Genomic DNA, 56,078 nt, shown 5'->3' with positions numbered 1-56,078 from the left:
ATGCTTGACGGGAAGGCCTTTCCGCCGAAATCACCTAGGGAAAGTGTCTGGTCCGCCAGATGAAATATGGCGGCGTAGATGCCAATCTCGAGAAGATGAAGCCCGACCAGGCCGCAGATGACGAAGAGCAGTGCAGGATAAGCGCCAGTGGACTTGCGTGCCAATTTGTCGAGGCGCTGGATTGCTTCGTAGTGCAAAGACGACGACCCAATGACCGCGGCGAACGTCAATGTGATGGCAATTAGCATGTTCATGGAATTATCTCGCTAGCGACGCTTCGCCCATCTGGTATGGCCCTGGCGAAGGCATGATCGCGTGCAAGTGGACCTTAAAAAGGCGAGAATCCCTGGCCTCGCCGGCGCGCGATTAGACCGATCGCCGTACCCTGAAATTGTCGCAATGATGATGAAGACCTGAGGTGGCCAAATGGGCCATGTGTCTTGGCATTCCGGAGAATAGGCTTGACGAAACAGCTAATCTTCGCGTTCGCAATTGCTTTTCAGTCCACTGCCGCACTGGCGCTACCCTGTGAAGGAAGCCGGCTGGCGGTTACCGCCCCGAGTTGGTCGGTAACAAGCCCGGCGCCCGGGTCGTACCGGATCACGGTCGGCTTGCAAGGCCAAGCCGAACCGATGAAGAGTGCCATAGGCAGAATTTACTTCATCGACAAAAGAGGCGGCGTAATTTCCTCCACCAAGATCGACAGGCATTTGCAAATCAATCCCGGCAGTTGGACAAAGCAAACGACCAAATCGAACAATGCTCGATGGCGCCAGTTGGTTGGCATGAACCACTCTGATGTTTCGGTGAGCACCTGCGTCCATTCCGCGAGCTTCGAAGACGGAACGACCCAGGCATTTTGACCGCATCAGCCATCCGACACCGCTCCTGATCATCCGTGACACACGTTTTGCGCGCTCAGCTATAGCTCGTCGAAGTTGCGACAGGTCGTGGCCGCCGGGAATGAGATGCTCCGATGATCGATGCCAGCATGCATGGCAGCTGACCTCCTACAGCCAGTTATCGCTACAGAACCCCTGTAGCCGGTGGCTGGTGTCCGCAATTCGTTCCGATTTGCACCTTGAAGATGACCGTTGCCTGGTTGGCACGACATGTCTGCAGGGCCGGGCCGCCATCCGCTGAAATGTGTTCGAGCAGGCACAGATCCAGCGACGGTCCTTCCAGCCCAACCGGAACGAGCAGACGCATATCCGCAAGGTCACACCATTCGAGCATCGGCTTCTCCACACGTGAATGGGCGGTCGGGAGAAGCACGAAAAGACGCTCCTGCCAAAACACCTCGGCGCTGCAGGTCTTGTCGGCCCCGATGTCGTGCGTGAGAAAGATGGCGAAACGCCCGCGGCGTAGGGTGGCCAGTCTCTGCCTGGCTTGGACATCCTCAATGGTGAGCCTGATGTCTGGATACACTTGAACCGATCCGTGACGTGCAGTCCGTGACAGTGCCCTATCCCCGCGCGCTTTAGCTAGTTGGCGCGAAGTGCCCCGATCACGGCGGCCGTAACCTCTGCCGTGCTGGCAGCACCGCCAAGATCCGGGCTCAGAAACTCTCCGCGGTCGGTGACGATTTCGATCGCCACCATAAGGCGACGCGCTGCAGCCGCCTCCCCGAGATAGTCAAGCATGAGGCTTGCTGTCCAGAACGATCCAAGCGGATTGGCCACGCCCTTGCCGGCGATGTCGAACGCCGAACCGTGGATGGGTTCGAACATGGACGGATGCCGGCAAGACGGATCGATGTTCGATGTTGCGCCAACGCCAAGAGAACCTCCAAGCGCAGCAGCCAGATCCGAGAGGATGTCGGCATGGAGGTTGGTCGCTAAAACCGTATCGATGCTGCCGGGCCTGTTGACCATTCGCTGGGTCATGGCATCGACTAGCATCCAGTCGACAGTCAGACCGGGGTAGTCGCGAACCACCTCGCGAACGACTTCGTCCCAGAGCACCATGCCGTGACGCTGTGCATTAGATTTTGTGACGACGGTCAGTAGCTTTCGGGGGCGCGACAGAGCAAGGTCACAGGCAAAGCGGGCGATCCGTTCGATCCCGGTTCGGGTAAAGACGGCTACATCCATGCCGACCTCTATCGGCAGGCCGCGATGGGCGCGACCGCCAACGCCGGCATATTCGCCTTCGGTGTTTTCGCGGACGATTACCCAGTCGATCTGCTTGCCGAGGTCGGGCCGCAGCGGACCGGTCAGTCCAGGCAAGAGGCGCGTCGGCCGCACATTGGCGTACTGGTCGAACCCTTGGCAGATGGCAAGGCGTAGCCCCCAAAGTGTGATATCGTCGGGGACATTCGGGTCGCCCACTGAGCCGAAATAGATCGCATCGAAGCCCTTAATCTGATCGAGGCCATCCTGCGGCATCATGCGGCCGTTGCCGCGATAGTAATTTGAACCCCAGTCGAAGCGCTTGAAATCGAAGGCAAGATCCGGTTCGGCAACCGTCAAGGCTTCGAGCACCTTCACCCCGGCCTCGATGACCTCCGGTCCAATACCGTCACCACCAATGACAGCGATCTTATGCGAGGCCATTCCAGGCTCCTCTTCGAGGGCAACGACGATAGCGCCAGCCATTCCTTCGGTATTGGGCCCCCATGAGGCCGAGTAAGTTCCCTAAAAAGAGGAATTGTATATTTGCCCTAAAAAGGAGGCCAGGCCTGCGGGGCGACTTGGAAGGCGCCTGTAGCAAAAGCCTTACTCCTTCACTGCCCCTGTCATCGAGGAAACGTAGTGTTCGACAAAGAATGAATAAAGCACCACCACCGGCAGGGAGCCGATCAGTGCGCCCGCCATCAACGCTCCCCATTCATAGACGTCCGAGCGCACCAGCTCGGTAAGCACGCCGACCGGAACGGTCTTGTTCTCGGAGGACTGGATGAAGGTCAAGGCGTAGATGAATTCGTTCCACGACAGGGTGAATGCGAAGATGCCCGCGGAAATCAGGCCCGGCACCGACAGAGGCAGCACGATCTTGGTGAGGATCTGCCAGCGGCTCGCTCCGTCGATAAGCGCGCATTCTTCCAGCTCGAACGGTATCGAGCGGAAGTAGCCCATCAACAGCCACGTGCAGAACGGGATGAGAAAGGTCGGGTAGGTAAGGATCAGAGCGAACGGCGTGTCGTAAAGGCCAAGGTTGAACACCATTACCGACAGTGGAATGAACAGGATCGAGGGCGGTACCAGATAGGCCAGGAAGACCGCCAGACCGACCTGGCGCGCGCCGGAAAACCTCAAGCGTTCGATCGCATAGGCCGCAAACACCGACGCAAGCAGCGACAGGAACGTGGCGGCGGTCGAGATGATGATCGTGTTGAGCAGCCAGCCGGGGTACGACGTCTCGAAGAGAAGATAGCGGATATGCTCAAGCGTCGGATGCACGACCCAGAATGGGTTGAAATTTGCATAATCCGTCATCTCGAGATTGGGTTTCACCGCCGTGATCGTCATCCAGTAGAACGGGAACAACAGCACGATGACGAATACCAGTAGCGGCACATAGACGGTCACAACGCGGCGCGGCAGACTCTGAAGGTAGCCCATGCCGCCTTCGTCTGTATCCGCACGAGTGCTCGTTTCGATCGCGGCCATGTCAGTCTCCGCCACCCTGCTGCCATTTGCGGCGCTGCAGGCCGAAATAGCTGAACAGGATTGCCGCAAGCAGGAATGGAATCATGGCAACGGCGATTGCGGCGCCCTCGCCAAGCTGGCCGCCGGAAATGCCGCGCTGAAACGACAGCGTCGCCATCAGATGGGTGGCGTTCACAGGCCCGCCGCGGGTGAGCACATAGATCAGCTGGAAATCGGTGAAGGTGAAGAGCACCGAAAAGGTCATGGTGATGGCGATGATGGGGGTGAGCAGCGGCAACGTCACGTAGCGGAACAATTGCCAGCGGCTGGCACCGTCAAGCGTCGCGGCCTCGTAGAGCGACTGCGGAATCGTCTGCAGGCCGGCAAGCAGTGTGATCGCCACGAAGGGAATGCCGCGCCAGACATTGGCGGCGATCACCGACGCCCGAGCGTTCGTCGGATCGCCAAGGAAATTGATGCGATGGTCGATAAGGCCCATCTGCTGCAGCGCCCATGACAGGATCGAGAACTGCGCATCGTAGATCCACCAGAAGGCGATGGCCGACAGCACCGTTGGCACCACCCACGGCAGCAGGACGATCGCGCGGAAGAACGATTTGAAGGGCAGGTTTTGATTGAGAATGAGCGCCAGCCAGAGGCCGAGCGCGAATTTTAGGATCGAGGCGCTGATCGTGTAGAGCAAGGTGTTGAAGACGGAGAGCCAGAAGACGGCGTCGCTCCAAAGGTATTCGTAGTTCTCGAGGCCGATGAAGATGCCGGGGCGGCCGATGCGAGCATCGGTGAAGCCAAGCCATACGCCAAGACCGAGCGGATAGGTGAGGAAGACCAGCAGCAGCGCCGCCGCCGGCAGCATGAAACCGAAGCCAAGCGCATTGCGGCTTTCGCCCCAGCGCGACAGGGTCCGCGACAGGATCGAAGGACGCGTCTGAATGGCAGCTGACGGCACGGCCATGGGTCGGCTCCTGTTGAGGTCTTATTGATTGGCCGGAACGGCCCTGACGCTGTCCGAAGCCAGCCGGGCAGCACGGTCGTGGCTGCCCGGCCAAGCTCCGCTCAGACGCGATAATAGCGATTTGCGCGCTTCTCCGCCTCTTCCATCGCCTCCTGAGGTGTGGCCTGACCTGTCACGGCCTTGGCGAACATGTCGACCAGCACATAGTCGGCCATGGTCGCCGCCGAGGCATAGCCGAGCGGCCCGGCATAGCCATTGGGACGCAGCGTCGCCGAGGCCTTGGCGTAGGCGGCATTGTTCGGATCGGCCGTCCACACCGGATTGTTGTCGAAGGCCTTGAGCGTCTGGCAGCAGTAACCGGCCGAGGAAGTGATCCAGGCCGGCATTTGCGGATCCTCGAACATGAACTGTAGATAGGCCTTGGCCGCGTTGGGGTAAGGCGTGTAGTCGAAGATGACCGCCGTGGTCACCTGGAATAGCTCGACGGATTTTCCGACCGGCCCGATCGGCAGGTTGGTGGTGCGGATGTCCTTGGCCATTTCAGCCAGTTTTGGATCCTTGTCCTTGTTGATCTTGGCTGTGTTGTAGGCGGAAATGCCGTTGGCGATGACGCTCAGCTCGCCGGCCAGGAAGGCACGGTTGTTGTTCACGTCGAGCCAGCTTTCGGTGCCCGGAATGAAGGTCTTGTAGAGCTCCTGCGCGTATTCGATCGCTTTGAGGGTCTCGGGGCTGTTGATCGTCACCTTGCCGCTCTCGTCGACCATCTGGCCGCCGTGGCTCCACAGCAGCCAGTGGGCGTAGTTGTTGCCGTCGCCGACGCCATGGCCGTGCGTGAAGCCGGCCGGGTGCCCCTTCGCCTTCAATGCCTTGCAAAGCTCGAGTAAGCCTGCAGTGTCCTTCGGAAACTCCGAGAAGCCGGCCTCCTTCACCCAGCTTTCGCGATAGACGATGGCATTGCCGATGGTGGCCAGAGGCAGGCCGAGGAATTTGCCCCCGCGTGTCGCGTATTGCTTTGGTCCCTCGTGCCAGCCACCATATTTCGAGCCCAGATACTCTCCCAGCTCTGTCACGTCATGCAACTTGTCGGGATACTGGTGCGGGTCGTCGAACCAGACGAACATCAGATCCGGGCCGGAGCCGACATTGGCGGCAACCGCCGCCTTCGGGCGGATGTCTTCCCAGCTTTCCTTGTCGATGCGGACCTGGACACCGGTCGCTTCGGTGAACCGCTTGGTGTTGGCCAGCCACTGATCCTCGTCGCCCTGCACGAAGGGCGACCATCGCAGCAGCCTGAGCTTGGCGCCCTCCTCCGGCTTGTATTTCAACCCCTCCTGGGCATAGGCGGAAGAGCCGGCGAACCGGCTTCCCAAGGCTCCCGCCGCCGCCACCCCGGCGGTGGTGCGGATCACATCGCGTCTGGTGAACTTCATGCTCGTCTCCTCCTGTTTATTGCCCTCGCCGTATGGTTCTTACTGTCTGGTGCGCGTTTTCCAATCGCTGTCCGGTTTCGCCGTGAAAGAGATGAATGAGGCCGGGATCGGCTGTAAGCCGGATGATTTCGCCCGGCGTGAAGGAATGGCGTTCCCGGAAATTCGCGACGATCTCTTCGCCGCCGGCTGTCCGGCCGATGAGCTGCACTTCGGACCCTGTCGGCTCGACCACCGCGACGGTGACCGGAATGCCCTGGTGGTCGGACAGCCGCAAATGCTCTGGCCGTATTCCCAGCACCACTGGCCCGCCATTGCCGATGGAAAGTGCCGAGGCCAACGGGACTGAAATCCCCCCCGCGCCGCGAAAGGACGGCGAGCCATCCGTGGCGATTTCGCCCCTGAGCAAGTTCATGGCCGGCGAGCCGATGAAGCTGGCAACAAAGAGATTGTTTGGCCGGTCATAGAGTTCCAGCGGCGGCCCGATCTGTTCTACGATGCCGTCGTGCATGACCACGATCTTGTCGGCCATGGTCATGGCTTCGATCTGGTCGTGGGTGACATAGACCGTCGTGGTCTTCAGGCGCTGGTGCAGTTCCTTGATCTCGGCGCGCATCTGCACTCTGAGCTTGGCGTCCAGGTTGGACAGCGGCTCGTCGAAGAGGAAGACCGCCGGATCGCGCACGATCGCCCGACCCATGGCGACGCGCTGGCGCTGCCCGCCGGAAAGCTGCCGAGGATAGCGCGCAAGCAACGGCACCAGTCCGAGGATTTCGGCGGCGCGGCGCACGCCGACATCGCTCTCTGTCTTGGAAACACCTTTGAGCATCAGCGAGAACGCCATGTTCTCGGCGACGGTCATGTGCGGGTAGAGCGCGTAGTTCTGGAAGACCATGGCGACGTCGCGTTCTTTGGGCGCAACGTTGTTGACAACACGCTCACCAATGGCGATCTGGCCGCGCGAAATCTTTTCGAGGCCCGCGATCATCCTGAGAAGGGTCGATTTTCCGCAGCCAGACGGCCCGACCAGCGTGACGAACTCACCGTCTTCTATGTCGACGCTCACGCCGTGGAGAATCTCGATGGTCCCGAATGATTTATAGACTTCGCCAATTGCGACAGACGCCATCGATTTCCTCCCGAATGCTTCCTGCGACGTCGTAAAGGAAACCGCTTCGTGTCTGATCCGCGACAGCCCTGGCCCCCTCCCTTGCTCACGCGACGCGGAAACGGTAGCGCTACCAGCCCGGGCTGTAAAGCTTTACTCGAACCGCGGGTTCTACCGCTCGGGACAACGCCGCGCATCCAGGCATCCGGGTGATCTTGGATTGGGCAGCAATCTCCACCCTAGGCATCTTTGTGGTGCCAGATGCGCTGCTGTGGGTAGCGATCCATGTCGAGAAATGGATCAAACCGCAGAACGACCCGTCACTGTCCATCCGTGTCCGCATACCCAAATCCACGGCCAACCCGGCTTGGCAATTGCGATCCGCGAAAAGTTCGAGGCACGCCACCCGATCGGATCTGCCGCACGTACCTGCTATGCGCTTGGCTTCTGGCTAGGCAACCGGCGTGGGGATGTCGCTGCGCTCGATTGGGAGCATCTGGTAGTCGAGGAAGTCGAACTGTTTGATGGTTCGATCGAGGTAATCGAAGCCTTCGACTTCCGGCAAAAAAAGAACCGCAACCGCCATGGCGGCCGCGAGATGTTCATTCCAATCGTCGATAAGCTCGCCCAGGCATTGGCGCCGCTGGATCGGTCGAACGGCGGGGCGGTACTTAAGAACGCCTTTGGGCTCCCGAGAAGCAAAACGCGATGCTATGCGGCAAAAGATGCCGCTGCGAGTCATCAAATGAGCGAACGAAACAGAACCGAATTGAAAGGCGGCTTTCTGGCCGCCTTTTTCATGGGCCCATTATGGGCCCATAACGTTTTGGGCCGAGGCACTTTTTCCGTAATAAAATCAAAGGTCATGGTGGGCCCGGAGGGACTCGAACCCCCAACCAAGCGGTTATGAGCCGCCGGCTCTAACCATTGAGCTACAGGCCCCACGCCGGCTGGATTAATGTTTTTCGCATCGCGGCACAAGGCTTTCGCGACGGGCTTTCGCTGATCGCCCAAATCAACCCATAATCGCGCTCTACGCGACGCTTGCGACCTGATCGCATACCACGGAGATTTTCATGACCAGACATCTTTTGCCCCTCGCGCTCGCCGCTGCAATCGCTTTTCCGTCGATGGCTGGAGCCGCCGATTCGCCGACGCCCGCCCGCATCATCGTATCGGGCGAAGGCGAAGCGACCACCCCTCCCGACCTGGCGTTGCTGTCGCTCAGCGTGATGCGCGAGGCCAAGACGGCGCGCGCGGCGCTCGATGCCAACAACGACGCCATGGCCGCCGTGATCGCGGCGATGAAGGCGGCCGGCATCAAGGATCGCGACCTGCAGACCGCCGGCATCCAGATCAATCCGCGCTACAACTTCACCAACAAGCCCGACGGCAGCCAGGAGGCCGAGCTCGTCGCCTACCAGGTCACCAACACGCTGGCGGTACGCGTGCGCGACATCGACAAGACGGGCGAGATCCTCGACAAGGCGGTGTCTCTGGGCGTCAACCAGGGCGGCGGCATCTCCTTCACCAACGACAATCCTGATGCCACCATAACCGAAGCCCGCAAGAAGGCGGTTGCCAATGCCATCGCCAAGGCCAAGACGCTGGCCGAGGCTGCCGGCGTCAGCATCGGCCGGGTGCTGGAAATCTCCGATCAGAACATCGCTCCGGCGCCGATGGCGATCAACGCCAAGGCATTCGACGCGGCCCGGTCGGCGGTGCCGACCCAAGCCGGCGAAAACGCCTACAATGTCCAGGTGACCGTCACCTTCGAGCTGAAATAGCAGCTGGCCGACGCAACGGCCGTCCGTCGCCGGCACTGCCGGGCGACGGACGACCTGCAGCCGATACGATGCAAGGAAAAACCCCGCGGGATCGCTCCCGCGGGGTTTTTTCGAGCCGCGCCCGTCCGATCGGACAGGGGCTCCGCCATCGAGAGGCTTCAGCGGTTGATGACCGGGCAGCCGCGCTCATTGGCGAAGACGATGACGACGCGATCGCCATACTGGCGGCCCATCACCTTCACCACCCGGCGGTTGGCGTCGACGATGCGGGCACGGCGCAGCCCCATGCGCTCGGCCTTGTCGAGGGCGCGGTCGGGCGAGCAGCCACGGCGCCAGTCGTCGCGCCGCTCGTCACGGCGGTGGCGATAACCGTCATCACCGGCATAGACGCCGAAGCGCGGATCCTGGTTGTTGCCGAAGCCGAGATAGAGGCTGTCGGCATGGGCGGGAATGGCGGCCAGCGTGCCGAGGCCGACCAGAGCCGAAAGGGCTGCCGTCTTGATCTTGGTGTACATGCTTCTCTCTCCTTGTTGCGGGCTTGCGCCCGTCCTCGTGAAACCGATGGCGGGACAATGCACTGGCCTGTCTGAACTATTTACGAACTCGCCGTTCATCTGCGGTTCATGTGGCGGTCAGAAAACCTCCGCCGGTCTTCGAACAATAACAATATGACCCCAATACCCTGCCCCGATTCCTGGCGCCTGGCGGCCACCAGCCTCAGCCTCAAGGCTCGTCGTCGAGTATATAGTCAAAATAATCCTCGGGCTCGGCCAGTTCGGTCTCGCTCGCCTTGACCCGGCCGCGCATCGAGATACCGGCCTCGTGCACGGTCTCGGCACTGCCCGACACTAGCCGGTGCCACCAATAGAGGTCGCGGCCCTCGGCCACCAGCCGGTAGGCGCAGGTGCTGGGCAGCCAGCTGATGGTGCGCACATTCTGCGGCGTCAGGCCGACGCAATCAGGAACGCGCGCAAGCCGGTTGGAATAGTCGGCGCAGCGACAGCTCTGCGCATCGAACAGCCGGCAGCCGACACTTGTCCAATAGATTTCGGCCGTATCCTCGTCCTCGAGCTTCGACAGGCAGCATTTGCCGCAGCCGTCGCACAGCGATTCCCACTCGGCCGGGCTCATCGCTTCCAGCGTCTTTGTTTTCCAGAATGGCGTTTCCATCTCGCGGATGTGGCCCCGGCCGCCGCCGAGGTCAAGCGCGGTAAGGACTGGAATCGGACCTTAGGCTGGCCTAATGACACGAAGTTGCCTTCAAAAGGCCGGCCAATCGCCCCGTACGGCATCTATCCCCACCAAACTGGAACCAATCGGTCCAAGATCGGTTTCGGCAAGGATGGGACCCCACAAGGAGAGTTTTCGATGAAACGCCAACCACGGATTCTGGCAGGTACAGCACTTGGCCTGCTGATGGCATCCGCGCCGTTGGGCGCGTTCCCGCTTCAGGGAAGTGCCGCGTTCGACCTCACGCAGCGCGGTGGAACGCCGCTGATCCTGGCCCAGGACGCACCCGCCGACGAGGGACAACAGAGCGACCAGGAGCAGCGGCGCAAGAAGAAGCGCGACCAGCAGCAGACCGAGCAGGCCCCCGCCGAGAAGGCAGCGCCGGCAGCCGAGCAGGCCGCTCCAGCCGCCGAGGAACAGCAGCCGCGCAGGAAGAAGCGCGACCAGCAGCAACAGACCGAGCAGGCGCCGGCCGAGCAGGCCGCACCGGCAGCCGAGGAACAGCAGCCGCGCAAGAAGAGGCGCGACCAGCAGCAGCAGACCGAGCAGGCGCCGGCCGAACAGGCCGCACCGGCAGCCGAGGAACAGCAGCCGCGCAAGAAGAAGCGCGACCAGCAACAGCAGACCGAGCAGGCACCGGCCGAACAGGCAGCCCCTGCCGCCCAAGAGCAGCAGCCGCGCAAGAAGAAGCGCGACCAGCAGCAACAGCAGACCGAGCAGGCACCGGCCGGCGAGGTCCCGGCTGGCCAGGCTGCACCCGCCAACGACAATCAGCCGGCCAAGCCGGGCAAGAAACACAAGCAGGATCAGCAGAAGCCGGCCGAGCAGGCCCCGGCGATAACGCCGGAAGCCGCCCCGACGCCGAAGGAAGCTCCTGCCGGCGAACAGCCGCCGGTCCAGGGAGAACAGCCCCAGGACAAGACCAAGAAGCACGGCAAGAAGCCGGTGGGTGAACAGCCCGCGAATGGCAACCAACCGGCCGCGGGCGAGCAACCGGCCACGGGCGCGCAGCCCGCGACCGGCGAACAGCCGGCCAATGGCGGCAAGGCCGCGCCTGTCCAAGGCGAAAATCCCGTACAGGGCGAAGCTCCCGCCGACAAGAACGCTGCCCCCCTCCTCGACAGCCAGAAGGACGCCGAACGCAAGGGCGGCGGCCGCAAGCATGGCGACAAGAACGCCCAGCAGAATGGCGAGCAGCAGAATGGTGGCCAGAACGCCCAGCAAGGCGGCGATCAGGGGCAGAAGCCGGTGGTTGCTCCCGTCGACCAGGGTCCGCCTCCAACCGACGACAAGGCAGCCCAGCAGGAGATCAAGCCCGAAAAGCTTGTCCCGGTGACGGAAGAGAAGGGCAAACGCCGGGACCGCGCGCCCGATGAGAACATCCGCGACCGCCGCCGCCCCCAGGGCGTCGACGTGCTCAAGGAGATCGGCGACCGCGTCATCATCCAGCTCGGCGGCCAGACGATCGTCCAGAGCAATGACGGTCCGCGCATGAATCGTGGTGCCAAGGACGTCTACTACGAGGACCTGCCGCAGGGCCGTACACGCGAGACGGTCGAGCGCGACAACGGCATCCGGATCGTCACCATCCGCAACCGCTATGGCGATGTCATCCAGCGTTCACGCATCACGCCTGACGGGCGCGAATATGTGCTGAGCTATGTCGACGAGCAGGACTATCAGGACGAGGGAGACTGGCGCGATCCCGGCGATGACCTGCCGCCGATGCGGCTGACCATCCCGCGCCGTGACTACATCCTCGATTCCGAGGACGTCCAAAGCCCTGACGACTATTACACCTTCCTCGAACAGCCGCCGGTGGAAAGGGTCCAGCGCCTCTATTCGATCGACGAGGTCAAGCGTTCGGCCCGTGTACGCGACATCGCGCGCCGCGTCGACCTCGACACCCTGAACTTCGAATTCGGCTCGTCCTCGATCTCCGACACCGAGGTGCAGAAGCTTGAGGGTGTCGCCAGCGCCATGGAGAAGCTGCTGAAGAAGAACCCGGCCGAGACCTTCCTGATCGAAGGCCACACCGACGCCGTCGGCACGCCGGAGGCAAACCTTGCTCTGTCCGACCGCCGCGCCGAAGCAGTTGCCGAAGCGCTGACCAATGCCTTCGGCATCCCGCCGGAGAACCTGACGACGCAGGGCTATGGCGAGGAGTATCTGAAGGTAAACACCTCTGCGCCCAACCGTGAGAACCGGCGTGTCGCCATCCGCCGTATCACGTCGCTGGTAGCACCCGTTGCCAGCAACAATTAGGTCATGATTTCAAAACCATGACCTAATTTGCGGACTCAACGCTGGAACCGCCCATCCTCGGCTCGGCCGGGGATGGGAAAGGTTCGGATCCGGGCCTCGGGCTCAAGAAGATTTGTCCCGGCATTAAAGCCGGCTCATTGAATCGCGAGCCCGCTCACCCCAGATTCAGGACTGGGCGTTCCCTGCCCCGTCCCGACTCCAGCGGGACGCATTGAGCCCCGCCGGCCCTCTCCGGCGGGGTTTTTTGCTATCTTGCAAAAAGCGTTCGCGTGGCCGAAATACCGCCTGATCACCGATCAGAGAACAACTGGAACCACTCTATGAAGCGTCTCGAACTCGCCATCGAATCCATCATCCTCGCCTCGCGCTGGCTTCTGGTCGCCTTCTATATCGGTCTTGGCCTGGCATTGGCTGTCTATGCGCTGTCGTTCGCCAAGAAACTCTACGAGTTCATCACCATGGTGTTCCTGCTCGGCGACACCGACACAATCCTGAAGATGCTCGGCCTGATCGATGCGGCGCTCGTCGCCTCGCTGGTGGTGATGGTCATCATCTCGGGCTACGAGAACTTCGTCAGCCGCTTCGACAACCCGGATGGCAGCGGCGTGCATTGGCTGGGCACGATCGATGTCGGATCGCTGAAGGTCAAGGTCGCCTCGACCATCGTCGCCATCTCCTCCATCCACCTCCTGCAGGTCTTCCTCAACTCGTCCTCCTATTCGACCGACCAGCTGATGTGGCTGACCATCATCCACCTCACCTTTGTCGTCTCGGCACTGATGCTGGCCTATATCGACAGGCTGATGGGCCTGAGCAAAGGCAAGAAAGACGAGGTGTGAGGCTCCCTTGTCCCCGTCACTATGCGGGGAGAAGGTGCCGGCAGGCGGATGAGGGGCAGCGCCGGCAGGGCGTGGTTTCCGTCAGTAAATGCTTCTGACCTTCGTCTCCGAATTCGCAAACACCTCGTCCGGCACGAAAAAGTCGCCGGCCAGCGGCCCGGTCGCATCGGGCGCATAGACCGAAAAGTCGCTGACGCCCTCGCCGCGCAGCACCTCTTCGTCGATATAGAAATTGCCCGATGCCTCGCGCGAGGGCCGCATGAAGATGGCGTGCGCGGCGTCGGCCATGATGTCGGGCGACCGGCTCATTGCCGCCACCGTGGCGCCACCCAGCAGATTGCGCACCGCCGCCGTGTCGATGGTCGAGATCGGCCACAGCGAATTGACCGCGATACCGTCCTTGGCGAATTCGGCGCTCATGCCCAGCGTGCACATCGACATGCCGAACTTGGCCATGGTGTAGGCGACATGATTCTTGAACCACTTGGCCTTCATGTCCAGCGGCGGCGCCAGATTCAGGATGTGAGGATTGTTGGCTAACTTCAGGTGCGGAATGCACATTTTGGAGACCAGGAAGGTGCCGCGCGTGTTGATCTGGTGCATCAGGTCATAGCGCTTCATGTCGGTCTCCAGCGTGCCGGTGAGCTGGATGGCGCTGGCGTTGTTGACGCAGATGTCGATGCCGCCGAATCTTTCGACGGTCTTTGAAACCGCCTCGGCGACCTGCGCCTCCTCGCGGATGTCGCACAGCATGGGCAGCGCCTTGCCGCCGGCCTGCTCGATCTCTTCAGCGGCGGTGTAGATCGTGCCAGGCAGTTTCGGATGCGGCTCGGCGGTCTTGGCCGCGATCGTCACATTGGCGCCGTCGCGCGCCGCGCGGAGCGCGATCGCCAGCCCGATGCCGCGCGATCCGCCGGAGATGAACAGCGTCTTTCCCTTGAGCGACATTTCCTGCGCCTCCCTTGCAACACAACAGGCGCGAACCTTTGCGCGGCAGACGACCACAGCGCAAGGCCGGATACGCCGGACGCCCGTTACGCTGCGTAGGGTTTAAACCAGCACCAGCCCCTGCCGCATCGCAATCGCGATGGCATCGGTGCGGTTGGCCGCCCCCAGCTTGATTAGGATCGCGGCGACGTGGAATTTCGCGGTGTGCACGGAAATGTTGAGCCGCCGCGCGATCACCTTGTTGGGCGCGCCTTCGGCGAGCAGCGCCAGCACTTCCGCCTCGCGCGGCGAAAGTGCCGGGCGAACGGCGTGATCATCGGCCGGCTCATCCTCGAACGGCCCGCTTTCACCCGTGTGGAAGTCCTCATCGCGTCCGTGGCCGCCATCGCCGGTAACGCGATAGCCGGCCGCCGCCAGCCGCGCCGCCGCGGCGATCAGCAGATCGTCGGCGCCCGCGGGCATTATGGCAAACACCTCGCCGGCGGGCCGCTCGCCGCCCGCACGCCCCAACAGCACCCGTGGCACCGAGGCCGGCACCGCATCTCCGCTCCTGTCGTCGATGATGGCGACGTCGGCCCTGCGGCCGCCGGCCACCACCGGCAGCAGGTCATCGCTGGCGGCAAGCGTGGCGGCCAGACGCTCGGCGCGCGCGGCATCGCCAAGCGCAATCAGCACCACCAGCCGCCGCGAGGCGGCGCTGTCAGTCATGGTCCGGTCGCCGACGAGCGCTTCCATCAATCCTCTCAGCTCAGCGGCTTTTCGCCGATGGTCAATGTCACATCGCGCTGTTCACCGCCGCGCACCACGCCAAGCGTCACGGAAACCCCGGCGCTGTCAGGGCCGAGCCTGCGGATCAGGTCGCGCGGGCCATGCACGGCCTCGCCATTCCAGGCTACGATGATGTCGCCGTGGGAAAGGCCAGCGGCCTTGGCCGGGCCATTGTCGTCGAGGCTCATCACCATCGCGCCATGGGCGTCACGGTCGCGCACCGGATGCAGGCCTGCGCCGAGATAACCTCGGGCGACGTGCCCCTTCTCGCGCAGGGTCGCGACCGCGCGTTCGATCGTCTCATAGGGCATGACCAGCGCCCGGCCGCGCGGCCCGAACAAAAGCATGCCGATCAGCCCGCCCTTGGCGTCGAGGACCGGACCGCCCTCGAAACGGCCGCCGGCGCCGACCGCCAGATTGATGCGCCGGTCGATCGTGCCGCCGCGCATCGAACGCCAGGCCGGGCCGACTTCGCCGACCGAGCCCGACACCGCCAGCGCCGAGCCCTGGCTGTTGCCGATGGCGATGGCGACATTGCCGGGCCGTACCGCGTCGGCCTTGGCCAGCGGCGCGGCATTCACGGCGGTGGCCGGCTTCAGCAGGGCAACGCCCGTCGAAGGATCGCGGCCGGTGAGCTCGGCCTTCACCGTCTCGCCCGAAGCCAGCGTCAGCTCGATCTCCTCGCCGGCCTCGACCGCCTCCTCGGCGGTGACGAAATAGCCGTCGCTCCAGTGGAAGGCGCTTGCCGTGCGGTGATGATGGGTCGTGAAGCTCGCCATTGCCGGCGCCGCCGCGGCGGCAAGGTCGGCAACGGCTTGCGAAAACGCATTCAGATTGAAGTCACTCATGATGGTCTCCTGGGGTTCGTCATGTCCCAGATATCGCCCGACGGCGCCCCTGGAGGTACTCGCCTGACGGCTAGTTGGCGGTTTGACTGGCCATCTGGTCAGGTCGCGGCGGTTCCAGCCGCTCCGCACATATAGTGCGTGTTGCCCAAAAGTGCTCAGCGGTTTTGGGACAATGATACGTACGAGACAAAAGGCATCGTTACGCCTGAGAACACGGAGCCCGCCCATGGCCCTCGCCGCCGCCAAATTCCAATCCGACGACACGCTGCTCGACGCCTATTCCATGACGGTCGCCGACGCGGTCGACCGCATCGGCCCGGCCGTCTGCCGCATCGAACGCATTGGTGGCCAGGGCGGCCATGGTTCCGGCTTCGTGATTGCGCCGGACGGGCTGGTCGTCACCAACTTCCACGTCGTGGGGGACGCTAAAACAGTGCGCGTGTCGATGCCCGACGGCGCTTCCAGCGAGGGCCGCGTGCTCGGCCGCGATCCCGACACCGATATCGCCCTGGTGCGTGCTGACGGCAGCTTTGCCGATGTCGCACCGCTGGGCGATTCCAAGCGGCTCAGGCGCGGCCAGATCGCCATTGCCATCGGCAATCCGCTCGGCTTCGAATGGACGGTCACCTCAGGCGTCGTCTCCGCCCTTGGCCGCTCGATGCGCGCCTCGACCGGCCGGCTGATCGACGACGTCATCCAGACCGATGCGGCCCTCAATCCCGGCAATTCAGGCGGGCCGCTGGTGTCCTCGGCGGGCGAAGTCATCGGCGTCAACACCGCCATGATCCACGGCGCGCAAGGCATCGCCTTCGCGGTCGCCTCCAACACGGCCAATTTCGTCATCTCGGAGATCATCCGCTTCGGCCGCGTGCGTCGCGCCTTCATCGGCATCTCGGCCGACACCACCAATCTGCCGCGCCGCGCCGCCCTTCTGTCGCAGGTGTCGACCAGCACGGCAGTGCGGCTGCGCAGCGTCGAGAAGAATGGCCCGGCGGACAAGGCCGGCCTCAAGGAGGGCGACATCATCGCGGCAATAGACGGGCGCCCGGTCACCGGCGTCGACGACCTCGTGCGCATGCTCGACGCCGAGCGCATCGGCCGCGAGACGCTGTGCACGGTGGTGCGCCGCACCGGCGTCAGCCAGGTGGCGGTGACGCCGGTGGCACGGGATTGCTAACAGATATCAGGACTCTTGACTCGAAACTGGTTTCTTCGGTGACGCGACGTCGATCAACTGACCACTGGCGGGTGGCAGGATTTGCCGGAGTTTCAGAATACGTGGAGTGGTAATGCTACAATCCTGCCATTCTTGATCGCCTCGGAACTTGAGAAGGGCCATCACTTCGGCCTTTGCCTTGAGAGCGGCCAGAAATGCGGCGGCGTTTTCGACAGGCAGATGCGCAACCGTCTCGTCCGGCTGGCCCAGCACTCGATTGGCGAGGCCTGGATATGTGCTCAGCGTAAACCAGCTTTTCGGCCATTCGATCATCAGGATGATCCACAAGGCCAAGATCTTCCAGTCGGTGGAGCCTGGTTGCACAGATTGTTCGAGACGCGCCACTTCTTGCAGCAACGTGATGGCGTTGATGATGCGTTTGATCTGCCGTGGATTGGCTGGCAACACGCTGGAAAGCGCCTCCAGCCGATGCTTTGTCGCCGCCTCCGCTGTTTTGTCGGCGGCAGCGCGTAAGGATAATCGCCTGTCGAGGTCTGAAAGCACGACCCGTGTCACTGCTTCGCTGGCAGGGCTAGCCTCGATATCTTCGCGTACGGCTTGGGCAGCATTTTCGCGATCTAACGCCTGGTCTTGCCGCAGTATTGCCTCAACGCGGCCTTTGAACGCGCTGTTCATCGGCGAAGCAGCTTCAAATTCGGCCGCCTGCGATGATGGTTCAGGCTTTATACCTAGAACGTCACGGACATATGTGCGGCGAGCATCATCGGAAATGTCCGGCAGCACGAAGGAAAACTGGATAGCCTTTTCGGCGAAGCGGGCGCCGAACTCATGTTCCGGCCCGACATGTATCCCTTTCATCGCCTCGTTGACCTTGGTGAAACACTCCTCGATCCAGTCACGGTCGCCCAGCAGTATAAAGACCAGGCGCGGACTTCTGAGGATGGTCTGCATGCCGCGGATCAACTCGACGACGAATGTCGGCTCGCACCGGTCGAGATCATCGACGACCACCAAAACCGGTCGCTTGAGCGATGTCATCATTTTCGCGAAATGCTCGCGGAACCGGTCGAGTGGATCGCCTGAACCTAGTGCGTAGTTTTTTGCCGCGTCCGGCGTGCCGGACAGCAAGGTTGAACTCAGTGCCGACAGCACGGTCCATATCAGCGGTGCCCCTCCCACAAGCGCTGCGATGACCACAGAAACAAAAGGACCGAGGCTGGTGGTGTTCGCATTGACCCCCTTGTCATCGAGTTTGAGCAGACCAAAACGAAACAAAAGGACGACGGCGGCGATACCCAATACTGCAACCGCCACCTTGTTGCGGATATCGGGCGTCCATACGCGCCAGGCCATTTCACGCAACCAGCACCATGACCAATCCGCCGCGCGCAGCCATGGCAGAAGATAACCTTGCCCAACCGCTGGCGGTTGCGGCACGGGCGGCGCGTTGTGCAGTGGATTGCCCGATGCGTCGGTCGCCGGCGCTGGCTCGACCAGCAAGTCCTCGGCATAGATGGCGTCGGTCGTTTGCTTGCGTATCGACTGATAGAACACCCACCATGGCGGAAGCACATGCTGATGCTGCCAGGCATTGAAGGTGACGATATGCCAGGGCCGGCGGTAGGACTCCGGCCAGAAATTTGGGTCGCCGAGCGGCAAGCCCAACATCCAGGCCGGCGGTGGGCCGGGCACCCTGTAGGGATTGAGCAGGCGGATCAGAAAATTGGCAAAACTGGTTTTGCCGCCACCCCATGGCGCGTCGATGTGCACGACAAAGCCGGGTGGCGGTTCCCTGGCTGGCAGCTTGGGCCAGAGGCCCGTCCAGCGGGCGCTGTTGCCGCAGTAACTATCCCGAGGCTGTTCCTTGTTGAGCTGATCCCAGACTTGGTTGAGCCGCGCCGCCAGCACGAAGGCCAAATCCGAGCGGTTGAGAAAGTCGACATCGGGATCGGTGGAATCATCGAGGAAGCTGGTTTCAACGGCGGAGGTCTCTGGTGGCAGCGGCGGGTCTGGCGGCGCTTGGGCAGCCGGTGTCGGTTCCGGTTCCTCCGTCGGAACGAGGTCCGCAACGGCCTTCTCCTCGTCCTCTTCGAGAGTACGAACTATAGTCACGTCGTCGGAAGGTGAGCTCTGACTTTTTCTTCGACGCTTGCGAGCGGTTCCGGGTCGTGAAGCCGTCGCCGGGCGGGATGGCGTAATCAACTCCATGACTTCGATCGGCGACATGGCCTCCAATCCGCCAAGTTGGTCCCGCGGGTTTTTATCAACCGGGTTCGCAAGCCAACTGGCGATATCCGAGTTCACTTCAGCCGGGTCTTGGCGCCACCACGCATCGGGCTGAAGCGCAATACGCAGATCAAGTGGTTTGCCGAAATAAGACGTGGGTCGCAAACCTCGACTGTTCGGCAATATCGCCCGATACCACTCGGTCCAAACTGCAAAGCCTGTACGGATAAGTCCGGTATTTCTAGAAATCCTGTTTAGCGGGGCACGTATCCAAAGAGGACAAGCATCGCGCCCATCAGCGAGCCACAAAGGTTCGCCCATCAGCCTAAGAACAGGATCCACAGTCTTTGCTAAACCTGAGAGGTAGGACACGTCTGAGCTGATGCTTGCCCATAGTTGGGCTGATCCCTCACTACCTGCAATGGCGCTGCTAGCAGTAGCTGCTATATCCGCAGCAATAACTGCCGAACTAAGCGCCGTACTGTCGGCAGCGGTCGCTACCGCGGACTGAACAACGACGCCATGTGCGTGTGCGGCGGCGGTCGCGGTGTTAGTGCTCTCCACGAGAAGAGGTGAGCCAGCACTATTAAAAGCATCGACTGCGGCTGATTTCAGATCAGTTGCTGGATAAATGCGAGCGCACCAGGACACAAACGCCGCACGAAACATCGCGAGAGCCAAACTATCGCGAGCAGATGAGGTTGGCGTATCGATGATTGCCAGCGGCAACAGCCTTAGAGCAACTCTTGCAGCGATCGCCTGCGACCAAGCTGGCTGCTCGTCCTTCAGCCAATCCTCAAGCCTTGATCGATTGTTGATGCTGTTCCTGTCCGCCACCCTCAGCCCCCCTCCAGCCTCGGTTCAGGATGGCCGCTGTCTCGACACTGCGCAAGCAGAGAATATGCTGACCTCTGCTGGGCAACAGTACGTTGAAGATATTGTCGCGGTTCTATTGGCGCCGCCGTTATATGGCTCCAGCCGGACAGTACTTTCTAGCCATTGGATACTTCAGACCACAACTCACGCCCCGGCGGCGCCCTCGGCATATTGCGCCAGAAATTCCTCGCTGGGCGGGATCGGCTTGATGACATCGATCAGCACGCCGTTGGGATCCCTGGTGATGAAATGGCGCTGGCCGAAGGGTTCGTCGCGCAGCGTTCGCAGAACCGGCAGGCCGGCGGCCAGGACCCGCTCGTAGACCGCATCGGGATCGCGGACCTCGAAATTGATCAGCAGGCCCGAGGTGCGTCCTCGCCCCTCTTCCGGGATGGTTTCGTGGTCGCCCTGGACAATGCCCAGATTGACGCGCTTGTTCTCGGCGGATTGCAGATGCACGTACCAGTCGCTTTCAAACAGCGGCTGGAAGCCGAAATGCTTGACGTAGAAGGCCGCCGTGCCGGCGACGTCGCCGGTCATCAGCACCGGATAATAGCTCGTGGTCTTCATCTTTCCTTCTCCCTGGACATAACATACAGTCTGTATGTAAATCGAATTAACATACAGGCTGCATGCATGCAACAGGATTCCGGACGTCGTTCCAACCGCGACCGCACCGAGGCGACGCGCGCCGATTTGATCGCGGCGGCGCGAAAGCTGTTCACCGAGAAATCCTATGCCGAGACCGGCACGCCGGAGATCGTCAATTCAGCCGGCGTGACGCGCGGCGCGCTCTATCACCACTTCGCCGACAAGCAGGCGCTGTTTGCCGCCGTGGTCGAGCAGGAGGCAAAAGTGGTGGCGGACGAGATCGACCGCGCTTCGCCACCCTCGCTCGAAGCCCGCGATGCGCTGATCGCCGGATCCGACGCCTATCTCGCCGCCATGCGCGTGCCCGGCCGCACGCGGCTGTTGCTGCTCGACGGCCCGGCCGTGCTCGGCCGCGCCGCCATGGATGCGATCGACAACCGCCACGGCAACCACTCGCTGCGCGAAGGCCTGGTCGCGGCGATGCGGACCAACACGATGACAAGATTGCCGGTGGATGCACTGACCGCGCTGCTTGCCTCCGCCTTCGATCGCGCCGCACTCGCCATCGAAGCCGGCGCGTCAGCCGAGGATTATCGCGCCGTCCTCATGGCGCTGATTGACGGATTGTCTCCGGTTCCTCGTCAGGCACCTCGCCCGGCTCGAACTCGTTGAAGCAGCCGAGCCCGCGTTTGAACCGTTCGATCAGCCAGGCGGCGGCCGGCTTCGGGCTGCGGTCGTTGCGATGCATGGCAAACAGTGGCGAACTCACTTCCTTGTAGGGTTCGAGATCAAGTTCCACCAGGCGGCCAGTGGCCAGGTCGTCGGCGATCAGCCAGCGCGGCAACCCCAGCCCAGCCCCTCGCGCATCAGCATGTGCTTGGTGCGCATGTCCGTCAGCCGCCAGGTGCGGTAGGCAAAGACGCCATAGTCGCGCCCCTTGGTGCGTTCGGACTGATCGGTCACGACAAGCTGCGTGTGCTCGCGCACATCCTCGATTTTCACCGGCTTGGGCAGCCGCGCCAGCGGATGGCTGGGGGCAGCGGCCGGCACCATCGACATGAAGCCGATGCGCACGAGATGGACATCGACCTCGCCCAGCAGGCCACCAATGCCGAGATCGGCCTGTCCATTGACGACATGGTCCGGGATCAGTCCAAGCGAGCCTATATGCAGGCGCAGCATCACGGTCGGAAACTGCGTCTCGAACGCCTTCAGCACCCGCACCAGCACAGGTGAGGGCAACGTCGCATCGACCGACAGCGCCACTTCGGCTTCCAGTCCATGATGATGGCCGTCGACGCGCGAACGCATGCGCTGCAGCACGCCGATCATGCGCCTTGCATCCTCCAGCATCGCCCGGCCGATCTCGGTCAGCTGCGGCTCGCGGGTGCCCTCGCGGTCGAAAAGCTTCAGCCCAAGCTGCGCCTCGAGATTGGCGATGCCATAGCTGATGACCGATTGCGCCCGGTTGAGCTTGCGGCCGGCGGCCGAGAAGCTCCCGGTATCGGCGACGGCGACAAGGATCTGAAGCTGATCGAGGGTCGGATTCGGTTGCATCACTGTATCTATTTTGTAGATGGATCGTATAGAAAATATACCAGTTTATCTGATGGATCGATAGCCCCATATATGCCGGGACAATTCATTCCACTGGAGAGACCCGCTATGTCCATTCTTCTTGTAACCTCGAGCCCGCGCGGCGCTGCCTCGCACTCAACCCGCATCGCCACCGAATTCGCCGAGAAACTCCTCGCCGCCGATCCGTCGAACACGCTTGTCGTGCGCGACCTCGTCGCCAACCCGTTGCCGCATATCGATGCCGACTATTCAACTGGCATCTACACGCCCGCCGAAGCGCGCACACCGCGCCAGGCTGAAGTCGTCGGCGTCTCCGACGTCGTGCTCGACGAGCTGTTCGCCGCCGACACGGTGATCCTCGCCACCGGCTTCATCAACTTCAACATCTCCTCGACGCTGAAGTCCTGGGTCGATCACATCGCCCGTTCCGGCAGGAGCTTTGCCTATGGCGAGAACGGCCCCAAGGGTCTCGTCACCGGCAAGAAGGTCTATATCGTGCTAGCCTCGGGCGGCATCTATTCCGAAGGTGCTGCCGTCCAGTTCGACCACGCGGTTCCCTATCTGCGCGGCGTGCTCGGCTTCCTCGGCATGACCGATGTGGACGTCATCCGCATCGAAGGCGTCGGCATGGGCCCTGACGCGGTGACATCAGCGCTCGCCAAGGCGACCGCCAAGGTCGACGCCGTGGTGGCCGGCCAGCAGGTTGCCGCGGCCGCGTAGGTCGCGCCGCGCTCACCCCATCTGAATTGAAAAAGGCAGGCGCGTCAGCGCCTGCCTTTTGCTTGGCAAGCGGCGCGACAGGTTGCGTATGGAAAATGGATGTATTGCGCTGGATAGATTGCCGCGCAACGCCATTGGTTATTCTGCTTGTCTGCGTTATCGGTCGCAGATGTTCCTTTCCGTCGCCACAACGCATCGTCCGGCCACAGATCTCGGCTTCTTGCTGCACAAGCACCCCGAACGTCTGCACGAGACTGACCTATCCTTCGGCAAGGCTTGGCTGTTCTATCCGGAAGCGACCGACGAGCGTTGCGAGGCTGTGCTTCTGCTAGACGTCGACCCGATAGGGCTCGTGCGGGGCAAGGGTCAGGCAGAAGGCTTGCTGGACCAGTATGTAAACGACCGCCCGTATGCGGCATCGTCATTCCTGTCAGTGGCATTGAACAAGGCGCTGCGGACTGCGATGACCGGCATATCAAAGGAGCGCCAGCAACTGGCCGACAGCGACCTGCCGCTCGAAGCCGTGGTGACCCCACTGCCGATGCGCGGCGGCGAGGCTCTGGTCCGAGGTCTGTTCGAACCCCTGGGATGGGCCGTCGACCTGACGCCGATCGAAACTATTGGATCTGGCGCAGGCGGTCCCCGATATGGTCACCTGAGGCTGACTGGCACAGGCCGGCTGAGCGACTTACTCAACCACCTCTATGTCCTGATCCCGGTGATGGACGACGCCAAGCACTACTGGGTTGGCGAGGCCGAGATCGACAAGCTGCTGTCCAAAGGCGAAGGCTGGCTGGAAAACCACCCGGCCAAAGACCTGATCGTGCGCCGTTATCTGCGCAACCGAGGTGCGTTGGCCCGCATCGCCCTGGAGCGACTGGCCCCCGAGACGGCCGGTGAGGCCCTGCCTCCCGAAGCCCGGGTTGCGCCCGAGGAAGCGCTTGAGGCGCCCATCCGGCTGAATGACCTGCGCATGGACGCTGTGGTGAAGGCCATTCGTACGACCGGCGGGACCAGTGTTGCAGATTTGGGATGCGGCGAAGGCAAGCTGCTCTATCGGCTCGTGCGCGAGCGATGGGTTCAGAAGCTGTTCGGACTCGACCCCGCAGTTCGTGAACTGGAATGGGCTGCCAGGCGCCTCAAGCTGAACGAGTTCGGTGGACCGCCCGAGGGTCGGGTCACGCTGCTGCATGGATCGCTGACATATCGTGACAGCCGCTGGGCAGAAGCCGACGTTGCCGTGTTGGTCGAGGTCATCGAACATCTCGACGAAGACAGGCTGCCCTTGATCGAACGTGTGGTCTTCGGCGAGACGGCGCCCAAGTTCGTGATCGTGACCACTCCGAACGCTGACTACAATGCTTTGTTTCCCAATCTGGCCCCCGGCGCTTTTCGCCATCCCGATCACCGTTTCGAATGGAGCCGTGCTCGCTTTGAAGCCTGGGCGGCCGAGATCGGCGAGACCTATGGCTATGGCGCCGCCTTCAGCGGCATCGGAGCCGAGGACTCCGCGCTGGGTGCGCCCACGCAAATGGCGGTGTTCACGCGATGAGAGAACCCGACAAGACCGACCTCACCGTCCCCGACTTCGCTCTCGTCGTGCTGATCGGCTCGACCGGATCAGGCAAATCGACCTTCGCCGCCAGGCACTTCCTGCCGACCGAAATCATCTCCTCGGATCGCTGCCGCGCACTCGTCTGCGACAACGAGACTGATCAGGATGTCTCCGCCGACGCCTTCGATCTGGCGCGCGAGATTGCCGGCAAACGGCTCAAGCACCGCAAGCTGGCCGTCATCGACGCCACCAACGTGCGAGCCGCTGACCGCAAGGCCTGGATCGAACTGGCGCGCAAGTGGCACGCCTTGCCGGTCGCCGTGGTCATCGATCCCGGTGTCGACGTTTGCGTCGCTCGCAACGCGTTGCGACCCGACCGGCCATTCGGTGCCGGCGTGGTCCAGCGCATGACGACCGAAATCCGCAAGGGCCTCGGCGGCCTGCAACGCGAAGGTTTCCGTCAGGTCTGGAAGCTTACCAGCGAGGCCAGTATCGACGCGACCAGGGTCTCGCGCCAGCCATTGTGGACCGACAAGCGCGACGACCACGGTCCGTTCGACATCATAGGCGACATCCACGGCTGCGCCGACGAACTCCAGGCCTTGCTCGCTCAACTCGGTTACAGCGTCGCCTGGTCCCAAGATCAGGGCGAACGAGCCGTCACCGTAACGCCGCCGGAAGGCCGCAAGATCGTCTTTGTCGGCGACCTTGTCGATCGCGGTCCCAACGTGCCCGACGCCTTGCGCATCGCCATGAGCATGGTCGCAGCCGGAACCGCCTACTGTGTCCAGGGCAATCACGAACGCAAACTCAGCCGCTGGCTGGAAGGCCGCAAGGTGACGATCGCCCACGGCTTGCAGCAAACCATCGATCAGCTGGGCGCTCAGGACCGCGGCCTGCGAGAGGCGCTGCCGGCCTTCCTTGACAGCCTGCGCAGCCACGTCTGGCTGGACGGCGGACACCTCGCCGTCGCCCATGCCGGCCTCAAGGAAGAGATGATTGGACGCGGCTCCGGCGCTGTGCGCGAGTTCGCCCTCTATGGCGAAACCACGGGCGAAATCGACGAATTCGGCCTGCCCGTCCGTGCCGATTGGGCAGCAGCCTATCGCGGCAAGACGGCGGTGATCTACGGGCACACGCCGGTTCTGTCGGCCGAGTGGGTCAACAACACCCTGTGTATCGACACAGGCTGCGTATTCGGCGGCAAGCTGACGGCCTTGCGCTGGCCAGAACGCGAACTGGTCGACGTCCCGGCAATCCAGACCTGGTCCGAACCGATGCGTCCGCTCGGTGGGTCCTCCGGTCTGGGCAAATCGGCACAGGCCGACGCCGACGGCGTGCTCGATTATCAGGATGTCTCCGGGCGGCGCTGGATCGAGACCGAACTGAGGGGCCGGGTCGTCGTGGCCGAGGAGAACGCGTCGGCGGCACTTGAGGTGATGAGCCGCTTCGCGTTGTCGCCGCAGTGGCTGATGTATCTGCCGCCGACGATGTCGCCATCCGAGACCAGCAGCCAGAGCGGCTGGCTGGAACGCCCCGAGGAAGCCTTCGCTCACTTCCGCGAGCGTGGTGTCGCCCAAACCGTGTGCGAGGAGAAGCACATGGGTTCGCGGGCAGTGATCGCGCTGTGCCGAAACGCGCAGACGGCGCGTGACCGATTCGGCGTCCCCGGGAACGAGACCGGCGCAATCTGGACTCGGACCGGACGCTCCTTTTTCAACGATACCGGCATGACAGAGGCCTTGCTTGCCCGCCTGCGCGCCAGCGTCGGCGCTGCGGATCTGTGGAAGGAATTGCAAAGCGGCTGGCTGCTGCTGGACGCTGAGATCATGCCATGGTCGGCCAAGGCCAGCAGCCTGATTGAAAGCCAGTACGCCCCGGTGGCGACGTCTGCGGCCGCAGGCCTCCAAGCCAGCCGTGAGGCGCTGGCCCGTGCGATGGCGCGTGGCGTCGATGCGGCCGCGTTGGACGCTCGCCTTGAGGACCGGGCCGCTCGCGCGGCCAGATACGCCACCGCTTGGGCGCCTTACGTGTGGCCGGTCTCGGGCATCGAGGACCTGAAGGTCGCGCCGTTCCACCTGCTCGCCAGTGAGGGACGTGTCTGGTACGACCATGATCACGTTTGGCACATGACGCTTGCAGAGCGTCTGGCTGCCGGCGGCGGCGTGGTAACGCGAACACAATGGCGGGTGGTTGATCTGGCCGACGCCAGCGCTTGTGCGGAGGCTGTCGCCTGGTGGGAGACGCTGACCGGCTCGGGCGGCGAAGGCATGGTGGTGAAGCCGCGCGACTTCGTCAGCCGGAACAAGAAGGGGCTCGTCCAGCCGGCGCTGAAGGTGCGCGGCCGGGAGTATCTGCGCATCATCTATGGCCCCGAATACGACGCAACGGACAATCTCGTGCGCCTGCGGGAACGAGGCTTGGGTGGCAAGCGCAGTCTGGCGCTCAGGGAGTTCGCGCTCGGTCACGAGGCGCTGAAGCGATTTGTCGCCAGGCAGCCGCTACGGCGTGTCCACGAGTGTGTTTTCGGTGTCCTCGCGCTGGAGAGCGAGCCAATCGATCCAAGGCTCTAATCCATCCGAAAATCTTCTCGCCCTGCTCGTCGCCTGTATGCCCCTCTTGATTGAGATGTCGACACCATCACGCGGCCACATCAAGCTTCCTTTGCGTCGTCCTGCTGCTGTTCCGAGAGCGGCGGCAGCACGACGGCCGGATGGCGGCCTTCACGCAGCATCAGTCCAAGGCTGTAATCGACAGCCAGCTTCATCGCACCGAGCGCCGTGCCGCCGTCTTCCAGGGAGCTGACTGCGATCCGCGTCGGCCAGGCAAGTTCCGCCGCGACATGCGCGACATTTTCCGTCATCAGCGGGTTTCTGCCAACGCCGCCGCCAAGCACGATCAGGCCGGGGTCGAGCATGCCGATGCAGCCCGCCGCCAGCCTGCCGATATCGGCGGCATGGCGCGCCACGGCCGCCACCGCCGGCGGCGAGCCCTCCAGGGCACGCGCGAACAGATCCTTGGCCGAGTCCGGCGGTGCTCCTTCTTGTGCTGGCCAGTCGACACGGCAGCGCTCGATCAGCGCCCGCGAGCCGAGATAATGTTCGAGCCCTTCACGATAGGGCGACTCGCTGGCCGACCACGGAAACGGCATCCGGCCGATTTCGCCAGCCGCACCACCGGCGCCGCGAAACAAACGCCCCTCGGTGATGAAGCCGAGGCCAACCCGCACGCCAACCTGCAGGAAGGCGAAGGTCTGGTGGCCTTGCGCGGCACCAAAATGCATCTCGCCAATGGCCGCGCAGTTGACGTTGTTTTCCAGGATGATCGGCACCTCGATGCTGCGCCGCAGCAGGCCAAGAACGGCGGACGGCCCCCCGGGGCGGTCGAAACGATCGTTGGACACGATGCGCGGCACCGCCACGGCAATGGCGCGCAGCGCGCGAAAACTCCTGGCCACCCCAGCCATTGTGGCACGCGCCACCGACAGCACGACGGCACCGACCTCGTCGGCATCGCCGGCTATCGTCTCCGGGATGGGCTCTTCCGCCGACGCCAGCTTCTGTGCGTCCATCGAATAGGCCACGGCGCGCACCTGCGCGGCGCCTACATCGATGCCGATCGCGTAGCCCGCACCCGGGCCGATACCGTAGATCGTCGCCGTGCGGCCGATGGCGCCGCGCTCCAGCCCACGCGAGGCGACGAGGCCGAGCGCGCTCAGCTCCGAGACCGCCGCCGACATGGTCGGCTTCGACAGGTCGAGCATGGCGCCGAGCTTCGGCCGTGTCACCGGCCCGCGCGAAGCGAGCAGGCGCAGCACGGCGCGGGCGCTGTCGGTCAGATTGGGGATTTCCGCAGCCGCCATCTCAGCCGTTCGACCTTTGCCTGAAATCCTGTCTGCAGCCGGTGAAAGCGAGATTGCCGCCCCGACTCGAAAGCCGCATCCCTCTCTCAATGCCCCATTGCTAGCCGGTTTGGCAATTTCCACACTGCCCGGACAGGGACGTCAGACTTCCGTCGGCGACCACGGCTTCAGTTTGGTGTCGGTCTGGCGATAGCGGAACGTGATGTCGGTGAGCCCGGCCGCATCCTGCATGTCGCCGACGACGAGCTGGATGGCGATGATCTCCAATATGGCGTCCGCCATGGCGTTGCCGAGGGTTGGAATGGAGGTCACCACCAGCCTTTCGGCATCGGCGACATCCGTGCGCCTCGTCACCAGCACGCAAGGACAGCCGAAGCCGGCCATGTCCTGCGCGATCTTGACCTCGCGGCCGTCGCCGAGGGCGATCACGCCGGTGGCCGCATCCTGCGATTCCATCGGCCCATGCAGATAGTTCAGCGTATCCCATCCCGAGGCCGGCACCCGAACGGCTTCGCGGATCAGCATCGCCGCCTCGCCGGCATTGGCGAAGCCGACACCGGCGCCGACAATATCAATTGACGTTCTGCCCTGCAGCAGCCGCGCCGCTTGCCCGGCGGCCTGTTGTGCGCCGGAGAGGATGGTGGCGACAGCGCCGGGCAAACGCGTCCAGTCGAAACTGTTGCCGGCAAGCCTGTCGATCAGCATGCCGAGCGCCAGCAAGGTCCCTGTGTAGCCCGTCGAACTGGCCCCATTGTCGGCGCCCGAATCCGCGGCCAGCACCGCGCCGGTCAGACCAGCCAGCGGATTGTCGCTGCCCCGGCAGACCGCCAGGCGCGGCGCCGCTGATGCCTCGCGCATGACATCATAGATTTCGCGGCTCTGCCCCGAAGCCGACAGAGCGATGAAGGCATCGGCGGCTTCATCCGTGCGGCCATAGAGATCGGTCGGCGTATAGGCGAAAGCCCTGATGCCGGAGGCGCGCAGGTACAGCGCGCCGGCCAGCGCCGCCTGATAGCTGGCGCCGATGCCTGCAAGCCCGATCGTCTTGCCGGCAAAAGCGCTGAGATCGAGGCCCTCGAGCACCGCGGCCACCGAGCCCCGGCCGATCTCGAGACTTTCCGTCTGGCGCGCCACCGCCTGGCGATAACCGATACGCTTCTGCATTCAAATGACTCCAATTTGTGAGGACAACCCTTGGCCGACGAGCAGTCGCCTGGCCAAGGCGACCGCGCCAAGCACCGGCGGCTCGCGCAACAACAGCACCTGGCTCGACGGCGACACTTTTGCCATGGTCTCGACGAATGCCGTCATCAGCATCGGCTGCTCTGAAATGACACCGCCACCGGCCACGACAAGGGCGGGATTGGCGCCGCGTTCGATCAACGGTTCGACCAGTGCGGCAAGCCCTGCCCCGCCTTCCCGTATGACGCGGGTTGCCAGCACCGAGCCGGCGATCGCCGCATCGAACACGGCGTTGGCATAACGGCCCCAGACCGCCGCGCCACGCGTTTCGTTGAGCAGGATACCGAGCTTGGTCTGGTCGTCGGTGTTGAGTTCGCGCATCAGCGCGGCAATCAGCGGATCGCCCTGCTGACCCCGATCGAGGCTGTGCCGGATCGCCTTCGCGGCCTCGCGCACCAGGGCCGGCGCGCTGCCCTCGTCGCCGAGGATCCAGCCCCAGCCGCCGGCCGCCAGCATCTTGCCGTCAGCCGTGCGCGCCACCGCGATGGAGCCGGTGCCGGAGACGACACCGATGCCATCGACATGGCCGGCGGCCGGCACCATCAGCTCGGCGTCGTTGACCACTTGCACCGCGCCGCCGGTCCTGTCTGCCAGCAGCGCCTGGAAGCGCAGGCATTGTTCACCCGTGTCGCAGCCATGGGCGCCGACCGCCAACGCGGCGGGCGCGACGCCGCCGCACAGATTGGTGACGATGCCGGCCAATGTCGTCGCATCGGTCTCCATCTGGCGAATGCGCCAGCTCTCCGTCACCACCACCTCGTCGGCGACCATGCGCTCGCCCAGATACGCCATGATGCGCGTCTTGGTGCCGCCGATATCCACGCCTGCAATGATTTTCTGGGTCACCGATGTCCACCGCGCACGCCGGACGAAGCGGGTTGCCGCGTCCAATTCACATTAGTTAGGAAACTTTACAAACTATCTTTCCAGACGGCAAGAACTATGATTTGATAATCGTCGTAAAAAGCGCATCAAGCGCGATTGGGAGATTGCAACATGAGCAGGAGAAGGATGGGACTGGCCCTCGCGGCCGCGTCTTTCGCATGGGGATTGGCCGCCGGCGTGGCGCATGCAACCGACATCTCGTTCTGGACCTGGCGCCAGGAAGACAAGGCCGCCTACAACGAACTTTTCGCCGATTTCACCAAGGAGAACCCGGACATCCATGTGAAGTTCGAGTCGTTCCCGGATGAGAACTACCCGACCATCGTCTCGACGGCGCTGGCCGCCGGCAAGGGTGGCGACGTCATCCACACCCATGCTTACGGTTGGCTGGAGCAGTTCGTAAAAGCAGGCTATTTCGAGCCGCAGGATCTGACCACCGTCCCCTCGCTCGCCAACCAGCCCGCCGATGCGCTGGTGGCCGGCACCTACCGCGCCGACAAGAAGGTCTATTCCCTGCCCTTCGCTTCGCAGACGCTCGGTCTGTTCATCAACAAGGACGTCTTTGCCAAGGCCGGGCTGACGCCGCCGACCACATGGGACGAATTCATCACCGTCAGCAAGGCGCTGAAGGACAAGGGTATTTATCCCCTCGCCAACGGCATGGGCACCAGCTGGTTCAACGAGATGTTCGTTGCCATCTTCACCAACCCGTTCCTCGGCCAGGATTTCGTCAGCGACCTGACGTCGGGCAAGACCACCTTCAAGGACCCGCGCTATGTCGCGGCACTCGGCAAACTGCTCGAACTGCGCGACTACATGCCTCCCGGTTTCGAAGGCATCGACTACGACACCGCGGGCCAGCTGTTCATCAGCGGCAAGGCGGCGATGCTGGCCGGCGGCAGCTTCGACATCACCACCTACAGGAGCCAGAACCCCGCCATCAACATGGACTTCGTCGCCCCGCCCATGGCCAAGGCCGGCGATACACCTGAGGTGACCAAGTTCTTCGATGGCGGCTATGCCGTCAACGCCAAGTCAGCCAACAAGGAGGCGGCGCTCAAGCTGGTCAACTGGATGGGCACCAAGGAGTTCGGCGACAAGTTCTCCGCCCTTCTCGGCAACATCTCGCCCATCAAGGGCGTCGTCATCAAGGACGAGCTGCTCGCCCATGTCGCCAAGTTGAACGAAACCGCCATGCCGCATATCAATGTCGTCTACTTCCGTTTCGAGAAGCCGACGGGATCGGAACTGCTGCAGGGCGACATCACCAAGATGATGTCGGGTTCGATCACCCCGGACCAGCTGGCCGCCGACCTGACCGACGGCCTCGCCAAATGGTACAAGCCTTTCCAGGGCAAGTGACATGAACATCGGCCGGCGCCACACCACAAAAGCCTTTCCGTGGCGCCGGTCACTCTGGATCGCGTCCCTGCTGACACCGGCCCTGGTGGTCATGGTGCTGTTCGTCCTGTGGCCGCTGCTCTCCGCCTTCCGCCTTGCCTTCTATGAGTTCAACGGCTTGCAGCCGACCGGATTCATCGGCTTCGAAAACTTCCGCAAGGTGTTGTTTGAACAGCCCTATAGCGGCTGGACCTACAATGCGCTGAAGCACAACATCATCGCTTTCGTGGCGCTGATGGTGTTCGAGAACGGCACCGCCTTCCTGCTCGCCTATTCGCTGCTGAAGGCGCTGCCCGGTCACCGCATCCACCAGGTCATCGTCTTTCTTCCGGTCGTGCTGTCGGCGGTCATCGTCGGCTTCCTGTGGAAGCTGTTCCTGCATCCGCTGTTCGGTCTGGTGAACCAGACGCTGGCGCTGGTCGGCATCGGCGCCGTCCCCTGGCTCGGCAATGAATCGACGGCGCTGGGCAGCGTCCTGTTCGCCAACATCTGGCACTGGCTAGGCTTCCCGACACTGGTGCTGCTCGCCGGCATGCAGCGCATCAGCAAGGAAGCGATCGAGGCCGCCCGCCTCGACGGCGCCGGCGACTATGTGCTGATGACCCGCATCATCTGGCCGCTGATCGCGCCGAGCATCACCATCGTCACCATCCTGACCTTCATCGGCAGCTTCAATTGGTTCGAGATCCCCTATGTCATGGCTGGCCTCACCGGCTCGCCCGGTGGCGCGACGGACGTGCTCGGCCTCTATTTCTACCGCACCGCCTTCGGCTCGACGACGACAGGCATCCAGGATTTCGGCCAGGGCAGCGCGCTGGCGGTGATGATGTTCATCATCGTTGCCGGCGTCACCGCAATCGCGCTTCGCTACCTGCGCCGTCGTGAGATCGAACTGTGAGCGCAGCGGTCGGCACCAGGGAGCCCGGCGAGCTGTTGAAGAACGGCGCCATCCAGCTGATGCTGGCGATCAACGCCGTCATCATGATCTATCCGCTGTTCGTCATGGTGATGTCGTCCTTCAAGACCAATGCTGAGATCTTCAGTTCACCCTTCGCCCTGCCGGCGCATTTTTCGTTGGCCAATGCCGAACGTGTGTGGAGCGAAACCAATTTCGTGCGCTACCTCGCCAATTCGGTCAGCATCACCGCGGCCGCGGTGATGCTGATCCTTCTGTTCAGCACCATGGCCGCCTATGCGATTGCCCGCTACCAGTTCCGGCTGAGCGCGCTGGTGCTGATGTTTTTCCTGAGCGGCATGACCGTGCCGCTGAAGCTGGCGATCATTCCACTGTTCATCCAGCTGGATTCGCTTGGCCTGGTCGACAGCTATGCCGGCCTGGTGCTGGTCTATGTCGCCATGGGCATTCCCTCGGCGGTGTTCATCATGACCGGCTTCCTCAGGACCTTGCCGCGCGAGCTGGAAGAGTCCGCGCGCATGGACGGGGCCAGCGAATTCCGCATCATGCGCTCTATCATGCTGCCGCTGGCGCGCCCGGCACTGGTCATCGTCGCGATCCAGAACGCGGTTCCGATCTGGAACGACTTCTTCTTCCCGCTGGTGCTGATCACCTCGGACAATCTCAAGACGCTGCCGCAGGGCCTCACCGTCTTCGTCGGCGAGTTCACCACCGACTGGGGCGTGCTGTTCACCGGGCTGACACTGGCGGCATTGCCGATCACGCTGCTCTACATCGTGCTGTCGAAGCAGTTCATCTCGGGCATCACCCAAGGCGCGGTGAAATAGGAGCGGTCAAACAAACGAGGATCCTTTCAAGTGGCGAACCAGAACAAGATCATCATCACCTGCGCGGTTACCGGCTCGATCCACACGCCGTCCATGTCGCCGCATCTGCCGGTGAGCGCGCAAGAGATCGCCGACGCCGCGATCGGGGCGGCCGAGGCGGGTGCGGCCATCGTCCACCTGCATGCGCGCAATCCCGCCGATGGCCGGCCCGACCAGTCGACCGAGGCCTTCGCGCCCTTCCTGAAAGTGATCAAGCAGCGCTCCAACTGCGTGGTCAACATCACCACCGGCGGTGCCGCGACGATGAGCGTCGAGGAGCGGGTCAAGCCGGCTGCGACCTTCGCGCCGGAGGTTGCCTCGCTCAACATGGGCTCGATGAATTTCGGTCTCTATCCCATGCTCGAACGCTTCAAGACATTCGAGCACGACTGGGAACGGCCCTATCTCGAAGGATCGCGCGACCGCATCTTCCGCAACACCTTCGGCGACATCGAACACATCCTGCGCACCTGCGCGGAAAACGGCACGCGTTTCGAGATCGAATGTTACGACATCGGCCATCTCTACACGCTGGCCCATTTCGTCGGTCGTGGCCTGGTCAAGGCGCCGTTCTTCGTCCAGAGCGTGTTCGGCATACTGGGCGGCATCGGCACCCATCCGGAGGATGTCGCGCATATGAAGCGCACCGCCGACCGCCTGTTCGGACAGGACTACCACTGGTCGGTGCTGGGTGCCGGCCGCAGCCAGTTGCCGATCGCCACCCAGGCGATTGCACTCGGCGGCAATGTGCGCGTCGGGCTGGAGGACTCGCTGTGGATCGGCAAGGGCCAGCTGGCGAAATCCAACGCCGAGCAGGTGAAGAAGGTGCGCCAGATCATCGAAGGGCTGGGCGCCTCGGTCGCCACCCCCGACGAGGCGCGGCAGATCCTGCAGCTCAAGGGCGGCGACGAGGTCTCTTTCTGAGGAACAACAAATGAGTGCGGTCACCATATCCGATGTCGAGAAGGCCTATGGCAAGGCGCGGGTCATCCACGGCGTGTCGGTTGATATCGCGTCGGGCGAATTCGTCATCCTGGTCGGCCCGTCCGGTTGCGGCAAGTCGACCTTGCTCAGGATGATCGCCGGGCTGGAGGATATCAGCGCCGGCGAAATCGCGCTCGACGGCAAGGTCATCAACGACGTCGCGCCGAAATCGCGCGACATCGCCATGGTGTTCCAGAACTACGCGCTCTATCCACATATGACGGTGCGCGAGAACATGGCTTTCGCGCTGACCCTGAAGAAGACCGACAAGAGCGAGACCGACGCCAAGATCACGCGCGCCGCGACGATCCTCGGCCTGCAGGATCTGCTGGACCGCTACCCGCGCCAGCTCTCCGGCGGCCAGCGCCAGCGTGTCGCCATGGGCCGCGCCATCGTGCGCGATCCCAAGGTCTTCCTGTTCGACGAGCCGCTCTCCAACCTCGACGCCAAGCTGCGTGTGCAGATGCGCACCGAAATCAAGGCGCTGCACCAGCGCCTGGGAACCACCATCGTCTATGTCACCCACGACCAGGTCGAAGCCATGACCATGGCCGACAAGATCGTCGTCATGAATGGCGGCATCGTCGAACAGGTTGGCGCCCCGCTCGATCTCTATGACCGGCCGGCCAATCTGTTCGTTGCCCAGTTCATCGGCTCGCCGTCGATGAACATCTTGCAGGGCCGCACGACCGCGGACGGCTTCACGGCCAGCGACGGCATCGTGTTTCCCTTGCCGGCGCTGGGACAGGGCGAAAGCGCTTCTGCCTGGGGCATCCGGCCCGAACATCTCAGGCTCGCCGATAGTGGCGTGCCGGCCGTGGTCGAAGTGGTCGAGCCGACCGGCTCTGAAACGCTGGTCATGGCCAGAGCCGGCAACAACACGCTGAGCGCGCTGTTGCGCGAGCGGATTCCCGTGATGCCTGGCCAGCAGGTTTTCCTGGCGCCGGACCTGACCCAATTGCATCTGTTCAACACCAAGGGTCGGCGCATCACGTCCACCATTCAGTGAACGCAGACGCTGGCCTGGCTGCCGGAGGCTTAGCCTATGAGATGCCTCAGCAGACCTGCCGAAGCGACCCCGATCAACACGGTCGGCAGCATGGACAACCGCGTAGCCGCGACGAAAGTAATAGCCAGTGCCAGAAGATCCGCCGGGTTCCGCGACACGAAGGCTGGCGCGATGACCGAGATCAGCACGCAGCCGGGTGCCGCCTCCATCACCGCCGTGGCGCGCGCGCTGAGCATGCGGTTGCGCAGCACGACATAGCCGCCGATCCGCGTGAGATAGGTGACGCCGGCCATCAGCAGGATGGTGAGGAGGGTGGCCATGTCGATCATGCGTCACCTGCCATCAGCCAGGCGGCAAGCAGCCCCGACACCGCGCCCGCCGCGACATACCAGGCGCCGGGAACGAAGAGATAGACAAGGGCCGCAACGACCAGGCTGACCAGCCAGGGCCGCGCCGCCGAAACACTTTTCCACATGCCGCGCATCAGCACCAGGAAGACTGCCGGAAACGCCATGTTGAACCCATAGGTCTCGACATGGCCAAGCATCGGGCCGAGCAAAGCGCCCAGCGTGGTGAAGCCCACCCAGGTCAGATACATCGCCAGGGCCGCGCCCAGATAGTAGCGGGGGCTGAAGGCCGGCGTGATGCCCGCCGCCGCACGCCGTTTGGCGTCGGCCAGGCCCAGCGCCCAGCTTTCGTCGCACAGGAAGAACAGCGCCGGAAACACCTTGCTTCGCGGCAGGTCGCGTAGGAACGGTGCCAGGGCCGCGCCCATCAGCAAGTGCCGGCTGTTGACCAGGAAGGTGATGGCGACGATGAGCAGGATATGCGGCGGCGACGTCCACAACTGGATGGCCGCGAATTCCGAGCCGCCGGCGAAATTCAGCCCCGTCATCATGGACAATTCGACCGGGCTCAGTCCTTTCTGGGTCGCCTGGGCGCCAAGCACAAGAGCATAGGGAATGGTGCCGAACAGCACCGGCGCGCAGGACGCCACGCCGCGGCGGAACTCCGACCCCGAGCCATCGCCCGCCGCTTCGACTGCCTGTGAAATGCTCATGGCTTGCCATCGGCCGACCTCGTGGCCGCCGCTTCCCTGCGTTTGAACTCTCGTGATACCGGCGGCAAATATACCCACACTTCTCCGCAATTTGGTTGCGAAGATCGTTGTATATCGTCAAATTTTGGCATCTGATGTCACATATGGCCAGTAAAATGGAATTGTGAGCCATGAAGCTCGACGACATCGACAAACGCATCCTGCGCGCGCTGCAGCGCGACGGCCGCATGGCCAACAACGATCTGGCCAACGAGGTCGGCCTGTCGCCCTCGCCTTGCCTGCGGCGCGTCAAGCTGCTGGAGGAAGCCGGCGTCATCGACCGCTATGTCGCCGTGCTCAACCCAGCCAGCATCGGCAAGGGCCTCACCTTCTTCACCCGCATCTGGCTGAAGGCACAGGACGAGGATACGATCGAGCATTTCGCCACCGAGGTCGCCAAGCTGCCCCAGGTCATGGAATGCTATCTGATGCTGGGTGACTGCGATGCCATGGTGCGCGTGGTGGCGGCCGACATCAACGACTATCGCCGCTTCCAGTCGGAGCATCTCAGCCGCATCAAGGGTGTCCAGAACGTCAAGACCGACGTTCCCAGTTGGACGATCAAATACACGTCGGAATTGCCGATCTGAGGGGACGGCAGAACGGTCCGTTCCAGACTGGATAAAAAATGCAACCGGATTGTAGGATCGTCTTCCGTGCCAGCGTCCTTCGGACGCAAGCAGCGCTCAGAGCTGCCCTCTGGCATGGGAGATTTGCATGAACCTTTCCTATCGTTGGGTCATCGTCGCGGCAGGCGCGCTGATGTCCTGTGTCGCCATCGGCACGATGTTTTCGCTGGCGATCTTTCTCGAACCGATGGCGCTCGACACCCAGTGGTCGCGCGCCGGCATTTCAAGCGCCATGACGCTCAACTTCCTGGTCATGGGCCTTGGCGGCTTCGCCTGGGGTGCCCTCTCAGACCGCTTCGGCGCCCGCCTCGTCGTGACGATCGGTGCGGTGCTGCTCGGGCTGGCGCTGGTGCTGGCCAGCCGCGCCGGCTCGCTCCTGACTTTCCAGATCACCTATGGCGTCCTCGTCGGACTTGCGGCCAGCGCCTTCTTCGCGCCGATGATCGCGCTGACCACGGGTTGGTTCGATACCCACCGCGGCCTTGCGGTTTCGCTGGTCTCGGCCGGCATGGGGGTTGCCCCGATGACGATCTCGCCCTTCGCCCGCTGGCTCATCTCGGCCTATGAATGGCGTGCCGCCATGTTCGATATCGGCATCATGGCCTGGGTGCTGCTGCTGCCGGCGGTGTTGTTGGTGCGCCAGCCGCCCAAGTCCGCTGTTGCGGATGCGGCTTCCGCGCCGGTCGCCGAGGGTGCGGGCATGAGCGTCGGCCAGGCGCTGCGCTCGCCGCAGTTCATCGTGCTCGGGCTGACCTTTTTCGCCTGCTGCGCGGCCCATTCCGGCCCGATCTTCCATATGGTGAGCTATGCCATGCTGTGCGGCGTCGCCCCCATGGCGGCAGTCACGATCTACAGTGTCGAGGGTCTCGCCGGCCTGGGCGGCAGGCTTCTCTACGGCGTGCTGGCCGACCGGCTCGGCGTCAAGCCGGTGCTGGTCGCGGGCCTCGCGATCCAGGCGATCGTCATCGCCGCCTATCTAACGATCAGCCAGCTCGACCAGTTCTATATGCTGGCCGTCATCTTCGGCGCCACCTATGGCGGCGTCATGCCGCTCTATGCCGTGCTGGCGCGCGAATATTTCGGCCAGCGCATCCTCGGCACCGTGTTCGGCGCCGCCACCATGCTGTCCAGCCTCGGCATGGCCTTGGGACCGCTCGCCGGCGGCATGATATTCGACGCCTACGCCAGCTATCACTGGCTGTTCATCGGCTCGGCCCTGATCGGGCTTGGGGCGGCGGGCATAGCAATCGCCTTCCCGCCGCTGCCGCGACGGGAATTGCAGATGGCATAGGAAACCGCTGCACCTAGAAAACAAGGAACAATCCCGGGACTTTACCCGGGATTGTTGACACGCAGGAAATAGCTTTGCAGCACGGTGCGAAACTTCTGCATCGTCTTTTCGGTGGTCTGCGAATCGGCCGCAGCGAAGCCCATGACAAGACCGTTCTGCTCCGTGCCATGGCGGTACTGGATCGACAGTGCCGAGACATTGATGCCTTGCTGGAGGGCCGCCTCGGCAACCGCCCTGTCGCTGCATCTGCCGCGGAAAATCCCGACGACCTGGATGCCGGATTCGGTGGTGTGGAAATCCAGCCATTCCCCGAGATGCCTCTGCGCGCTTTCCAGGAAGAACTGCCGCCTCTCCGCGTAGAGACGCCGCATGCGCCTGAGATGGCGGGTGAAATGGCCTTCATTCATGAAGTCCGCGAGCGCGGCCTGGGTGAGCAAGGGGGCGAACTGGCCGCTGACGCTCAGTGCCGAGACGATCGTGTGATCGATCGCCTTGGGCGCCACCATGAAGCCGAGGCGCATGGCCGGGAAGAGGATCTTGGCGAAGGTCCCGACATACACCACGCGGTCTGACGCGCCGATGCCTTGCAGGGCTGGGATAGGTTGTCCCTGAAACCGGTACTCGCCGTCATAGTCGTCCTCGATGATCCACGAGCGCCAGGTCTCGGCCATGTGCAGGAGATTGAGCCGCTGTTCCATCGGCATGGTCATGCCGAGTGGGTGATGGCAGGAGGGCGTCACGAAAATCATGCGCGGAATGACATCAGGCGGATCAAGGTTCCAGCCTGCATTGCTGACGCGCAGGGGCGCCAGTTTCGCGCCGGCCGAGACGAAGGCCGAACCGGCGCCGTAATAGCCCGGCTCCTCCATCCACACCGTGTCGCCCTCATCGATCAGCAACCGGGCCAGCAGATCGAAAGCCGACTGGGCGCCATTGGTCACCACGATCTGCTCGGCGGTGCACTTCACGCCCCGCGAGGCGGTAAGGTAGCGCGCTATCGCCTCGCAAAGCGGCGGATAGCCTTTGACGTGATAGGTGCCGAAAAGATCGATATGCGCGAATTTGGCGCGGCGGCTGAGCAGTTTCGACCAGGTGTTGAAAGGAAAATTGTCCGGATCCGGCATGCCGGGATGAAATGCGAGCATGCCCGGCCGGCCATGATGATAGGGTTGGGCGAGCATCGTCTGCCCGCGCAGCGATAACGGATTGGCGTCCTCGACTGACACGTGTTCCGCCACCACTGAACGGGTTGGCAGGTCCATGACCACCGAGGGCCTGCGTGGCCGTATGGCGAGGTAGCCCTCCAGCGCGAGCTGGTCGCAGGCGGCAATCACCGTGTTGCGCCCCACATTCAGATCCCGCGCCATGACCCGTGTGGAGGGCAGCGCATGGCCGCTCGGCAGCACGCGCCGTTCGATCAGGCCGCGCAACTGGACATAGAGCTGCCGGTGCAGATTGGCGGGACTGTCGCGATCCAGGGCGATGCCGTCGATGGGAAAGCTGGTCTTCATCTGGTTCCCAAAAATCAATGGAATCTGGTTCTAACAATGGAACCAAAGGCGTCCTAGGCTCAAGAAAAAAGCGTTCGGATTCAGATGGGGCTGGCCGATGCAGTGCATAAAAGTGGGAGTGATCGGGGCGGGCGGCGTCGCCCAGGTCGAGCACATACCGAACCTGCTCAAGCTGCACCGGCGGTTCAGGATCGTTGGCGTCTACGATCCGTCGCGCAAGGTCCGTGCCTTCGTCGGCGAGGAATTCGGCCTCGAGACATTCCCCGATCTCGACGCGCTTCTCGCGATGCCGCTCGATGCCGTGGTCATCGCCTCGCCGGACGCGCTGCACCGCGAACAGAGTCTCGCCGCCTTCGCCCGGGGGCTGCATGTCTTCTGTGAAAAGCCGCTTTGCTACAGCGCCGGAGACATCGACGAATTGATCGCCGCCAGGGACCGCGCCGGAAAGGTGCTCCAGGTCGGCTACATGAAGCGTTTCGACCCGAGCTACGAGGCGGCGCTGAAAATGCTGCCGGGCACGGCGCACACACTTCGCTACATTTCGGTCGAGGTCAACGATCCCGACGCCTGGCCCTTCATCCGGCACACCTCCACTTGTCGGGGTGACGACGTCGCGGAGGGGTTGGTTGCCTCGACCGAAGCCAGGCAGCGCGAGCAGGTGGACCGCGCGGTGCCCGGCATCGATGATCCCGACGCCTTTCGAGGCTTTGTCGGCGCCTATTGTTCCTCGATCGTCCATGACGTGAACGCCGTGCATGGGCTCCTCGATGCGCTCGGTGTCGCTGACGGCGAAATTGTCGGCGCCTCGTTTTTCGCCGGAGGCGAAGGCGGCCAAGGCACTGTCCGGCTGCTCGACGGCCAGGCGCTGTGGACCATGGTGCATGTCGCCATTCCGAGGCTGCCCGATTATCGCGAGCGCATCACGCTCTACTTCGACGACGCCTCGCTCGAGCTGGAATTCCCCTCGCCCTATCTCAACCACCAGCCGACGCGGCTGACGGTTCGCACCGGCAGCGGCCACACGCTTTCCAGCGCGGACATCCGCAACGGCTACGAAGAGGCGTTCGTCGAGGAGTTGAAAGGCTTCTGGTCGGCGATCGTCGAAGGCACGCCCGTGCGCAACACCGCCGAGCATGCCCGCCGCGACATGACGCTGCTGGCCGGCCTCGCCCGCCATCACCTTGCCCAGTCGAAGCAATCAGGAGTTCGCCCGTGAAGGTTCGCATCGGCATCAATCCGATCACCTGGACCAATGACGACGTGCCGGAACTCGGCGGCGACACGCCGCTGGAAGTGTGTCTCGCCGAAACCAGGCAGGCCGGCTATTCCGGCACCGAACTTGGCGGCAAGTTTCCGCGCCGGTCGGCCGAGCTGAAGCCGATCATGCAGCGCTATGGCCTCACGGTGATTTCCGGCTGGTACGACGGCCGCTGCGACGAGAAGGATGTCGGCGCGGAGATGGATGCCGTCACGCCCCATCTCCAGCTCTTGAAGGACATGGGGGCCGCCCATGTCGTCTATGCCGACACTTCGCGCGGGCGCCACAACGCCATCTGGGGGCCGATCTCGCAGCACCCTGCGCTCAGCCCGGACGAATGGCCGGCCTATGGCCGCAAGCTGACTGCACTCGCTGAAAGAATGGCGGATTTCGGCGTGCGCATGGCCTTTCACCACCACATGGGAACAATCGTCGAGACCGATGCCGAGGTCGGCCTGTTGATGCGCCACACCGGCGAGGCGGTCGGCCTGCTCTACGACACCGGCCATTCGGTCTTTTCGGGCGGCGACCCGCTGGCCTTGATCAACGCCCATGTCAAACGCGTCGTGCATGTGCATTGCAAGGACGCACGCAAACCCGTGCTTGATCGCGCCCGCGCCGAGGACATGAGTTTCATGGGTGCGGTCATGGAAGGGATCTTCACCGTTCCCGGCGACGGCTCCATCGACTATCCCGCCATTTTGCGCGTGCTGGCCGACAATGATTACAGCGGCTGGCTGGTCGTCGAGGCCGAACAGGATCCCAGCAAGGCCAACCCGCTGACTTATGCGACAATGGGCTTCCGGAACCTGTCGCGCATGGCGAAGGGAGCCGGATTTACCGTCATCGAATGATTGGGGCCGCGTGCGGCCCCCAAGGAACCAGTGCTGAGGAATGGAACTGGAATAAAGGGGCAACTGGAACCGCCGACCGTAATTGCGGCGGCGGAAAACAAACAGGAGGTTCTATGTTTTCGCTTGCGAAATTAATAAAGCCTGCGCTCGGCCTGCTGGCCGGCTTCACGATGATGGCGGCGGCCACGACACTTGCGGCCGCCGACGAGACGCGGGTGGTGTTCGTCACCCACGGCCAGAGCGGCGACCCCTACTGGTCGGTGGTCAAGAACGGCATGGACGACGCCGCCAAGACGCTCGGTGTCAAGGCCGAGTATCTGGCCCCCGAAACCTTCGACATGGCCAAGATGGGGCAGATGATCGACGCCATCACGGCCTCCAAGCCCGACGGCATGGTTGTCTCGATCCCCGACGCGGCCGCCCTTTCGACACCGGTCAAGAACGCGGTCGCCGCCGGCATCCCGGTGATCGTCATCGATTCCGGCGGCTCGAAGCTGACCCATGATCTTGGCGGCCTGCTGTTCATGGGGCAGGATGAATTCCAGGCGGGCGTCATGGCCGGCGAGCGCATCAAGGCGCTCGGCCTCACAAAGGCGGTCTGCGCCAACCATGAGGTCGGCAATTCGAGCCTCGACGACCGCTGCGCCGGCTTTGCCAAGGGTCTGGGCGTCGACGTTCCGGTGATGAACGGCGTCATCGACCCGACCGAAATGAAGAACCGCGTGATCGCCTACATGACCGCTCATGCCGACACACAGTTCATCCTCGCCGTCGGCGCCAGCGGTGCCGAACCGACGCTGGCAGCACTTGATGAACTGGGCCTGGCGGGCAAGGTGAAGACCGGCACGTTCGACCTTTCCCCCACCATCCTGCAGGCCGTTGTCGCCGGCAAGATGGAATGGGGCATCGACGCCCAGCAATATGCCATGGGCTACATCCCGGTGGCGATGTTCGACCTCTGGAAGAAGTACAAGATCATGCCGATCGCCGACTATCCGACAGGCCCCGGCTTCGTCACCAAGGACACCGCCGCCTCGGTTATCGAACTGTCGAAACTCGGCAAGCGCTGACACCGGCGGCCGGGGCTTCGCTCCGGCCGCTTCATCATAGGGGCAAGCAGCCATGGTTTCAGAGATTCGCGACGAGCGGGTCCGGTCCGTGTCACGCCTGAGCCGCCTGTTGAGCAGGCCGGAACTTGGCGCCGCGGCCGGCACCGTGCTGGTTTTCGTGTTCTTCGCCGTCACGGCGGGAAGCTCGGGACTTTTCAGTGCCAAGGGGATCGTCAACTTCCTCGAAGTCTCGGCCCAGCTTGGCATTCTCGCCGCGCCCGTGGCTTTGCTGATGATCGCCGGCGAGTTCGACCTGTCGGTCGGCTCGATGATCGGCTTTGCCGGCATCCTCATCGCCATCCCTTCCGTGTTCTGGGGCTGGCCGATCTGGCTTTCGCTGCTGTTCACCTTCGCCGTCTGCGGCGGCATCGGCGCGCTGAACGGGCTCGCCGTCGTCAGGACCGGCCTGCCCTCATTCATCGTGACGCTCGGCAGCCTGTTCATGCTGCGCGGCCTCACGCTCGGCCTCACGCGCGGCATCTCAGGCCGAACCCAGGTCTCGGGCGTGCATGAACTGGCGTTGCACGATCCCCTCAACAGCCTGTTCTCGGGGCAGGTGTTCTCCGGCCTGATCGCCTGGCTTTCCGACATCGGCCTGATCGGCAAGCGGGCCGACGGCCTGCCGTCGATATCAGGCATTCCGGTGTCCATCGTATGGTGGATCGTGCTGACACTGGCCTGCACCTGGCTCTTGACGCGCAGCCGCTTCGGCAACTGGATCTTCGCCGCCGGCGGCGAAGCCAATGCCGCGCGCAATCTCGGCGTGCCGGTGGCGCGCACCAAGATCACGCTGTTCATCATGACGGCACTCGCGGCAGCCCTGTTCGCGGCGATCCAGGTGCTGGTCACCGGCTCGGCCGACACGCTGCGCGGCACGCAGAAGGAATTCGAGGCCATCATCGCCGTCGTCATCGGCGGCACGCTGCTCACCGGCGGCTATGGATCGGCCATTGGCGCCATGTTCGGCGCCCTGATCTTCGGCGTGGTGCAGATGGGCATCTTCTACACCGGCATCGATACCGACTGGTTCAAGCTGTTCATGGGCGCCATGATGGTCATCGCGGTGCTGTTCAACAGCTATGTGCGCAACCGCGCCATGAGGAGCCGGTGATGGCCGAGCCCTATGTCGAACTGAAATCGGTCAGCAAATATTTCGGCTCGGTCGTGGCACTCAAGGACGTGTCTTTCGATGTCTGCCCCGGCGAGGTGCATTGCCTGCTCGGCGACAATGGCGCCGGCAAGTCGACGTTGATCAAGACGCTGTCGGGCGTCTACACGCCCGACGAAGGCGAAATCCGTATCCAGGGCAAGCCGACACGGTTCGCCTCGCCCGCCGATACGCGCGACAGCGGCATCGCAACGGTCTACCAGGACCTGGCGCTGGTGCCGCTGATGAGCGTGGCGCGCAACTTCTTCCTCGGGCGCGAGCCGATGCGCAAGTTCGGGCCAATCCATCAGTTCGACAGCGACTTCGCCAACCGCACCGCCTATGACGAGATGTCGGCGATGGGCATCCAGCTGCGCGACCCCGAACAGCCGGTTGGCACCCTGTCAGGCGGCGAACGGCAATGCCTGGCGATTGCGCGTGCCGTCTATTTCGGCGCCAAGGTGCTGATCCTCGACGAGCCGACATCGGCGCTGGGGGTCCACCAGGCCTCCGTGGTTCTGAAGCTCATCGTGCAGTCCAAGGCGCGCGGCATCGGCGTCATCTTCATTTCCCACAACGTCCATCACGCCTATGTCGTGGGCGACCGCTTCACGCTCTTGAAGCGCGGCCGGAGCACCGGCACCTACGCCAAGGGCGAAATCGACCGCGACCAACTGCTCAACCTGATGGCCGGCGGCAAGGAACTGGTGGACCTGGAACAGGAACTGGCAAAGTCGGCCAAGAACGGTACGGCTTGAGGCGCGGCGCGCCTTTGCAGGCAACGAAACGCACGGCCAAACAAGCACTCGCGCGGGCGAAGGCGCGCATGCTTTGCCGCTCGAAGCTAGACGTCAGGCATCACGCGCGGATGCGACGAAAAAGCGTTTCCACAATCACGTTGAAGCGTTCCGGGTCATCAAACGCCCGGGCCGCAAGCATGGCTCCGTATACGGTCGCCATGAATGCTTGTGCCTCGATGTCGGGGGATGCCTCGAGATGCACCGCCCCCTGCTCCACACCAAGTTCGAACAACCGCTCCAGCCATCTGCCGAGATCGGTGAAATGGCCGCGAACGGAAAGCGCCACCTCTTCGGGCAGACCCGGCAATTCAGCGGCCAGCACGGCAGCCAGGCAAAAGGGAGCGGACTGGTCCTTGATACAGCGTTCCCAATACCCGGTGTAAAACCGCAGCTGATCCATCGCGACCGGCGAACCTTCGTCCAACGCCGCAAGCTGAGCCCGGATGCCGGCACGCGCTTGCTCGACAACGGCTACCACCAGATCGACTTTCGACGGAAAGTGATGGTGAATGCTGGCCTTGCGGATGCCAAAGCGCTCCGAAAGATCGGCGTAGCTGAAGCCGTTGTAGCCAACACGCATGATGAGTTGGGCGGCTCCCCCAACCAATTTGCCCGCGGTGTCACTGAGTGCAATGTTCATTGTCTACCTTCCAATAGGTCGAGGTAGGAAATTTAGCCGATCCTTGCAAGATTTGTCCTAGTCGGCGAGCCAAGGGTGAACCAATCCTTTCGACGGGAAAAGCGCCGTCCCTCATGGAGACAGCGCATGACCGGTCAGTTGGGAAAAGCAGGGCGGGATGTCGAACGGCTCCTGCAAGGGGCGCACCTTAGCTGGCGGCTCGCGGTGACTTGCGACGGATGTCGCCGGCCGTCAGCCATACCGCCGACACCAGGAAGTAGAATGCGCCAAACGCGGCATATGGTGCGACATTCGTGATGCCGATATCTTCAATGCCCCCGGCCATCTTGACAAAAAAGAGGCCCGCCAACGCCGATTGAGCGCCGCTCAGGATCATCGCCCATTGCGCGCCATTGGTCTTCCAGCGCCGCACCGCGGTAATCAGTTGGAACACGCCGGACAGCACGGCCCACACACCATAGACCGCGAGCACTGTGTTCATGCTCCTGGTCAGCGCGACAGCGACCGCCAGGGTGGTAAGCGCGCTGATGACAAAGTTCAGCAACTGAGACTTGTTGCGGCTCATCCCGCCTGTGCGCTGGGCATCGAGGAAGTTCGCCAGGGCGTCCCAGGCGGGATACGCTACCAGCATGATCGCGGCCAGCGGCGGCATGGTCCTGGCGACGGTGAAGGCCAGTGCGACCCATGCCGCGGAAACGGCGAACCGCACAAAATAATAGCTTTTGAGCCATGTGTTCGAAGCTTGAGCGAGGGTGTCGGTTTCTTGGGAAGGCATGCTTGTTTGTCCAATGCTGGTTGATGTTGACTACCTACTAGAAGGTAGGCATATCGAAGTCAACAACAGGATTGGCTGAATGCGCACCATCTTGGCAGCCTCTGGAGACCGCGCCCGCTCAGGCTCCGTATGTGGCGATCGGCTTGCCGAACATGCCGGGCTCGGGCTTTACGCCCAGGCCTGGCCGCTGCGGCACGGCGATATGCCCTTCGCGGATGACGACCGGATTGCCAGGGTCGAAATGCCCATCGATATACTCCTGGGCGATCCATGCGCCTTCCATGCGGCGCGGCTCGACAGTCGCCGCAAGATGGACGCAGGCCGACGCGATGATGTCGCCTCCCCAGGCATCGTCGCAGCTGTGCGGCAGCGAGCGGATGGCGCAAAGGTCGCGCACGGTCGCCATCTTGGTGAGGCCGCCAAGGCGGGTAACCTTGAAGCCGAAACCATCCGCGATGCCCAGCGAGATCGCCCGCAGCACCGCGTTCTGGTCCTCGGTGCTCTCGTCGAGATAGATCGGATGTGTCACGCGGCCCTTCAGCGTCGCGATCTCGTCCATGGTGTTGCAGGGCTGTTCGAGGACGAAGGGGATCGCCTGGCAGAGCCTGTCGAGATGGATTGCCGCGGCCGCCGTCAGGCCTCTGTTGCCGTCCACCGCAATGCGCGCCTTGTAGCCGACCGCTTCCCAGACCTTGTGGACGGTGGCCACATCCTCTTCGAGATTACGCCCGGAAATCTTGACCTGCAGACGCGGATAGCCTGCCTTCACCTTGTCGGCCGCGATCCTGGCCGTTTCATCCGGCGGGCCGACGATCAGCGAATAGTAGGCCGGCACGCGATCCGTGAGCGAGCCGCCCAGAAGCGTCGACACCGGCACACCGAGCTTCTGGCCGAGAAGGTCGAGAAAGGCCATGTCGAACGCGGCCTTGGCGTAGCCGTGCCCGTTCAGGCGCTCATCCATCCGCTTCGCCAGAAGCCTGATCGAGGCAATCTTCGCGCCAATGAGGCCTGGGGCAATTTCGGCGATCGCGGCGCGGGCGCCGAGCGCGTGATGCGGCTGGTAGACCGGTCCGATCGGACAGGTCTCGCCCCAACCGGTCAGGCCGTCATCCGTCACGATCTCGATTAAGGTACTGTCCAGCGACTCTACGTCGTCGCTGGCCATGCGATAGGCGCCGCCTTTGACGGGCAACTGCGCCGTATGGACGTTGATCCGGTCGATGCGCATCTTCGCTCAGCCCTTGCGATCAACTGCGCGCCCTGGCCGAGCTGGGATCGTAGGGCGAGTCCGCGATCACCTCGGCGACCCTCCATTCGCCTAGGATCGCCACGTCGAACTTGGTGCCGGGCTTGCTGAGACGCTCCGGCAACAGCGCCAGCGCCACATCATGCCCGAGCGTATAGCCATAGCCGCCCGACGTGATGCGCCCGACCAGTTCGCCATCGATGTAGAGGCCCTCGTTGGCAAGCGTGCTGGCGCCATCGGTCTCGATCCTGAGCGTTGCCGATCGGCGCTGGTCGTTACGATCCTTGTATTTCAGCACCGCCTCGCGGCCGACGAAATCGCCCTTGTCGAGGCGAACGAACCGCTCGAGCCCGCTCTCCAGCACGTTGAGCTCGGGATTCATGTCCCGGTACATGGCGCGATAGGATTTCTCCAGCCGCAGCGATTCCAGCGCATGCAGCCCGACGAGCCGCATGCCGTGCTTCTCGCCCTCACTCAGGATCGCGTCGAGCAATTGCCGCTGATAGGCCATGGGATGATAGAGCTCCCATCCGAGCTCGCCTTCGTAGTTGACGCGCAGCAGCCGCACGTCGCTGGCAAGCGCCACGCTGCCGGTCTTCACGCCGAACCAGGGAAAGGCGGCGTTCGACAGGTCGATCTCGGTGAGCGGCTGCAGCACATCTCGGGCATTTGGCCCCACGACCGTGAAGCAGCCGCGCTCATTGGTGACGTTCTTCAGGCTGACACCGCCGTCGGCGGGGAGCAGCTTTGAGAGATCGTCGAAATTCCAGCGCTCCGCGCGCGGCGTCGAGATGAGATAGAAGCCGTCGTCGGTGAGGCGCGCCACCATGTATTCCGCCTGCACCCCACCTGCAGGGGTGAGGTGATGCGCCAGAACAGCCCTGCCGACTGCTGGCAGGCGATTGGCAAGGATCCTGTCGAGCCAGGCGGCTGCGTTTGGTCCCGAGACCTCGAACTTGGTCATCGGCGTCATCTCGACCAGGCCGACGGCATTGCGCACGGCCTGCACTTCCTCGCCGACGAAAACGCCCTTGGCGGTCCAGCGCCAGCTATACTGGTCCTTGGCCTCGACGCCCTTGGGTGCGAACCAATTGGGCATTTCCCAACCGTTGAGCACGCCCCAGACCGCGCCCAACTCGCTCAGCCGCGCATAGGATGGCGCTGTCTTCTGCGGCCGGGCGGCAGGCATGTCCTGTCCGGGATATTTCTGCTCCGCATGCGTGCCCCAGGCCTCGCGGACTTTCTCGCGCGTCCAGGCCTTGTTGGCGTAGTCGCCGAAGCGGCGAGGATCCAGATCCGAGGTGTCGAGGCTGTTGCCGCCCTCGACGATCCGCTCCGACAGATAGTAGCCGATCGTGCCGCCCCACAGGATGCCGCCCGGCACGCCCTCGGCCAGCCACACATTGGGCAGGCCCCAGGCCGGTCCCATCAGCGGAAGCTCGTCCGCCGTCATCTGGAAGGGGCCGCGGACATTGGCCTTGATTCCGGCGCGTCCCAGTGACGGCACAAGTTGCGTTGCCTGCTCCCAGTTCCATGACACCGCCTCGAAATCCTCTTCGACGAGGTCGGCGCCGAACCAGGCGGGAACGCCATCCTCGGCAAACAGCTTGAGGTGTTCGGTCCGCTCATAGGGCCCGAACATGAAGCCGTCGCCCTCCTCGCGCAGATAGCCTTCAAAGCCCTCGTCGCGCAGGATCGGCATTTCCGCCCGTCCCTGCTTTTTGCGCTCCACGACCTCCGGCACCGGCTCGGTGATCCAGTACTGGTGCAGGATCGGGATGGCGGGGATCTCGAGGCCGAGCAGCGCGCCGGTCTGGCGCGCGTAATTGCCGGTCGCGCAGACCACATGCTCGCAGGTGATGTCGCCCTTGTTCGTCTGGACCCGCCATTCGCCGCCCGCGGTCCGCTGAAAGCCGGTGACCTCCGTGTTCAGGTAGATCTTGGCGCCCAGATCCCGCGCGCCCTTGGCCATGGCATGGGTCACGTCGGCCGGCGCGATATGGCCGTCATCGGGATGATAGAGCGCGCCGAGCATGTGCTTGTTGTCGAGAAGCGGGCACAGCGCCCTCGCCTCCGCCGGCGACAGCAGATGCGCCCGCATGCCCTGAACGTCGGCGACGCTCATATAGCTCTTGTATTCGTCGAGCCGGTCCCTGGAATTGGCGATGCGCAGCTGGCCGCATTTGTGCCATCCGACAGGCTGCCCGGTCTCGGCCTCCAGCCCTTCATAGATCTCGATGGTCTTGTTGATCATCCGGCCGATATTGATGTTGCGGGCGTAGGATGGGACGAGGCCCGCCGCATGCCAGGTCGAGCCGGCCGTCAGCTGGGTGCGTTCGAGCAGTGCGACGTCGGTCCAGCCGCGCTTGGCAAGACCGTACAGGATGCCCGCGCCGACGCACCCGCCACCAACAATCACCACCCGCGCATGTGTCTGCATCGACCCACCAAATCCCTGGCATCTTCAAAGAACCCATCGTCGAGGCTACAGGCGGCGAAAGCCCCTGTAACGTCTTCAAAAACTGGGGTTCATGATAAGCTGGATTTATGCAACTGGGCCCTTTCGGCGGTGCGTATGCACCATCGCTAAAGTCGTCGCCCATGCGTTGCACTGCCGGCTGGTAACACTATAGATGTACCATCGTGCGCGAAGACATTCACACGAAGGGCATTCCTGTTCTCTGCGTTTCATGCGAAGCGCGGCATCGTGGCATTTGCGGCGCCCTCAACCCCGATCAGCTTGTCGCCCTGTCCAAGTCGACGAAACGGCACAAGGCCGAGACCGGCAAGGAATTGATGAGCGACACCGGAAGCGTCGACCGGTTCTCCAACGTTCTTTCCGGTGTCGTGAAACTCACCAAGACGCTGTCCGACGGCCGCCAGCAGATCGTCGGCCTGCAGTTCGCTCCTGATTTTCTGGGCAGGCCGTTCCAGGCCGAGAGCACATTGACCGCGGAAGCCGCGACCAATGTCGAGCTGTGCTCCTTTCCGCGCCAAACGCTGGAGCGGATGATGAAGGAGCACCCCGACCTCGAACATCGGCTGCTCGAACAGAAATTGCGCGAACTCGACCAGGCGCGCGACTGGATGGTGGCGCTCGGTCGCAAGACCGCCGCCGAGAAGATCGCGAGCTTCCTGTTGATGATCGCGCGCAACATCGATCCGACCGCTGGCCCGGAACACCGCGCCGCCGCTTTCGACCTGCCGCTGTCGCGCGCGGAGATCGCGGATTTCCTCGGCCTGACCATCGAAACGGTAAGCCGGCAATTGACCAGGCTGCGGGGCGACAACGTCATTCGCATCGACAACAACCGTCACATTGTCGTCAGCGACCTCGCGCGCCTGGCGGCGCGTTCCGGGAACTGATCGCCGAAGCGCTCAGCGCTGCCCGAGAATCCCCGGCAGCACATGGTCGCGCTCGAAGGCGATATGGCGCCGCATGGATTCGAACAGCGCGCGCAGCATGTAGCCGAGCGCCTCGGGGTTCTCGATAGGCCTCCCGTGGCCGTGCGCAAGCAGGACTTCACTGAGATCAGCCGCCGCGCAGTCGTCCTCCAGATGCTCCATCTTGAGCCGCGCGACGATGTCTTCCCCGCCCTGGAGCCGCGCGAAGGCGGGGAAGACAGTCTCTTCCTCGAAGCGATGGCACTCTCGCAGCACTGGCAACAGATCGGCCGCCACGGCAAGGCACTGGAAGCGGTCGACGCGCGACGGCAGGTCGTCGGCGATGCCTTCAAGCATGTGACAGAGCGCAAGCATCCGCACGTGCGCCCGCTTCATGTCCGCCGGCCCGCGCAGCGGTCCGAGATTAGAGTCGCTCATGATGCCTCCTCCGCCACGGCGGGCTCAAGGCGTGGGCAGGGCGACGGTGTCCTTGGCGGGCTCCTCGCGGACGGTGCGCAGCTCATACCAGAGCGCATTGAGGATGCCGACGGAGGCGGCCAGTCCGAGGCCGAGGATCCAGGCAAAATACCACATGGTCAAAACTCCGGTTGAATCAGTAGGCCGACGAGCCGGCCTTCTCGACGCTCTTCTCGCCGACCTTGCCCCACAGCACGCTGTAGACCCACCCGGTGTAGGCAAGGATCAGCGGCAGGAAGATCACCGTGGCGATCAGCATGTTGCGCAGCGTGGCGCGGCTTGAGGAAGCATCGAACACGGTCAGCGAATGGCTGGGATTGCTGCTCGACGGCAGAAGGATGGGGAACATGGCAAGCCCCACCGTCGCGATGATCATCGCGACGCCTAACTGCGAGGCAAGGAAGGTCCAGCCTTCACGCCGGGCCCGAAAGCCGATAGCCGCCAGCAGCGGTGCGACGACACCGAGCGCCGGCACGATCCACAGCAGCGGATGGGCATGGAAATTCGCCAGCCAGGCACCGCTGTCCGCCGACACCGTCTTGAGCAGCGGATTGGACGGCCCGTCCCACACGATCGGCGAGGTCACGCGGTAGCCGCCGAGCAGCCCGAGCCAGACCAGCACGCCACCGCCGGCGAAGAGCAGCGAAGTGATGACAGCGGACTTGGCGCCGATCGCGCGCGCGCGGTCTTCGACGATGCCTTCCGCCTTGAACGCGAGCCATGCCGCGCCGTGGGTTATCAGCATGGCGACCGAGACGAGGCCGCAATAGAGCGCGAGCGGGTTGAGCAGGCCGAACAGGCTGCCTTCATAGATGGGGCGCAGATCCGACGTGAAATGGAACGGCACGCCCTGCAGCGTGTTGCCAAGGGCAACGCCGAAGATGAGCGCCGGCACCGCGCCGCCGACGAAGAGCGCCCAGTCCCAGCGCCCGCGCCAGGCGGGATCGGGCCGCTTCGAGCGATACTTGAAGGCAACGGGGCGCAGGATCAGCGCCAGAAGCACCAGGAACATGGCAAGGTAGAAGCCGGAGAAGCTCAGCGCGTAGAGCGCCGGCCACGCCGCGAAGATGGCGCCGCCGCCGAGGATGAACCACACCTGGTTGCCTTCCCATACCGGGCCGATTGTGTTGATCGCCACACGCCGTTCGGCATCGGTCCTGGCGACGAAGGGCAGCAGCGCGCCCACGCCCATGTCGAAACCGTCGGTCACGGCGAAGCCGATCAGGAGGATGCCGAGCAGAATCCACCAGATCACGCGCAGCGTTTCATAGTCGAAGAGAAAGTCGATCATCGTCGTGATCCTTTTTCATTCTGCGGGTTGCAGTGCGGGGTCGGTGTTCGGGCGCAGGTCATCGATGACGCTGGCGATCTCGGGCCCCTTGCGGATTGCGGCCAGCATCAGCTTGACCTCGATGAGGGCGAGCACGCCGTAGATGAGCGTGAAGCCGGAGATGGTGAGCGCCAGGTCGGTGACGCCAAGCTCGGACGTGGCGAGGAAGGTCGGCAGCACGCCATCGATGATCCAGGGCTGGCGTCCGAACTCCGCCACGAACCAGCCGACCTCGATGGCGATCCAGGGCAGCGGCATGGCGATGAGCGCGGCATGAAACAGCCAGCGCGGCGCTTCGGTCTCCCGTGTCGTGTGCCACAGCGACACCGCGAACAGCGCGGCGAGCACGAAACCGCAGGCCACCATCAGCCGGAAGCCGAAGAAGAGCAGCGGCACGTAAGGCACGGTCGACCAGGCGGCATCCTTGATCTGCTGCTCGCTCGCCTGCCTCGGATCCGGCAGGTACCGCTTGAGCAGCAGCGCGTAGCCGAGATCCCCGGAGCTGGCATCGAAGGCGGCGCGGGCGGCGGTATCGGTGCGATCCGCCTTGATCTTCTCCAGCGCGTCATAGGCGGCGATGCCGTTGCGGATGCGCATTTCGGCATGGGCGACAAGTTCGTCGATGCCGGGGATCTGCCTGTCGATCGAGCGCGTGCCGATGATGCCCATCACCCACGGGATGCGGATGGCGAAATGCGTCTCGCGGTCGCTTTGGCTGGGAATGCCGAAGGCCGTGAAGGACGCCGGCGCGGGTTCCGTCTCCCACATGGCCTCGATGGCCGCGAGCTTCATTTTCTGGTTGTCGGTCAGCGCATAGCCGCTTTCGTCGCCGAGCACGATCACCGAGAGTGACGAGGCGAGGCCGAAGGCCGAGGCGATGACGAAAGAGCGCTTGGCGAGCTGGACGTGACGCCCGCGCAGCATGTACCAGGCCGAAACGCCGAGCACGAAGGTGGCGGCGCAGACATAGCCGGCCGAAACGGTGTGTACGAACTTCGCCTGCGCCACCGGATTGAAGATCACCGCCATGAAGTCGGTGACCTCCATGCGCATCGTGTCCGGGTTGAAGGCAGAACCGACCGGGTTCTGCATCCAGCCATTGGCGATCAGGATCCAGAGCGCGGAGAAATTGGTGCCAAGCGCCATCAACCAGGTCACGATCATATGCGCGCGGGCCGATAGCCTGTCCCAACCGAAGAAGAACAGCCCGACAAAGGTGGCTTCGAGGAAGAAGGCCATCAGGCCCTCGATGGCGAGGGGCGCGCCGAACACGTCGCCGACATAGTGCGAATAGTAGGCCCAGTTCATGCCGAACTGGAATTCCATGGTGATGCCGGTGGCGACGCCGAGGGCGAAATTGATGCCGAACAGCACGCCCCAGAACTTGGTCATGTCGCGCCAGATGGTGCGGCGGGTCATGACATAGACGGTCTCCATCATGGCGATCAGGATGGAGAGGCCCAGCGTCAGCGGCACGAACAGGAAATGATAGAGGGCCGTCAGCGCGAACTGCAGCCGGGACAGGTCGACGAGGAGAAAGTCGGGCATGGGAGCGTCCTTTCTGGATACCCGCTCATAACGCGCCGCGAACATCCGCCGCTTGATCTGGATCAATTCGTTTCATCATTGCGTGTGCGAGAACCGGGGCATGAAAACGTCAGCCGTCCCCGCACCGGATTCGAAGGTCGTCCCCTCCGGCCCCGCCCCTTTTCAGGCACTCTCGATCGGCGAACGGCTGGCAAGGCGCGGCTTGCGTCGGCTGCTCATCCTGCAAGTCGCGCGCACCGGGCTACGGCTCGGCTTCGCCGCGTCGGCGGCGATCGCAACCGGACGGCTGGTGATGGGCGATCCCGTCGACCCATGGCTGGTCGCGGCTGTGGTCGTGCTTCTCGCGTCTGCCTGCCTCGCCGGGCTCGCGTCCGACAGGGCGCAGGCATCGGCCGAAACCGCCGTCTCGGCGGGGTTGCGCGGGGCTGCGGGCGAGCGCCTGAACGACATGCCGGCGCGGCAATTGCAATCGCTGTCGGTCGGCGGCGTCATCGTCTCGATGCAGCGTCATCCCGAGGCGGTGGCCGGCCTTGTCGTCGGCCATCGCGCGGCCAGCACGATGATGGGTGCGGGACCCCTGCTTGCGGCCATCGCACTTCTCCTCGTCTCCTGGCAGGCGGCGCTGCTGGTCATCTGCCTGACGCCGGTGATGATCCTGTTCCTCGCGCTGGTGGGCAATGCCATCCGCCGGCGCGCCGACGCCCAGGAACGCGCCTTCGGCCGGTTGGCGGGCCAGTTCGCCGACCGCATCCGCACGCTGCCCACGATCCTCGCCAACCACGCGATGGCCACCGAGGACGCCAAGCTGGCCCGCCGCCTCGAAGCCTATGCGAGCAACACGATGGGCGTGCTGCGCATTGCTTTCGTCAATGCCGGCATCATCGACTTCTTCGCATCGCTGTCGATTGCCATCCTCGCCGTCTTCCTCGGCCTTGGCCACCTGAAGCTCGCGATGATCCCTGGCTTCTCCAACCTCGCGCTTTGGCAAAGCCTGTTCATCCTCATGATCGCGCCGGAATATTTCGCACCCTTCCGGCGCTTTTCGGAACAATATCATGCCAAGGCGGAAGGCCTTGCCGCGGCGGCCGCACTTGACCGGCTGCTCGGTGCCGAGCCGGCCGCGGCAAAGACCTTGCCGATTCTCGACCGCCTGTCCCTGGCGTTGCCGAAACAGGGCCTGGTCGCCATTGTCGGCCCGAGCGGATCGGGCAAGTCGACATTGCTGCGCCGACTGGCCGGGCTCGAACCAGGCGGATCGCTCGACGCCGATGCACTCGCCGGCCGGGAAATCGTCTGGGTTTCCACTGAC

Annotated in this window: 52 protein-coding genes, 1 tRNA gene and 1 pseudogene (2 of these 54 running past the window's edge); 23 read left to right on the top strand and 31 right to left on the bottom strand. The window is 63.3% G+C overall.

Annotation, left to right across the window (positions count from 1 at the left end):
- Nucleotides 1–254, bottom strand: the 5' portion of a protein-coding gene (locus EB231_RS12875) for an ion channel (protein WP_172349132.1). The gene continues 178 nt to the left of window position 1, outside the view; the window shows 254 of its 432 coding nt (coding positions 1–254); it begins with the start codon at nucleotides 252–254; its stop codon lies beyond the left edge, outside the window.
- 207 nt (nucleotides 255–461) lie between these two features.
- On the opposite strand from EB231_RS12875, the gene EB231_RS12870 reads away from it, so the two are divergent.
- Entirely contained in the window at nucleotides 462–863 is a 402-nt protein-coding gene (locus tag EB231_RS12870) for a hypothetical protein (RefSeq protein ID WP_172349131.1), read from the top strand.
- Between the two features lie 163 nt (nucleotides 864–1,026).
- Here the strand turns inward: EB231_RS12870 and EB231_RS12865 are convergent, their stop codons facing one another.
- The 8 genes from EB231_RS12865 to EB231_RS12830 form a co-directional block, all read right to left on the bottom strand.
- A complete protein-coding gene (locus EB231_RS12865; RefSeq protein ID WP_172349130.1) occupies nucleotides 1,027–1,428 on the bottom strand; it encodes a LysR substrate-binding domain-containing protein in 402 nt (133 codons plus the stop codon).
- Between the two features lie 56 nt (nucleotides 1,429–1,484).
- Nucleotides 1,485–2,555 carry a tartrate dehydrogenase gene (locus tag EB231_RS12860; RefSeq protein WP_172349129.1) on the bottom strand — a complete coding sequence of 357 codons (1,071 nt, stop codon included), beginning with the start codon at nucleotides 2,553–2,555 and terminating at the stop codon, nucleotides 1,485–1,487.
- A 162-nt stretch (nucleotides 2,556–2,717) separates the two neighbouring features.
- Nucleotides 2,718–3,602 carry a carbohydrate ABC transporter permease gene (locus EB231_RS12855; protein WP_445299316.1) on the bottom strand — a complete coding sequence of 295 codons (885 nt, stop codon included), beginning with the start codon at nucleotides 3,600–3,602 and terminating at the stop codon, nucleotides 2,718–2,720.
- 10 nt (nucleotides 3,603–3,612) lie between these two features.
- Entirely contained in the window at nucleotides 3,613–4,464 is an 852-nt protein-coding gene (locus EB231_RS12850) for a carbohydrate ABC transporter permease (RefSeq protein WP_413813938.1), read from the bottom strand.
- A 200-nt stretch (nucleotides 4,465–4,664) separates the two neighbouring features.
- The gene (locus EB231_RS12845) at nucleotides 4,665–5,993 is read right to left on the bottom strand and encodes an ABC transporter substrate-binding protein (RefSeq protein WP_172349126.1); all 1,329 of its coding nucleotides are present in this window, start codon (nucleotides 5,991–5,993) and stop codon (nucleotides 4,665–4,667) included.
- A 16-nt stretch (nucleotides 5,994–6,009) separates the two neighbouring features.
- Nucleotides 6,010–7,119: an ABC transporter ATP-binding protein gene (locus EB231_RS12840; protein WP_172349125.1), complete on the bottom strand. Its 1,110-nt coding sequence runs from the start codon at nucleotides 7,117–7,119 to the stop codon at nucleotides 6,010–6,012.
- A gap of 430 nt (nucleotides 7,120–7,549) precedes the next feature.
- Nucleotides 7,550–7,840 (bottom strand): hypothetical protein, encoded by a 291-nt coding sequence (locus tag EB231_RS12835; RefSeq protein WP_172349124.1) that lies wholly within the window; start codon nucleotides 7,838–7,840, stop codon nucleotides 7,550–7,552.
- Between the two features lie 124 nt (nucleotides 7,841–7,964).
- A tRNA-Ile gene (locus EB231_RS12830) sits at nucleotides 7,965–8,040 on the bottom strand.
- A 134-nt stretch (nucleotides 8,041–8,174) separates the two neighbouring features.
- Between EB231_RS12830 and EB231_RS12825 the strand changes: the two genes are divergently transcribed.
- A complete protein-coding gene (locus EB231_RS12825; RefSeq protein ID WP_172349123.1) occupies nucleotides 8,175–8,885 on the top strand; it encodes an SIMPL domain-containing protein in 711 nt (236 codons plus the stop codon).
- A 158-nt stretch (nucleotides 8,886–9,043) separates the two neighbouring features.
- On the opposite strand, the gene EB231_RS12820 is transcribed toward EB231_RS12825, so the two are convergent.
- Nucleotides 9,044–9,400 (bottom strand): hypothetical protein, encoded by a 357-nt coding sequence (locus EB231_RS12820; protein ID WP_172349122.1) that lies wholly within the window; start codon nucleotides 9,398–9,400, stop codon nucleotides 9,044–9,046.
- A 208-nt stretch (nucleotides 9,401–9,608) separates the two neighbouring features.
- Entirely contained in the window at nucleotides 9,609–10,055 is a 447-nt protein-coding gene (locus tag EB231_RS12815; RefSeq protein WP_172349121.1) for a YcgN family cysteine cluster protein, read from the bottom strand.
- 198 nt (nucleotides 10,056–10,253) lie between these two features.
- On the opposite strand from EB231_RS12815, the gene EB231_RS12810 reads away from it, so the two are divergent.
- Nucleotides 10,254–12,380, top strand: a complete 2,127-nt coding sequence (locus EB231_RS12810) for an OmpA family protein (RefSeq protein WP_172349120.1) — start codon at nucleotides 10,254–10,256, stop codon at nucleotides 12,378–12,380.
- Nucleotides 12,381–12,700: 320 nt separating this feature from the next.
- On the top strand, nucleotides 12,701–13,219 hold the full coding sequence (locus EB231_RS12805) for a TIGR00645 family protein (protein WP_172349119.1): 519 nt from the start codon (nucleotides 12,701–12,703) through the stop codon (nucleotides 13,217–13,219).
- Between the two features lie 81 nt (nucleotides 13,220–13,300).
- Here the strand turns inward: EB231_RS12805 and EB231_RS12800 are convergent, their stop codons facing one another.
- The 3 genes from EB231_RS12800 to EB231_RS12790 all read right to left on the bottom strand — a co-directional run bounded on the left by EB231_RS12800 (nucleotide 13,301) and on the right by EB231_RS12790 (nucleotide 15,783).
- Nucleotides 13,301–14,167 carry an SDR family oxidoreductase gene (locus EB231_RS12800; RefSeq protein WP_172349118.1) on the bottom strand — a complete coding sequence of 289 codons (867 nt, stop codon included), beginning with the start codon at nucleotides 14,165–14,167 and terminating at the stop codon, nucleotides 13,301–13,303.
- A gap of 102 nt (nucleotides 14,168–14,269) precedes the next feature.
- Complete coding sequence (locus tag EB231_RS12795) at nucleotides 14,270–14,902, bottom strand: helix-turn-helix transcriptional regulator (RefSeq protein ID WP_172349117.1); 633 nt, start codon at nucleotides 14,900–14,902, stop codon at nucleotides 14,270–14,272.
- 8 nt (nucleotides 14,903–14,910) lie between these two features.
- A complete protein-coding gene (locus EB231_RS12790; protein WP_172349116.1) occupies nucleotides 14,911–15,783 on the bottom strand; it encodes a S1C family serine protease in 873 nt (290 codons plus the stop codon).
- A 226-nt stretch (nucleotides 15,784–16,009) separates the two neighbouring features.
- Between EB231_RS12790 and EB231_RS12785 the strand changes: the two genes are divergently transcribed.
- Nucleotides 16,010–16,960, top strand: coding sequence for a S1C family serine protease (locus EB231_RS12785; protein ID WP_172349115.1), 951 nt, complete (start codon nucleotides 16,010–16,012; stop codon nucleotides 16,958–16,960).
- Between the two features lie 6 nt (nucleotides 16,961–16,966).
- On the opposite strand, the gene EB231_RS12780 is transcribed toward EB231_RS12785, so the two are convergent.
- Nucleotides 16,967–20,023 carry a KAP family P-loop NTPase fold protein gene (locus EB231_RS12780; protein WP_172349114.1) on the bottom strand — a complete coding sequence of 1,019 codons (3,057 nt, stop codon included), beginning with the start codon at nucleotides 20,021–20,023 and terminating at the stop codon, nucleotides 16,967–16,969.
- 183 nt (nucleotides 20,024–20,206) lie between these two features.
- Nucleotides 20,207–20,632, bottom strand: a complete 426-nt coding sequence (locus EB231_RS12775) for a VOC family protein (RefSeq protein ID WP_172349113.1) — start codon at nucleotides 20,630–20,632, stop codon at nucleotides 20,207–20,209.
- Between the two features lie 66 nt (nucleotides 20,633–20,698).
- Between EB231_RS12775 and EB231_RS12770 the strand changes: the two genes are divergently transcribed.
- On the top strand, nucleotides 20,699–21,325 hold the full coding sequence (locus EB231_RS12770; protein ID WP_172349112.1) for a TetR/AcrR family transcriptional regulator: 627 nt from the start codon (nucleotides 20,699–20,701) through the stop codon (nucleotides 21,323–21,325).
- Here EB231_RS12770 and EB231_RS12765 read toward each other — a convergent pair.
- A pseudogene (locus tag EB231_RS12765) lies at nucleotides 21,258–22,210 on the bottom strand (LysR family transcriptional regulator). The gene EB231_RS12770 and the pseudogene EB231_RS12765 overlap by 68 nt on opposite strands.
- A 108-nt stretch (nucleotides 22,211–22,318) precedes the next feature.
- Between EB231_RS12765 and EB231_RS12760 the strand changes: the two are divergent.
- The 3 genes from EB231_RS12760 to EB231_RS12750 all read left to right on the top strand — a co-directional run bounded on the left by EB231_RS12760 (nucleotide 22,319) and on the right by EB231_RS12750 (nucleotide 27,079).
- Nucleotides 22,319–22,951, top strand: coding sequence for an FMN-dependent NADH-azoreductase (locus tag EB231_RS12760; RefSeq protein WP_140774591.1), 633 nt, complete (start codon nucleotides 22,319–22,321; stop codon nucleotides 22,949–22,951).
- 88 nt (nucleotides 22,952–23,039) lie between these two features.
- Nucleotides 23,040–24,503 (top strand): 3' terminal RNA ribose 2'-O-methyltransferase Hen1, encoded by a 1,464-nt coding sequence (locus EB231_RS12755; RefSeq protein WP_246741016.1) that lies wholly within the window; start codon nucleotides 23,040–23,042, stop codon nucleotides 24,501–24,503.
- Nucleotides 24,500–27,079 carry a polynucleotide kinase-phosphatase gene (locus tag EB231_RS12750; protein ID WP_172349111.1) on the top strand — a complete coding sequence of 860 codons (2,580 nt, stop codon included), beginning with the start codon at nucleotides 24,500–24,502 and terminating at the stop codon, nucleotides 27,077–27,079. The genes EB231_RS12755 and EB231_RS12750 overlap by 4 nt, the downstream gene beginning before the upstream one ends.
- 80 nt (nucleotides 27,080–27,159) lie before the next feature.
- Here EB231_RS12750 and EB231_RS12745 read toward each other — a convergent pair whose 3' ends face one another.
- The 3 genes from EB231_RS12745 to EB231_RS12735 form a co-directional block, all read right to left on the bottom strand.
- Nucleotides 27,160–28,368 carry an ROK family transcriptional regulator gene (locus EB231_RS12745; protein WP_172349110.1) on the bottom strand — a complete coding sequence of 403 codons (1,209 nt, stop codon included), beginning with the start codon at nucleotides 28,366–28,368 and terminating at the stop codon, nucleotides 27,160–27,162.
- Nucleotides 28,369–28,509: 141 nt separating this feature from the next.
- On the bottom strand, nucleotides 28,510–29,532 hold the full coding sequence (locus EB231_RS12740) for an SIS domain-containing protein (RefSeq protein WP_172349109.1): 1,023 nt from the start codon (nucleotides 29,530–29,532) through the stop codon (nucleotides 28,510–28,512).
- Entirely contained in the window at nucleotides 29,533–30,456 is a 924-nt protein-coding gene (locus EB231_RS12735) for a BadF/BadG/BcrA/BcrD ATPase family protein (protein ID WP_246740926.1), read from the bottom strand. It abuts the gene before it with no gap.
- Nucleotides 30,457–30,606: 150 nt separating this feature from the next.
- On the opposite strand from EB231_RS12735, the gene EB231_RS12730 reads away from it, so the two are divergent.
- From EB231_RS12730 to EB231_RS12710, 5 genes are read left to right on the top strand one after another with little or no spacing between them, the layout of a single operon-like run.
- A complete protein-coding gene (locus EB231_RS12730; RefSeq protein ID WP_172349108.1) occupies nucleotides 30,607–31,857 on the top strand; it encodes an extracellular solute-binding protein in 1,251 nt (416 codons plus the stop codon).
- Between the two features lies 1 nt (nucleotide 31,858).
- A complete protein-coding gene (locus EB231_RS12725) occupies nucleotides 31,859–32,794 on the top strand; it encodes a carbohydrate ABC transporter permease (protein WP_172349107.1) in 936 nt (311 codons plus the stop codon).
- Nucleotides 32,791–33,639 carry a carbohydrate ABC transporter permease gene (locus tag EB231_RS12720; RefSeq protein ID WP_172349106.1) on the top strand — a complete coding sequence of 283 codons (849 nt, stop codon included), beginning with the start codon at nucleotides 32,791–32,793 and terminating at the stop codon, nucleotides 33,637–33,639. Before EB231_RS12725 ends, EB231_RS12720 begins: the two co-directional genes overlap by 4 nt.
- A gap of 30 nt (nucleotides 33,640–33,669) precedes the next feature.
- Complete coding sequence (locus EB231_RS12715; protein WP_172349105.1) at nucleotides 33,670–34,602, top strand: BKACE family enzyme; 933 nt, start codon at nucleotides 33,670–33,672, stop codon at nucleotides 34,600–34,602.
- Nucleotides 34,603–34,612: 10 nt separating this feature from the next.
- Complete coding sequence (locus EB231_RS12710; protein WP_172349104.1) at nucleotides 34,613–35,671, top strand: ABC transporter ATP-binding protein; 1,059 nt, start codon at nucleotides 34,613–34,615, stop codon at nucleotides 35,669–35,671.
- A gap of 29 nt (nucleotides 35,672–35,700) precedes the next feature.
- Here the strand turns inward: EB231_RS12710 and EB231_RS12705 are convergent, their stop codons facing one another.
- Nucleotides 35,701–36,000 (bottom strand): AzlD family protein, encoded by a 300-nt coding sequence (locus tag EB231_RS12705; protein ID WP_172349103.1) that lies wholly within the window; start codon nucleotides 35,998–36,000, stop codon nucleotides 35,701–35,703.
- The gene (locus EB231_RS12700) at nucleotides 35,997–36,731 is read right to left on the bottom strand and encodes an AzlC family ABC transporter permease (protein ID WP_172349102.1); all 735 of its coding nucleotides are present in this window, start codon (nucleotides 36,729–36,731) and stop codon (nucleotides 35,997–35,999) included. Before EB231_RS12700 ends, EB231_RS12705 begins: the two co-directional genes overlap by 4 nt.
- Nucleotides 36,732–36,901: 170 nt before the next feature.
- On the opposite strand from EB231_RS12700, the gene EB231_RS12695 reads away from it, so the two are divergent.
- The gene (locus EB231_RS12695) at nucleotides 36,902–37,360 is read left to right on the top strand and encodes an Lrp/AsnC family transcriptional regulator (RefSeq protein WP_172349101.1); all 459 of its coding nucleotides are present in this window, start codon (nucleotides 36,902–36,904) and stop codon (nucleotides 37,358–37,360) included.
- A 127-nt stretch (nucleotides 37,361–37,487) separates the two neighbouring features.
- Entirely contained in the window at nucleotides 37,488–38,690 is a 1,203-nt protein-coding gene (locus tag EB231_RS12690; protein ID WP_172349100.1) for an MFS transporter, read from the top strand.
- Between the two features lie 41 nt (nucleotides 38,691–38,731).
- Here the strand turns inward: EB231_RS12690 and mocR are convergent, their stop codons facing one another.
- On the bottom strand, nucleotides 38,732–40,201 hold the full coding sequence (gene mocR / locus EB231_RS12685; protein WP_172349099.1) for a rhizopine catabolism transcriptional regulator MocR: 1,470 nt from the start codon (nucleotides 40,199–40,201) through the stop codon (nucleotides 38,732–38,734).
- Nucleotides 40,202–40,298: 97 nt separating this feature from the next.
- Between mocR and EB231_RS12680 the strand changes: the two genes are divergently transcribed.
- The 5 genes from EB231_RS12680 (at nucleotide 40,299) to EB231_RS12660 (ending at nucleotide 45,327) form a co-directional block, all read left to right on the top strand.
- The gene (locus tag EB231_RS12680) at nucleotides 40,299–41,417 is read left to right on the top strand and encodes a Gfo/Idh/MocA family protein (RefSeq protein ID WP_172349098.1); all 1,119 of its coding nucleotides are present in this window, start codon (nucleotides 40,299–40,301) and stop codon (nucleotides 41,415–41,417) included.
- Nucleotides 41,414–42,313, top strand: coding sequence for a myo-inosose-2 dehydratase (gene iolE, locus EB231_RS12675; protein WP_172349097.1), 900 nt, complete (start codon nucleotides 41,414–41,416; stop codon nucleotides 42,311–42,313). Before EB231_RS12680 ends, iolE begins: the two co-directional genes overlap by 4 nt.
- Before the next feature lie 113 nt (nucleotides 42,314–42,426).
- The gene (locus EB231_RS12670; protein ID WP_172349096.1) at nucleotides 42,427–43,383 is read left to right on the top strand and encodes a rhizopine catabolism ABC transporter substrate-binding protein; all 957 of its coding nucleotides are present in this window, start codon (nucleotides 42,427–42,429) and stop codon (nucleotides 43,381–43,383) included.
- 52 nt (nucleotides 43,384–43,435) lie between these two features.
- Entirely contained in the window at nucleotides 43,436–44,533 is a 1,098-nt protein-coding gene (locus EB231_RS12665; RefSeq protein ID WP_172349095.1) for an ABC transporter permease, read from the top strand.
- On the top strand, nucleotides 44,533–45,327 hold the full coding sequence (locus EB231_RS12660; RefSeq protein ID WP_172349094.1) for an ATP-binding cassette domain-containing protein: 795 nt from the start codon (nucleotides 44,533–44,535) through the stop codon (nucleotides 45,325–45,327). Before EB231_RS12665 ends, EB231_RS12660 begins: the two co-directional genes overlap by 1 nt.
- A gap of 100 nt (nucleotides 45,328–45,427) precedes the next feature.
- Here the strand turns inward: EB231_RS12660 and EB231_RS12655 are convergent, their stop codons facing one another.
- From EB231_RS12655 to EB231_RS12640, 4 genes are all read right to left on the bottom strand, one after another.
- A complete protein-coding gene (locus tag EB231_RS12655; RefSeq protein WP_172349093.1) occupies nucleotides 45,428–46,009 on the bottom strand; it encodes a TetR/AcrR family transcriptional regulator in 582 nt (193 codons plus the stop codon).
- A gap of 187 nt (nucleotides 46,010–46,196) precedes the next feature.
- Nucleotides 46,197–46,784, bottom strand: a complete 588-nt coding sequence (locus EB231_RS12650) for a DUF308 domain-containing protein (protein WP_172349092.1) — start codon at nucleotides 46,782–46,784, stop codon at nucleotides 46,197–46,199.
- 118 nt (nucleotides 46,785–46,902) lie between these two features.
- A complete protein-coding gene (locus EB231_RS12645; protein WP_172349091.1) occupies nucleotides 46,903–48,012 on the bottom strand; it encodes a mandelate racemase/muconate lactonizing enzyme family protein in 1,110 nt (369 codons plus the stop codon).
- 19 nt (nucleotides 48,013–48,031) lie between these two features.
- Nucleotides 48,032–50,470 (bottom strand): GcvT family protein, encoded by a 2,439-nt coding sequence (locus EB231_RS12640; RefSeq protein ID WP_172349090.1) that lies wholly within the window; start codon nucleotides 50,468–50,470, stop codon nucleotides 48,032–48,034.
- Nucleotides 50,471–50,673: 203 nt separating this feature from the next.
- Here EB231_RS12640 and EB231_RS12635 point away from each other — a divergent pair, with 203 nt between their 5' ends.
- A complete protein-coding gene (locus EB231_RS12635; RefSeq protein WP_340163209.1) occupies nucleotides 50,674–51,396 on the top strand; it encodes a Crp/Fnr family transcriptional regulator in 723 nt (240 codons plus the stop codon).
- A gap of 12 nt (nucleotides 51,397–51,408) precedes the next feature.
- Here the strand turns inward: EB231_RS12635 and EB231_RS12630 are convergent, their stop codons facing one another.
- Genes EB231_RS12630 through EB231_RS12615 form a run of 4 tightly spaced genes read right to left on the bottom strand, consistent with a single transcriptional unit; the run spans nucleotide 51,409 to nucleotide 54,769 of the window.
- Nucleotides 51,409–51,852: a hemerythrin domain-containing protein gene (locus EB231_RS12630; RefSeq protein WP_246740925.1), complete on the bottom strand. Its 444-nt coding sequence runs from the start codon at nucleotides 51,850–51,852 to the stop codon at nucleotides 51,409–51,411.
- Between the two features lie 24 nt (nucleotides 51,853–51,876).
- Nucleotides 51,877–52,008 carry a cytochrome bd-I oxidase subunit CydX gene (gene cydX, locus EB231_RS12625; protein WP_096449042.1) on the bottom strand — a complete coding sequence of 44 codons (132 nt, stop codon included), beginning with the start codon at nucleotides 52,006–52,008 and terminating at the stop codon, nucleotides 51,877–51,879.
- Nucleotides 52,009–52,027: 19 nt separating this feature from the next.
- Entirely contained in the window at nucleotides 52,028–53,182 is a 1,155-nt protein-coding gene (cydB, locus tag EB231_RS12620) for a cytochrome d ubiquinol oxidase subunit II (protein WP_172349089.1), read from the bottom strand.
- A gap of 15 nt (nucleotides 53,183–53,197) precedes the next feature.
- Nucleotides 53,198–54,769: a cytochrome ubiquinol oxidase subunit I gene (locus EB231_RS12615; RefSeq protein ID WP_172349088.1), complete on the bottom strand. Its 1,572-nt coding sequence runs from the start codon at nucleotides 54,767–54,769 to the stop codon at nucleotides 53,198–53,200.
- Nucleotides 54,770–54,869: 100 nt separating this feature from the next.
- On the opposite strand from EB231_RS12615, the gene EB231_RS12610 reads away from it, so the two are divergent.
- Nucleotides 54,870–56,078, top strand: the 5' portion of a protein-coding gene (locus EB231_RS12610; RefSeq protein WP_172349087.1) for an ATP-binding cassette domain-containing protein. Its footprint extends 402 nt past the window's final position; the window shows 1,209 of its 1,611 coding nt (coding positions 1–1,209); its start codon is at nucleotides 54,870–54,872; the stop codon falls past the right edge of the window.

Source organism: Mesorhizobium sp. NZP2298 (assembly GCF_013170825.1).
GTDB lineage: Bacteria > Pseudomonadota > Alphaproteobacteria > Rhizobiales > Rhizobiaceae > Mesorhizobium.
The sequence above is the reverse complement of the archived record's forward strand: the minus strand, read 5'-3'. Positions and strand labels throughout refer to the sequence as shown.

What these genes read in the sequence shown, in the direction of transcription:
- EB231_RS12860 (WP_172349129.1), bottom strand. Translation starts at nt 2,555, where the DNA reads ATGGCCTCGCATAAGATCGCTGTCATTGGTGGTGACGGTATTGGACCG.
- EB231_RS12850 (WP_413813938.1), bottom strand. Translation starts at nt 4,464, where the DNA reads ATGCTGCCGGCGGCGGCGCTGCTGCTGGTCTTCCTCACCTATCCGCTC.
- EB231_RS12845 (WP_172349126.1), bottom strand. Translation starts at nt 5,993, where the DNA reads ATGAAGTTCACCAGACGCGATGTGATCCGCACCACCGCCGGGGTGGCG.
- EB231_RS12840 (WP_172349125.1), bottom strand. Translation starts at nt 7,119, where the DNA reads ATGGCGTCTGTCGCAATTGGCGAAGTCTATAAATCATTCGGGACCATC.
- EB231_RS12835 (WP_172349124.1), bottom strand. Translation starts at nt 7,840, where the DNA reads ATGACTCGCAGCGGCATCTTTTGCCGCATAGCATCGCGTTTTGCTTCT.
- EB231_RS12825 (WP_172349123.1), top strand. Translation starts at nt 8,175, where the DNA reads ATGACCAGACATCTTTTGCCCCTCGCGCTCGCCGCTGCAATCGCTTTT.
- EB231_RS12820 (WP_172349122.1), bottom strand. Translation starts at nt 9,400, where the DNA reads ATGTACACCAAGATCAAGACGGCAGCCCTTTCGGCTCTGGTCGGCCTC.
- EB231_RS12815 (WP_172349121.1), bottom strand. Translation starts at nt 10,055, where the DNA reads ATGGAAACGCCATTCTGGAAAACAAAGACGCTGGAAGCGATGAGCCCG.
- EB231_RS12810 (WP_172349120.1), top strand. Translation starts at nt 10,254, where the DNA reads ATGAAACGCCAACCACGGATTCTGGCAGGTACAGCACTTGGCCTGCTG.
- EB231_RS12805 (WP_172349119.1), top strand. Translation starts at nt 12,701, where the DNA reads ATGAAGCGTCTCGAACTCGCCATCGAATCCATCATCCTCGCCTCGCGC.
- EB231_RS12800 (WP_172349118.1), bottom strand. Translation starts at nt 14,167, where the DNA reads ATGTCGCTCAAGGGAAAGACGCTGTTCATCTCCGGCGGATCGCGCGGC.
- EB231_RS12795 (WP_172349117.1), bottom strand. Translation starts at nt 14,902, where the DNA reads ATGGAAGCGCTCGTCGGCGACCGGACCATGACTGACAGCGCCGCCTCG.
- EB231_RS12790 (WP_172349116.1), bottom strand. Translation starts at nt 15,783, where the DNA reads ATGAGTGACTTCAATCTGAATGCGTTTTCGCAAGCCGTTGCCGACCTT.
- EB231_RS12785 (WP_172349115.1), top strand. Translation starts at nt 16,010, where the DNA reads ATGGCCCTCGCCGCCGCCAAATTCCAATCCGACGACACGCTGCTCGAC.
- EB231_RS12775 (WP_172349113.1), bottom strand. Translation starts at nt 20,632, where the DNA reads ATGAAGACCACGAGCTATTATCCGGTGCTGATGACCGGCGACGTCGCC.
- EB231_RS12770 (WP_172349112.1), top strand. Translation starts at nt 20,699, where the DNA reads ATGCAACAGGATTCCGGACGTCGTTCCAACCGCGACCGCACCGAGGCG.
- EB231_RS12760 (WP_140774591.1), top strand. Translation starts at nt 22,319, where the DNA reads ATGTCCATTCTTCTTGTAACCTCGAGCCCGCGCGGCGCTGCCTCGCAC.
- EB231_RS12755 (WP_246741016.1), top strand. Translation starts at nt 23,040, where the DNA reads ATGGAAAATGGATGTATTGCGCTGGATAGATTGCCGCGCAACGCCATT.
- EB231_RS12750 (WP_172349111.1), top strand. Translation starts at nt 24,500, where the DNA reads ATGAGAGAACCCGACAAGACCGACCTCACCGTCCCCGACTTCGCTCTC.
- EB231_RS12745 (WP_172349110.1), bottom strand. Translation starts at nt 28,368, where the DNA reads ATGGCGGCTGCGGAAATCCCCAATCTGACCGACAGCGCCCGCGCCGTG.
- EB231_RS12740 (WP_172349109.1), bottom strand. Translation starts at nt 29,532, where the DNA reads ATGCAGAAGCGTATCGGTTATCGCCAGGCGGTGGCGCGCCAGACGGAA.
- EB231_RS12730 (WP_172349108.1), top strand. Translation starts at nt 30,607, where the DNA reads ATGAGCAGGAGAAGGATGGGACTGGCCCTCGCGGCCGCGTCTTTCGCA.
- EB231_RS12725 (WP_172349107.1), top strand. Translation starts at nt 31,859, where the DNA reads ATGAACATCGGCCGGCGCCACACCACAAAAGCCTTTCCGTGGCGCCGG.
- EB231_RS12710 (WP_172349104.1), top strand. Translation starts at nt 34,613, where the DNA reads ATGAGTGCGGTCACCATATCCGATGTCGAGAAGGCCTATGGCAAGGCG.
- EB231_RS12705 (WP_172349103.1), bottom strand. Translation starts at nt 36,000, where the DNA reads ATGATCGACATGGCCACCCTCCTCACCATCCTGCTGATGGCCGGCGTC.
- EB231_RS12700 (WP_172349102.1), bottom strand. Translation starts at nt 36,731, where the DNA reads ATGAGCATTTCACAGGCAGTCGAAGCGGCGGGCGATGGCTCGGGGTCG.
- EB231_RS12695 (WP_172349101.1), top strand. Translation starts at nt 36,902, where the DNA reads ATGAAGCTCGACGACATCGACAAACGCATCCTGCGCGCGCTGCAGCGC.
- EB231_RS12690 (WP_172349100.1), top strand. Translation starts at nt 37,488, where the DNA reads ATGAACCTTTCCTATCGTTGGGTCATCGTCGCGGCAGGCGCGCTGATG.
- mocR (WP_172349099.1), bottom strand. Translation starts at nt 40,201, where the DNA reads ATGAAGACCAGCTTTCCCATCGACGGCATCGCCCTGGATCGCGACAGT.
- EB231_RS12680 (WP_172349098.1), top strand. Translation starts at nt 40,299, where the DNA reads ATGCAGTGCATAAAAGTGGGAGTGATCGGGGCGGGCGGCGTCGCCCAG.
- EB231_RS12670 (WP_172349096.1), top strand. Translation starts at nt 42,427, where the DNA reads ATGTTTTCGCTTGCGAAATTAATAAAGCCTGCGCTCGGCCTGCTGGCC.
- EB231_RS12665 (WP_172349095.1), top strand. Translation starts at nt 43,436, where the DNA reads ATGGTTTCAGAGATTCGCGACGAGCGGGTCCGGTCCGTGTCACGCCTG.
- EB231_RS12660 (WP_172349094.1), top strand. Translation starts at nt 44,533, where the DNA reads ATGGCCGAGCCCTATGTCGAACTGAAATCGGTCAGCAAATATTTCGGC.
- EB231_RS12655 (WP_172349093.1), bottom strand. Translation starts at nt 46,009, where the DNA reads ATGAACATTGCACTCAGTGACACCGCGGGCAAATTGGTTGGGGGAGCC.
- EB231_RS12650 (WP_172349092.1), bottom strand. Translation starts at nt 46,784, where the DNA reads ATGCCTTCCCAAGAAACCGACACCCTCGCTCAAGCTTCGAACACATGG.
- EB231_RS12645 (WP_172349091.1), bottom strand. Translation starts at nt 48,012, where the DNA reads ATGCGCATCGACCGGATCAACGTCCATACGGCGCAGTTGCCCGTCAAA.
- EB231_RS12640 (WP_172349090.1), bottom strand. Translation starts at nt 50,470, where the DNA reads ATGCAGACACATGCGCGGGTGGTGATTGTTGGTGGCGGGTGCGTCGGC.
- EB231_RS12630 (WP_246740925.1), bottom strand. Translation starts at nt 51,852, where the DNA reads ATGAGCGACTCTAATCTCGGACCGCTGCGCGGGCCGGCGGACATGAAG.
- cydX (WP_096449042.1), bottom strand. Translation starts at nt 52,008, where the DNA reads ATGTGGTATTTTGCCTGGATCCTCGGCCTCGGACTGGCCGCCTCCGTC.
- cydB (WP_172349089.1), bottom strand. Translation starts at nt 53,182, where the DNA reads ATGATCGACTTTCTCTTCGACTATGAAACGCTGCGCGTGATCTGGTGG.
- EB231_RS12615 (WP_172349088.1), bottom strand. Translation starts at nt 54,769, where the DNA reads ATGCCCGACTTTCTCCTCGTCGACCTGTCCCGGCTGCAGTTCGCGCTG.